General features: G+C 63.8%; 50 protein-coding genes, 1 tRNA gene, 1 other RNA gene, 1 pseudogene and 2 riboswitches (2 of these 55 running past the window's edge). Of the genes and pseudogenes, 20 read left to right on the plus strand and 33 right to left on the minus strand.

Features of this window, described 5'->3' with window-relative positions:
- From D0T11_RS12525 to D0T11_RS12545, 5 genes are all read right to left on the minus strand, one after another.
- Positions 1–735, minus strand: the start of a protein-coding gene (locus D0T11_RS12525; protein ID WP_182888378.1) for a DUF4394 domain-containing protein. 2,856 nt of this gene lie to the left of the window's left edge; 735 of the gene's 3,591 nt are visible here — the first part of the coding sequence; its start codon is at positions 733–735; the stop codon falls past the left edge of the window.
- Positions 736–1,207: 472 nt separating this feature from the next.
- Complete coding sequence (locus D0T11_RS22555; RefSeq protein WP_182888379.1) at positions 1,208–1,378, minus strand: hypothetical protein; 171 nt, start codon at positions 1,376–1,378, stop codon at positions 1,208–1,210.
- Positions 1,379–1,645: 267 nt separating this feature from the next.
- Positions 1,646–2,170: an MOSC domain-containing protein gene (locus D0T11_RS12535; protein ID WP_119656135.1), complete on the minus strand. Its 525-nt coding sequence runs from the start codon at positions 2,168–2,170 to the stop codon at positions 1,646–1,648.
- Positions 2,171–2,309: 139 nt separating this feature from the next.
- On the minus strand, positions 2,310–2,738 hold the full coding sequence (locus D0T11_RS12540) for a hypothetical protein (RefSeq protein ID WP_119656136.1): 429 nt from the start codon (positions 2,736–2,738) through the stop codon (positions 2,310–2,312).
- Positions 2,739–2,793: 55 nt separating this feature from the next.
- Positions 2,794–3,498, minus strand: a complete 705-nt coding sequence (locus D0T11_RS12545; protein ID WP_119656137.1) for a VIT1/CCC1 transporter family protein — start codon at positions 3,496–3,498, stop codon at positions 2,794–2,796.
- A gap of 131 nt (positions 3,499–3,629) precedes the next feature.
- Here D0T11_RS12545 and D0T11_RS12550 point away from each other — a divergent pair, with 131 nt between their 5' ends.
- Positions 3,630–4,283 carry a Dps family protein gene (locus D0T11_RS12550; protein WP_245990833.1) on the plus strand — a complete coding sequence of 218 codons (654 nt, stop codon included), beginning with the start codon at positions 3,630–3,632 and terminating at the stop codon, positions 4,281–4,283.
- A gap of 152 nt (positions 4,284–4,435) precedes the next feature.
- On the opposite strand, the pseudogene D0T11_RS12555 reads toward D0T11_RS12550, so the two are convergent.
- A pseudogene (locus D0T11_RS12555) lies at positions 4,436–4,951 on the minus strand (low affinity iron permease family protein).
- A gap of 216 nt (positions 4,952–5,167) precedes the next feature.
- Between D0T11_RS12555 and D0T11_RS12560 the strand changes: the two are divergent.
- Positions 5,168–5,249, plus strand: a tRNA-Leu gene (locus D0T11_RS12560).
- Positions 5,250–5,422: 173 nt separating this feature from the next.
- On the opposite strand, the gene guaA is transcribed toward D0T11_RS12560, so the two are convergent.
- The gene (guaA, locus tag D0T11_RS12565) at positions 5,423–6,955 is read right to left on the minus strand and encodes a glutamine-hydrolyzing GMP synthase (RefSeq protein WP_119656138.1); all 1,533 of its coding nucleotides are present in this window, start codon (positions 6,953–6,955) and stop codon (positions 5,423–5,425) included.
- A gap of 494 nt (positions 6,956–7,449) precedes the next feature.
- Here guaA and D0T11_RS12570 point away from each other — a divergent pair, with 494 nt between their 5' ends.
- The 7 genes from D0T11_RS12570 (at position 7,450) to D0T11_RS12600 (ending at position 11,698) form a co-directional block, all read left to right on the plus strand.
- A complete protein-coding gene (locus tag D0T11_RS12570; RefSeq protein ID WP_119656139.1) occupies positions 7,450–7,932 on the plus strand; it encodes a carboxypeptidase regulatory-like domain-containing protein in 483 nt (160 codons plus the stop codon).
- Between the two features lie 157 nt (positions 7,933–8,089).
- Positions 8,090–8,491, plus strand: coding sequence for a carboxypeptidase-like regulatory domain-containing protein (locus D0T11_RS12575; protein WP_182888380.1), 402 nt, complete (start codon positions 8,090–8,092; stop codon positions 8,489–8,491).
- 113 nt (positions 8,492–8,604) lie between these two features.
- Positions 8,605–8,701, plus strand: an RNA gene (gene ffs, locus D0T11_RS12580) — signal recognition particle sRNA small type.
- A 202-nt stretch (positions 8,702–8,903) separates the two neighbouring features.
- Complete coding sequence (fsa, locus tag D0T11_RS12585; RefSeq protein WP_119656141.1) at positions 8,904–9,560, plus strand: fructose-6-phosphate aldolase; 657 nt, start codon at positions 8,904–8,906, stop codon at positions 9,558–9,560.
- A 117-nt stretch (positions 9,561–9,677) separates the two neighbouring features.
- A complete protein-coding gene (locus D0T11_RS12590; RefSeq protein WP_119656142.1) occupies positions 9,678–9,881 on the plus strand; it encodes a fructose-6-phosphate aldolase in 204 nt (67 codons plus the stop codon).
- Positions 9,882–9,964: 83 nt separating this feature from the next.
- Positions 9,965–10,654 (plus strand): cell division ATP-binding protein FtsE, encoded by a 690-nt coding sequence (locus D0T11_RS12595; RefSeq protein WP_119656143.1) that lies wholly within the window; start codon positions 9,965–9,967, stop codon positions 10,652–10,654.
- Positions 10,655–10,807: 153 nt separating this feature from the next.
- Positions 10,808–11,698 carry a glycosyltransferase gene (locus D0T11_RS12600; RefSeq protein ID WP_119656144.1) on the plus strand — a complete coding sequence of 297 codons (891 nt, stop codon included), beginning with the start codon at positions 10,808–10,810 and terminating at the stop codon, positions 11,696–11,698.
- A gap of 123 nt (positions 11,699–11,821) precedes the next feature.
- Here the strand turns inward: D0T11_RS12600 and D0T11_RS12605 are convergent, their stop codons facing one another.
- A complete protein-coding gene (locus D0T11_RS12605) occupies positions 11,822–12,724 on the minus strand; it encodes a hypothetical protein (RefSeq protein ID WP_119656145.1) in 903 nt (300 codons plus the stop codon).
- 170 nt (positions 12,725–12,894) lie between these two features.
- Here D0T11_RS12605 and D0T11_RS12610 point away from each other — a divergent pair, with 170 nt between their 5' ends.
- Positions 12,895–14,058: a DegT/DnrJ/EryC1/StrS family aminotransferase gene (locus D0T11_RS12610; RefSeq protein WP_245990836.1), complete on the plus strand. Its 1,164-nt coding sequence runs from the start codon at positions 12,895–12,897 to the stop codon at positions 14,056–14,058.
- A 72-nt stretch (positions 14,059–14,130) separates the two neighbouring features.
- On the plus strand, positions 14,131–14,940 hold the full coding sequence (locus tag D0T11_RS12615) for a M48 family metalloprotease (protein WP_119656146.1): 810 nt from the start codon (positions 14,131–14,133) through the stop codon (positions 14,938–14,940).
- Positions 14,941–15,077: 137 nt separating this feature from the next.
- Here D0T11_RS12615 and D0T11_RS12620 read toward each other — a convergent pair whose 3' ends face one another.
- A complete protein-coding gene (locus D0T11_RS12620; RefSeq protein ID WP_182888381.1) occupies positions 15,078–15,959 on the minus strand; it encodes an alpha/beta fold hydrolase in 882 nt (293 codons plus the stop codon).
- Between the two features lie 224 nt (positions 15,960–16,183).
- On the opposite strand from D0T11_RS12620, the gene D0T11_RS12625 reads away from it, so the two are divergent.
- Positions 16,184–16,780 carry a carboxymuconolactone decarboxylase family protein gene (locus tag D0T11_RS12625; RefSeq protein ID WP_119656194.1) on the plus strand — a complete coding sequence of 199 codons (597 nt, stop codon included), beginning with the start codon at positions 16,184–16,186 and terminating at the stop codon, positions 16,778–16,780.
- Positions 16,781–16,800: 20 nt separating this feature from the next.
- On the opposite strand, the gene D0T11_RS12630 is transcribed toward D0T11_RS12625, so the two are convergent.
- Positions 16,801–17,514: a M48 family metallopeptidase gene (locus D0T11_RS12630; RefSeq protein ID WP_182888382.1), complete on the minus strand. Its 714-nt coding sequence runs from the start codon at positions 17,512–17,514 to the stop codon at positions 16,801–16,803.
- Between the two features lie 154 nt (positions 17,515–17,668).
- Here D0T11_RS12630 and D0T11_RS12635 point away from each other — a divergent pair, with 154 nt between their 5' ends.
- Genes D0T11_RS12635 through D0T11_RS12645 form a run of 3 tightly spaced genes read left to right on the plus strand, consistent with a single transcriptional unit; the run spans position 17,669 to position 19,955 of the window.
- Positions 17,669–18,685 carry a Gfo/Idh/MocA family protein gene (locus D0T11_RS12635; RefSeq protein ID WP_119656147.1) on the plus strand — a complete coding sequence of 339 codons (1,017 nt, stop codon included), beginning with the start codon at positions 17,669–17,671 and terminating at the stop codon, positions 18,683–18,685.
- A gap of 14 nt (positions 18,686–18,699) precedes the next feature.
- Positions 18,700–19,173: a hypothetical protein gene (locus tag D0T11_RS12640; RefSeq protein ID WP_147374640.1), complete on the plus strand. Its 474-nt coding sequence runs from the start codon at positions 18,700–18,702 to the stop codon at positions 19,171–19,173.
- A 41-nt stretch (positions 19,174–19,214) separates the two neighbouring features.
- Positions 19,215–19,955 carry an EcsC family protein gene (locus tag D0T11_RS12645; RefSeq protein WP_119656149.1) on the plus strand — a complete coding sequence of 247 codons (741 nt, stop codon included), beginning with the start codon at positions 19,215–19,217 and terminating at the stop codon, positions 19,953–19,955.
- Between the two features lie 96 nt (positions 19,956–20,051).
- Here the strand turns inward: D0T11_RS12645 and D0T11_RS12650 are convergent, their stop codons facing one another.
- A complete protein-coding gene (locus tag D0T11_RS12650) occupies positions 20,052–20,501 on the minus strand; it encodes a DUF4890 domain-containing protein (RefSeq protein ID WP_119656150.1) in 450 nt (149 codons plus the stop codon).
- Positions 20,502–20,884: 383 nt separating this feature from the next.
- Positions 20,885–20,975: riboswitch (SAM riboswitch) on the plus strand.
- A 261-nt stretch (positions 20,976–21,236) separates the two neighbouring features.
- On the opposite strand from D0T11_RS12650, the gene D0T11_RS12655 reads away from it, so the two are divergent.
- Positions 21,237–22,706 carry an amino acid permease gene (locus tag D0T11_RS12655; RefSeq protein ID WP_119656151.1) on the plus strand — a complete coding sequence of 490 codons (1,470 nt, stop codon included), beginning with the start codon at positions 21,237–21,239 and terminating at the stop codon, positions 22,704–22,706.
- Between the two features lie 241 nt (positions 22,707–22,947).
- Here D0T11_RS12655 and D0T11_RS23460 read toward each other — a convergent pair whose 3' ends face one another.
- From D0T11_RS23460 to pseC, 18 genes are all read right to left on the minus strand, one after another.
- Entirely contained in the window at positions 22,948–24,465 is a 1,518-nt protein-coding gene (locus tag D0T11_RS23460) for a TSUP family transporter (RefSeq protein ID WP_182888383.1), read from the minus strand.
- A gap of 188 nt (positions 24,466–24,653) precedes the next feature.
- On the minus strand, positions 24,654–26,369 hold the full coding sequence (locus D0T11_RS12665; RefSeq protein WP_119656153.1) for an NADPH-dependent assimilatory sulfite reductase hemoprotein subunit: 1,716 nt from the start codon (positions 26,367–26,369) through the stop codon (positions 24,654–24,656).
- 115 nt (positions 26,370–26,484) lie between these two features.
- Positions 26,485–27,186 (minus strand): DUF2490 domain-containing protein, encoded by a 702-nt coding sequence (locus D0T11_RS12670; RefSeq protein ID WP_119656154.1) that lies wholly within the window; start codon positions 27,184–27,186, stop codon positions 26,485–26,487.
- A 153-nt stretch (positions 27,187–27,339) separates the two neighbouring features.
- Positions 27,340–29,184, minus strand: a complete 1,845-nt coding sequence (locus tag D0T11_RS12675; protein WP_119656155.1) for an assimilatory sulfite reductase (NADPH) flavoprotein subunit — start codon at positions 29,182–29,184, stop codon at positions 27,340–27,342.
- Positions 29,185–29,227: 43 nt separating this feature from the next.
- Positions 29,228–29,989, minus strand: coding sequence for a uroporphyrinogen-III C-methyltransferase (cobA, locus tag D0T11_RS12680; protein WP_119656156.1), 762 nt, complete (start codon positions 29,987–29,989; stop codon positions 29,228–29,230).
- 205 nt (positions 29,990–30,194) lie between these two features.
- Positions 30,195–31,484 (minus strand): sulfate adenylyltransferase subunit 1, encoded by a 1,290-nt coding sequence (locus D0T11_RS12685; RefSeq protein WP_220473728.1) that lies wholly within the window; start codon positions 31,482–31,484, stop codon positions 30,195–30,197.
- 123 nt (positions 31,485–31,607) lie between these two features.
- Complete coding sequence (cysD, locus tag D0T11_RS12690) at positions 31,608–32,516, minus strand: sulfate adenylyltransferase subunit CysD (RefSeq protein ID WP_119656157.1); 909 nt, start codon at positions 32,514–32,516, stop codon at positions 31,608–31,610.
- A 200-nt stretch (positions 32,517–32,716) separates the two neighbouring features.
- Positions 32,717–33,502 carry a phosphoadenylyl-sulfate reductase gene (locus D0T11_RS12695; RefSeq protein ID WP_119656158.1) on the minus strand — a complete coding sequence of 262 codons (786 nt, stop codon included), beginning with the start codon at positions 33,500–33,502 and terminating at the stop codon, positions 32,717–32,719.
- Between the two features lie 317 nt (positions 33,503–33,819).
- Positions 33,820–33,911, minus strand: a riboswitch (SAM riboswitch).
- 424 nt (positions 33,912–34,335) lie between these two features.
- Entirely contained in the window at positions 34,336–35,547 is a 1,212-nt protein-coding gene (gene hmpA / locus D0T11_RS12700; RefSeq protein WP_119656159.1) for an NO-inducible flavohemoprotein, read from the minus strand.
- 60 nt (positions 35,548–35,607) lie between these two features.
- Entirely contained in the window at positions 35,608–36,057 is a 450-nt protein-coding gene (locus D0T11_RS12705; protein ID WP_317127268.1) for an RrF2 family transcriptional regulator, read from the minus strand.
- A 75-nt stretch (positions 36,058–36,132) separates the two neighbouring features.
- Positions 36,133–37,599, minus strand: coding sequence for a lipopolysaccharide biosynthesis protein (locus D0T11_RS12710; protein ID WP_119656161.1), 1,467 nt, complete (start codon positions 37,597–37,599; stop codon positions 36,133–36,135).
- A gap of 131 nt (positions 37,600–37,730) precedes the next feature.
- Positions 37,731–39,113 carry a DUF7033 domain-containing protein gene (locus tag D0T11_RS12715; RefSeq protein ID WP_119656162.1) on the minus strand — a complete coding sequence of 461 codons (1,383 nt, stop codon included), beginning with the start codon at positions 39,111–39,113 and terminating at the stop codon, positions 37,731–37,733.
- A 66-nt stretch (positions 39,114–39,179) separates the two neighbouring features.
- Positions 39,180–40,502 carry a glycosyltransferase family protein gene (locus tag D0T11_RS12720; protein WP_245990839.1) on the minus strand — a complete coding sequence of 441 codons (1,323 nt, stop codon included), beginning with the start codon at positions 40,500–40,502 and terminating at the stop codon, positions 39,180–39,182.
- Between the two features lie 181 nt (positions 40,503–40,683).
- A complete protein-coding gene (gene pseI / locus D0T11_RS12725) occupies positions 40,684–41,724 on the minus strand; it encodes a pseudaminic acid synthase (RefSeq protein WP_119656163.1) in 1,041 nt (346 codons plus the stop codon).
- 52 nt (positions 41,725–41,776) lie between these two features.
- On the minus strand, positions 41,777–42,337 hold the full coding sequence (pseH, locus tag D0T11_RS12730; protein WP_119656164.1) for a UDP-4-amino-4,6-dideoxy-N-acetyl-beta-L-altrosamine N-acetyltransferase: 561 nt from the start codon (positions 42,335–42,337) through the stop codon (positions 41,777–41,779).
- Positions 42,338–42,478: 141 nt separating this feature from the next.
- Positions 42,479–43,507, minus strand: coding sequence for a UDP-2,4-diacetamido-2,4,6-trideoxy-beta-L-altropyranose hydrolase (gene pseG, locus D0T11_RS12735; protein ID WP_182888384.1), 1,029 nt, complete (start codon positions 43,505–43,507; stop codon positions 42,479–42,481).
- 7 nt (positions 43,508–43,514) lie between these two features.
- Positions 43,515–44,249, minus strand: coding sequence for a cytidylyltransferase domain-containing protein (locus tag D0T11_RS12740; protein WP_119656166.1), 735 nt, complete (start codon positions 44,247–44,249; stop codon positions 43,515–43,517).
- Positions 44,246–45,415: a UDP-4-amino-4,6-dideoxy-N-acetyl-beta-L-altrosamine transaminase gene (pseC, locus tag D0T11_RS12745; RefSeq protein ID WP_119656167.1), complete on the minus strand. Its 1,170-nt coding sequence runs from the start codon at positions 45,413–45,415 to the stop codon at positions 44,246–44,248. The genes D0T11_RS12740 and pseC overlap by 4 nt, the downstream gene beginning before the upstream one ends.
- A 208-nt stretch (positions 45,416–45,623) precedes the next feature.
- On the opposite strand from pseC, the gene D0T11_RS12750 reads away from it, so the two are divergent.
- Complete coding sequence (locus D0T11_RS12750; protein WP_119656168.1) at positions 45,624–46,742, plus strand: SMP-30/gluconolactonase/LRE family protein; 1,119 nt, start codon at positions 45,624–45,626, stop codon at positions 46,740–46,742.
- Positions 46,743–46,818: 76 nt separating this feature from the next.
- On the opposite strand, the gene pseB is transcribed toward D0T11_RS12750, so the two are convergent.
- Positions 46,819–47,838: a UDP-N-acetylglucosamine 4,6-dehydratase (inverting) gene (pseB, locus tag D0T11_RS12755; RefSeq protein ID WP_119656169.1), complete on the minus strand. Its 1,020-nt coding sequence runs from the start codon at positions 47,836–47,838 to the stop codon at positions 46,819–46,821.
- Between the two features lie 302 nt (positions 47,839–48,140).
- Between pseB and D0T11_RS12765 the strand changes: the two genes are divergently transcribed.
- Positions 48,141–49,964, plus strand: a complete 1,824-nt coding sequence (locus D0T11_RS12765; protein ID WP_119656171.1) for a hypothetical protein — start codon at positions 48,141–48,143, stop codon at positions 49,962–49,964.
- 134 nt (positions 49,965–50,098) lie between these two features.
- On the opposite strand, the gene D0T11_RS12770 is transcribed toward D0T11_RS12765, so the two are convergent.
- The gene (locus tag D0T11_RS12770; protein WP_245990840.1) at positions 50,099–51,424 is read right to left on the minus strand and encodes a glycosyltransferase family 4 protein; all 1,326 of its coding nucleotides are present in this window, start codon (positions 51,422–51,424) and stop codon (positions 50,099–50,101) included.
- Between the two features lie 112 nt (positions 51,425–51,536).
- On the opposite strand from D0T11_RS12770, the gene D0T11_RS22125 reads away from it, so the two are divergent.
- On the plus strand, positions 51,537–51,731 hold the full coding sequence (locus tag D0T11_RS22125) for a hypothetical protein (protein WP_147374641.1): 195 nt from the start codon (positions 51,537–51,539) through the stop codon (positions 51,729–51,731).
- Between the two features lie 58 nt (positions 51,732–51,789).
- Positions 51,790–53,139, plus strand: coding sequence for a signal recognition particle protein (ffh, locus tag D0T11_RS12775; RefSeq protein ID WP_119656172.1), 1,350 nt, complete (start codon positions 51,790–51,792; stop codon positions 53,137–53,139).
- Positions 53,140–53,402: 263 nt separating this feature from the next.
- Here the strand turns inward: ffh and D0T11_RS12780 are convergent, their stop codons facing one another.
- Both D0T11_RS12780 and D0T11_RS12785 read right to left on the minus strand, forming a co-directional pair.
- Positions 53,403–54,029, minus strand: coding sequence for a helix-turn-helix domain-containing protein (locus tag D0T11_RS12780; RefSeq protein ID WP_119656173.1), 627 nt, complete (start codon positions 54,027–54,029; stop codon positions 53,403–53,405).
- Positions 54,030–54,436: 407 nt separating this feature from the next.
- Positions 54,437–56,241: the 3' end of a T9SS type A sorting domain-containing protein gene (locus tag D0T11_RS12785; protein ID WP_182888385.1), read on the minus strand. Its footprint extends 2,248 nt past the window's final position; only the last 1,805 of its 4,053 coding nucleotides appear in the window; its start codon lies beyond the right edge, outside the window; its stop codon occupies positions 54,437–54,439.

A 56,241-nucleotide genomic window follows, 5' to 3' on the forward strand; every position in this document is an offset into this window, starting at 1 on the left:
AATGTCCAGGTCGGTACTGACGCCGGGGCCATTGGTCGGCACCGATAGCGTTCCGACCGTATTGAGCGTCCCGTCGTTGGGTGGATCCTGGCGTAGCAGCAACGACCGCTGTTCGTCAATGGTGTACAGCGTGGTGCTGGTCGTCCCGATATAGGAGTTGGTATATGCCCCGGCCCCCACGAACGGATCCTGCCCGGCGTTGGTATCGGTAGTCGCAAATTTCAACCGGCCATCCGTGAAAGCCAGTGCCCCGTTGTTGGGGTTAAGGCGGTAGTTGTTGTCGTTGGTGCCTTCCACCCGCAGGCGGTCCACGGTGGGGTTGAAGTCAAATACAATCCGTTCGCCCGGCCCCCCCAGCTCCAGGCGCACGGCCGCACTGCCTACAGGAGTAGCGGTAGCGGTCGGGGAGCTGATGTTCTGACTCAGTACGTACAGCCGGGCATTGTCGCCGGTCGTGGTGGCATCGTAGCCGAGGGCAAACAGCTCACCAGTGGCGGGGCGGAAATCGAGGCCCACCAGTACCTGCCCCGCCGTGACGCCCACAATAAGCTGGCGGGTTGGGGCAGTCGATAGCGATGTGGCATTAAGCGAAGTCAGCTCAGTGCCCGAGAGGCCGAAAATGGTCTGAGCCTGGGCCGTGCCAACTACGCCCAGCAGAAGTGCGCCGGTGGCCAGCACCCCGCAGGTGCGCCGCCAAAAACCGGCTGTTAAATGGAAAGGTAAAGCTGTGTTCATGTGGATGATTGGGCTGGATAAATGAACCAACAGAGCCATTGGCCGCAATGACCAACAGATGACAGGATTGCTTACGGGGTAAATGCCAGATCAGATTGAGATATTCAATGAAAAAATCACCAAATCACTTGAATAATTGCTATATCGTCATCTGGGCAGGTATATGCCTGTGAATAAATGCAAAACAGGTGGCCTTGGGGGTGTTAGCTCAGGCTGAGAAGGACTAAAAACCAACAGGGAAGCCCGGGTTCCCTGTCTATGAAAACAAGGGAAGCCGGGCTTCGCACTCAGGAACCAGTCTGGGTTCAGCAGAACTTGTACAAAAAGAAGACGCACACTTGCAGCGCGAACCGAAGCAGCACTGACTTCTGGTTTCACTCTGCTCCGGCTGGCGCGTATGCCTTCCGGCGGAAGTTCTGCAAGCAGGGCATACGCGCCGGCAAACCAGAGAGGCAGAAAGCAAAAACCAGCGTCAGGGACGGTGCCGACGGTGTCGCCACGAAGCAGCCGCTTCCGGATTTTCCGATTCGGGATAAGCCGGGCAGTAGCCGGGTGCAGGGCCGGCGGCTGGCAGCAGCTCAGTTAAAATCAGCAGCGCCAGTGCAGTGGCAGCCAGGTTGGAGGAAGCAGTGGAAGTTTCCATGCCAGGTAGTGGTTAACATCGATAAAAACAAAGCAGTAACCGCTGGCCGGTGCGTGGGCAAGTGGTAATAAAGGGTAATGGGGGCGGTAGCTCGAGCAGGCCCGGGGAATAGAAGGCTGACACGAGCAAGTGCGGGTACATACGGCCGCAGCGGCCCAATCGGATTCATCGGCCGTGCTTTGTGTTCCGGATGGCTTGAGGAGTATTCTCCGGCAAACCTGGCAACGCTCATCCGCAGCCGGAAATTTTCGCCAAGTGCGGAAGCGTTCAGGCTGCCGGAGGCACTACCCGCACTACGTCGCCGAGCCGGATCAGGCCACCCCGCACGATACGGGCCGTGAGGCCCCCGTGGCCGCGCATGGCGTTGTAGCCTCCCGCACCCAGCTCTTCTTCCATCCGGGAGCAGGGGTGGCACTCACCGGTGATTTCCAGCACCACCTCTTCCCCCAGGCTGATCTGCCGGTTTTTCAGCGCCAGCAGGTTCAGGCCACTCACTACCAGATTGCGGCGCAGGCGGCCCGGGTCCAGGGGCGCGGCCAGGCCCAGGAAGCCCGCAACGGCCGTCAGGTGCTCGTGCTGAATCAGAGTCAGTTGGCGTTTGCCGCCGGGTTGGGGGCGGGCATGGTCGCCCAGCAGATGGCGGTCGGTTTCGGCCTGCGCCTGCGCCACCACCCGCATGGGCTCCCGGCGGGCCGGCCGCAGCCCCAGCCACTCTACCCGCCCCTGCTGAGGCAGGCTGGCAAGAAGCTGGGCCACAGTAGGCTTATCATTACCGAAAAAAGAAAAGGACATACGCAGTAAGTGAGTGAGTGAGTGAGTGAGTGAGTGAGTGAGTAAGTAAGTAAGTAAGTAAGTAAGTAAGTAAGTAAGTAAGTAAGTGAAAAGGGGCGCCGCCTGGTGCAGCCGGCCGCAGACGGCGGAAACCAGGCGCTTACTCCCTGATTTCCGGGTGACGGATCTGGCCGCCCAGGTTGCCGGCGCGGACCAGCAGCCCAAAGCTGAGAATTGCCGTCGCCAGCGTCAGCCGAATAAATAGTCGCTCCCGGCCAGTTCGCAGCAGCGCCAGCAGGGCCAATACCCCCGTTAGTTCCAAGGCCCAGAACCCCAGCTCGGCGGCGGCTTCGTGGGCCTGAATGAGGTGGTGGGAAATGCCGGGCAGCTTTTCTAGGGCTTCCCTGGCTCCTTCGCCGGTGAGTTGGGTAGGCAGGCCAACCAAAGCGGCACCGAGTAGCATAACCAGGCCGGTGCGGCTGACCGGACTGCTGGATTTGGCTACGCCGGCCCCCAGTACCAGCAGCCCGAACAGGCTGCCCAGAATGGGCACGTGGTTGAGTAGCAGGTGCAGGTGAAGTTCAGTCATAAATCAGCGAATAGTAACCAGCGAACAGGCCCGGCGAAAACGTTGCCCGGGCATTTTACTCGTGCGTAAACTGGCGGGCAACCAGGAACGCGGCTCCGGCGGCCAGGGCGCCGGTTCCGGCCATTTTGAGGCCTCCCAGCGCGGGCGGCTGCCCGGTCAGGCGGCTTTTCAGGTAGCCAAACACGAACAGGCACACCAGCGTAATCAGGGCCGACAGGGCCAGCCCTTCGGTGGGGGTATCGGTGATGAAATAGGCGCTGAGCGGAATCAGGCCCCCCACGGCATAAGCGGTGCTGATGGTAAGGGCACTTTTGGGTGCCTGGCGCGCGTCGGGCTTTTCCAGGCCCAGCTCGTACTTCATCATAAAGCGCACCCACTGATCAGTATCGGCGGTGAGTTCCCGTACGGCCTGGGCGCGGGTGTCGGCCGAGAGGCCCATTTCGGCCAGCAAATCGTCTACTTCGGCCCGTTCTACGTGGGGTACGTCCTGCACTTCCTGGTACTCGCGCCGGAGCTCGGCCTCGTAGTGCTCCACTTCGGTGCGGCCGGCCAGGTAGCCACCCAGGCCCATGGCAATGGAGCCGGCCACTATTTCGGCCAGTCCGGCCGTGATGATGAGGCCCGAAGAGGCCACGGCCCCGCTCAGGCCGGCGGCCAGCGCAAAGGGCACCGTCAGGCCATCGGCCAGGCCAATCACAATGTCCTGGAGCATGGCGGAGCTGGTCAGGTGGTTTTCGGGGTGCGGATGAACGTGCTGCATGATTGTGGAGGGAAGAGCGGGCCGCAATATGGCGCGCTCCGCTAACCTACGTACCTTTTTTGCGTATGGTAGCACCAGCAGGTGGCTTTGGGCCATCTTTCCTTTTCAGCAATTTATATTCCTCTCGTATCATGGCTAAAGCCACCACCAAAGCTGCTCCGGCAGCCAGCAAGCCCGCCTCTAAAAAAGATACTTCCTCCAACGGCCACGCCGCCCCCAGTGTGCAGCCCGTCATGAACCAGCAGTTCAACGCGCCCGCGCCGCTGCAAAAGTTCGGAACCGTGTCGCAGCGGCTACCCATCGGCCTCGACGAGAAAACCCGCCAGCAGAGCGTGGACCATCTCAACCAGCTGCTGGCCGATACCATGACCCTGCGTGACCTCTACAAGAAACACCATTGGCAGGTAGTAGGCCCCACGTTCTACCAGTTGCACCTGCTCTACGACAAGCACTACGAGGAGCAGAGCGCCCTGGTAGATACCCTGGCCGAGCGCATTCAGATTCTGGGCGGCGTGGCCGTAGCCATGGCGGCCGACGTGGCCGAAATGACCAGCATCCCCCGCCCCCCCCGCGACCGGGAGGAGGCGACGGTGCAGGTGTCGCGCCTGCTGGAAGCCCACCAGATCATTCTCAAAGAGTGCCACGAGTATGCCAAAGCTGCCGATGAGGCGGGCGACGACGGCACCAACGATGTGGTGGTGAGCGACGTGATGCGCACCAACGAGCTACAGGTCTGGTTTGTATCGGAGCACGTGGTAAATACCCCGTTGGTTCGGGCGCAGTAACTGCCGCTTGCAACCCGTTTGCTCAGTCATTGAGCTGAAGAGGCTTCTTCCCCGAACGGGAGGAAGCCTCTTTCGCGTCAGCGCTCAGCAGGAGGCGGGTGTACGGGTGCCGGACCCTGTGCCCCGCAACCGACGGGTTGTCGGGCCGGAGTCTACCGGCGGTAACTTCTGCGTTTTCCCTGGTGGTTTTCCTCGGCCTCCTCCACCGAGTGGGAGCGCCCCAGCTCATGCCCCTGGCGCGCCTTTTCGGCCAGCAGGCAGAAGGAGCCGTGGAGCAGGCTGATTTCCTCCTCCGGGAAATCCTGGGCATTGATGATCCGGTTGCTGGCCCCTTGACGAGCCGCAATCAGCTCGTTGAGCTTCAGGTGCAGCACCAATAAGTCCTTGTTCTGGACCCGCTGAATCAGGAATACCATCAGAAACGTAACGATGGTGGTGCCGGTATTAATGACCAGCTACCAGATTTCGGAATACCGGAACAGCGGCCCGGTAAGGGTCCAGACCAGCACAAGGCCCGCCGCCGAGCAAAAGGCGGCTGTGGAGCCCGACCAGCTGGTGACTACGCTGGCAAAGCGGGCAATGAAGTTGGCCGGCTTCACGGGCAGCGGGGTAGGAGCAAGAGCAGGTATGGGGCCGTAAGGAAGGAGGGGAAGGAGTTGAAAGCACACTTGCCGGCAAATTCCGGCCGGTTAGGTGAATGAAAGGTGAAATTTTTCCCGCTGACAATGAGTGCGAAACCGAATTATACAGTCGATAAACGCGGAAAAAGCAGCGCCATACTTGCACCCTTGCCAGCAACCCGCTACTTTTGTCATCGATTCGCCGCCTCAGTGAATCCGAAAGCTTCGGCCTTCGCCTAGTAAAAGGAGTGCTAGCCGTCATCAGCGCACGTGGTGAAACTGGTAGACACGCCATCTTGAGGGGGTGGTGCCTTCGGGTGTGGGAGTTCGAATCTCCCCGCGCGCACTCTTAAGCAAAAATCCCGCTTCGGCTTGCGCCGGAGCGGGATTTTTGCTGGTCAAAATGGTGAGGTGGTGAAATGGTGAGTTTGCTGTTCAAGCGCCCTGTTTGCGCAAGTGGCGCAGCCTGGGCGCTGGAACAGCAAACTCACTATTTCACCACCTCACCCTTGCACTGCTCTATTCCCATTCAATGGTAGCGGGTGGTTTGGAGCTGATGTCGTACACCACGCGGTTGATGCCACGCACCTGGTTGATGATGCGGTTGCTGACTTCAGCCAGGAAATCGTAGGGCAGGTGAGCCCAGTCGGCGGTCATGCCGTCTACGCTGGTCACGGCGCGCAGGGCTACTACCTGCTCGTAGGTGCGCTCATCGCCCATCACGCCCACGCTCTGGATGGGCAGCAGCATCACCCCGGCCTGCCACACCTGGTCGTAGAGGCCGTGCTCGTGGAGGCTATTGATGAAGATGGCGTCGGCCCGCTGGAGCAGGTCTACTTTGTGGGGCGTCACGTCGCCCAGGATGCGGATGCCCAGGCCGGGGCCGGGGAAGGGGTGGCGGTGCAGAATGTTGACCGGCAACTCCAGGGCACGCCCCACTTCCCGCACCTCGTCCTTGAACAGGGTGCGCAACGGCTCCACAATCTTCAGATTCATCTTCTCGGGCAGGCCGCCCACGTTGTGGTGGCTCTTGATGGTCACGGCCGGTCCGTTCACCGACACCGACTCGATTACGTCGGGGTAGATGGTGCCCTGGGCCAGCCAGCGGGCACCGTCCACCTTCTGGGCTTCGCGGTCGAATACCTCGATAAAGGTGCGCCCGATGGCCTTGCGCTTCAGTTCGGGGTCGGTGAGGCCCGCGAGGGCCTGGTAGAAGTCGGCGCTGGCGTCTACGCCGCGCACGTTCAGGCCCAGGTCGCGGTAGGAGTGGAGTACCTGGTCAAACTCATTCTGGCGCAGCAGTCCGTTATTCACGAAGATACCGTGCAGCCGCTTGCCAATGGCCCGGTGCAGCAACAACGCCGCCACGCTCGAATCGACGCCCCCCGAGAGGCCCAGAATCACCTGGTCCTGCTCGCCGATGGTGGCTTGCAGGCTCGCCACCATACCATCCACGAAGTGCTCGGGCGTCCAGTCCTGGAGGCAGCCGCACACGTCCACCACGAAGTTGCGCATGAGCTGCTTGCCGTCGGTGGAGTGGGTTACTTCGGGGTGAAACTGGATACCGTAGGTCGGCTGACCCTCGATTTCGTAGGCGGCTACGGCCACGTCGGGGGTGCCGGCAATGGCCAAAAAGCCGGCGGGCAGCTCCTGAATGGTGTCGCCGTGCGACATCCAGACCTGGGAGCCGGGCTCCAGGCCGCGCAGCAGCGGGTGGTGCTGGTTGAGGTGGGTGAGGCGGGCGCGGCCGTACTCGCGGATGCTGGCCGGCAGTACTTCGCCGCCCTGCTGGTGAGCCAGCAGTTGGGCTCCGTAGCACACGCCCAGCACCGGCACCCGGCCCAGGTAGCGGCTCAGGTCGGGGTCGGGCGAGTTGCTGTCGCGCACGGAACACGGGGAGCCCGAAAGCACCACGCCCCGGATATCCTCAGTGAGGTCCGGGGCGTGCGTATACGGGTGAATTTCGCAGTAAACATTCAGTTCCCGGATGCGCCGGGCAATGAGTTGGGTGTACTGCGAGCCAAAGTCGAGAATCAGAATCTGTTGGGGCATAGGCAAAATTAGCGCGCAGATTTCAGACCTGAAGCACGACGGCCGTTTTTTCTGCGGCGGCCGTTGGCATGGGCGGGCTGTCAGCGCGTTTTCGCGCATCGCCATAAGGTCACAAACCGGCGTTTGCCAGGAGCATGAGCGAGTACTATCCGTGCCCTGATGATGCGCCAGTGGCAATTCAGGCACTGGTATCCTAGCAGGATCCGACGTAAATGCTGGTCACATCCGCCCGGCACGCAGCCTTTCTCCAGGCGTCCCGAAGCCGGACCTTTGAGTGCGCCAATAGTCATTGGCCCTTATCCACTGCTGTTACGCAGTAGCCGTTGCAGCATTCGTTTTTCGGTGCTCGTTGCTCGTTTTTCGGGGCTGATTGGTTAATGAAGGTGAATCAGCCCCGAAAAACGAGCAACGAGCACCGAAAAACGACCTGCCACCGCAGCTACCGGAAGCGACCTGCGTAACAGCAGTTATCCACTGGCTCTCACGTTCGCGCTATGCATTCATCCCTCCCTCTTCTGGCCCTCACGCTGTTGGGAGCCCTGACGCTGCCAGGCGTTGCGGTTGCCCAGCAGGCCGTTTCCGAAACGGCTCCCCCCGATTCGGCCAGCCTGGCGCCCCCCCATTCCGAACTGGTGGCTGAGGTCCTGCCCCCAACTTCCCGGCCGGTTGCGGCCGGCCTGCTGGCCGTAAAAATGCTGGCCGGCAATGTGGTCGATGAGTGGGGTAATCCGCTGAGGGGTGCGACGGTGATGGTACTCGGCGACCAGCTGCATTCGGTGAGCACCAACTCGACCGGCGACTATCTGTTACCTGCCCCCGGGGCAGCCCCGGTTATCCGGGTGAGTTTTGCCGGCTACCAGGATGCCGAGCGCATTGCCCGTGGCCCCGCCGATCTGCTTTTCAAACTCGACCCCGTGCAGGACTACAAGCGGGATCTGAAAAAGCGCACCAAGGCCGCCGCCAAAGCCTGGAAGTAGTAACCGCAGCGGCGCCTGCACAAAGGGCGCGCGAGGCGAAAGCGGGACCGGAGAAAACAAGACGAATGATGGAGGGTTAAAAAGCTGCTGAGGTCCGGTTATTGCTGGACAGCGGTTTTCGCCTTCCCTCTTTTCCTTCTGAGTCCTCCCTATGGTTTTGTCCACGTTTGCCTTCTGGCTGTCGCACGTTGTTGCTTCGGCGTTCTACCCCGCTGCCGGCCCGTTGCCCCGCGTTTCGGGGGCGCCCGTTCAGCAAGGGGTAGCACGGGAATTGTTCGGCCACGTCACGGACTTCACTGGTGCGCCCCTGGCCGGAGCCACGGTGGCCGTGGAAGAGGACCGCAAGTCGTCCGTTATTACGAACTCGGTGGGCAAGTTTCTGCTCGTTAGCCCGCAGCGGCAGCCGCAGTTGCGCATCAGCTCGGCCGGCTATTACGATACGCTGGTGGCCGTCACCACGCTCAACACTTCCATCGAAGTCCAGTTGCGCCCCATCGACCGCTACAAGCGTAAGCTGAAAAAGCAGTACAAGGCCGCTAACAAGGCCTGGAAAAACTAGCGGCGGCGAAGGATTCAAAAAAAAACCAGCTGATTTACTTGATGATACCGCCCCGGTCGGAAAAAAAAGCCGACCCCGGTACCGAATCCGCCGGATTGGTGCTTACCTTTGTCCCGGCGAGTCAGAACGACCAGCTCCTGCTGAATTCCCCCAGGACCGGAAGGTAGCAAGGGTAGGTGGTTGAGCGGTGCGATTTTGGCTCGCTTTTTTATCACAGGTTTTTTCCGGCCGACCTCTTTCGCCGAAATCATCTGACCTTAGTGAAAAGCGCCCTTAACCGGGCGCTTTTCCTGTTTTCAGGCTCCGTAAGTCCGGTGATAATGGGTTTGTGACACACAAAATCCGGTCAATCCGCCGAATCCGCGCAATCAGTGAGTAGCTTTGGGGAATTGTTGTTTCCCAACCTACCCGCATGAAATTCTTCATTGATACTGCCAACCTGAAGGAAATTCAGGAAGCCGTGGAGCTCGGTGTGCTCGACGGTGTAACCACCAACCCTTCGCTGATGGCCAAGGAAGGCATCAGCGGCACGGATGCCGTGATGCGCCACTACAAGCAGATCTGCGAAATCGTGGACGGCGACGTGTCGGCCGAAGTGATTGCCACCGACTACGAAGGCATGGTTCGCGAGGGCGAAGCCCTGGCCGAGTTGCACCCCAACATTGTGGTGAAGATACCCATGATCCGCGACGGCGTGAAAGCCATTCGCTACTTCTCCGACAAGGGCATCAAAACGAACTGCACGCTCATTTTCTCGGCCGGCCAGGCCCTGCTGGCCGCCAAAGCCGGTGCTACTTACGTGTCGCCTTTCGTGGGCCGCCTGGATGATATCGGCCACGACGGCCTGCAACTGGTGCAGCAGATTGTGGACATCTTCAGCAACTACGGCTACCCTACGCAGGTGCTGGCCGCCTCCGTGCGCCACGTACCGCACCTGCTCCAGTGCGCCGAGTTGGGGGCCGATGTGGTTACCTGCCCGCTCAACGTCATCACCGGCCTGCTCAACCACCCCCTCACCGACAAGGGCCTGGCTACTTTCCTGGCCGACCATAAGAAGGTGAATGGCTAATTAGAAATCAAAAATTAAAAGTGAAAAATTAAAAATGCTGCGTCAGGGAAGTTGTCCAGACAGTCTTAGCTGAAAGGCAATTTTTAATTTTTCACTTTTAATTTTTACATTCAAAAAATGTACATCATCAAAGTAAAGGGGAAGGCCAAGATTCCGGACTACATTCAGTTGCGGGACGAGGAATTTGTGCTCATTGCCTACTTCCGCGCCGACCGCCCCCTCAAGGATTTGCACCGCTACGGGCTGGCCGGCAAGGAAACCGAGCTGGCCGCCGTTATTGCGGGTCTGGAATTCGGGAAGCTGCAAAAGGTGGAGGTATGAAGCCGGGCCTGGCAGGCTTGCCAAACCAATCTCCCGGACTCTTGCTAACCAACCATTTCAGCCTTTTCAACTAACTCCCAACCATGACCGTAATTGAGCTGCACGACGCTTACATTATGCAGGACGTGAATACGGTGCTGCAAAAGGTGTCGTTCACGTTGGGCAAAGGCGAATTCGCCTATCTGGTAGGCCGTACCGGTTCGGGCAAAAGCTCCCTGCTCAAAACCCTGTACGCTGATCTGCCCCTGCCCGCCGGCACGGGCTCGGTGGTAGGCTTCACGCTGCCCCGCAGTGGCAGCACCGATAAGGTGCCTTACCTGCGCCGTAAGCTGGGCATCATCTTCCAGGATTTTCAGCTGCTCTTCGACCGCTCGGTGGCCGATAACCTGCTGTTTGTGCTCAATGCCACGGGCTGGAAGGGGAAGGCCCGCAAGCAACAGCGTATTTCCGAGGTGCTGATGCGGGTGGGGCTGGCCAGCGTGGCCGGCAAAATGCCTCATCAGCTTTCCGGCGGCGAGCAGCAGCGCGTCGTCATTGCCCGCGCCCTGCTCAACGAACCGTTGCTGCTACTGGCCGACGAGCCCACCGGCAACCTCGACCCCGACGTGGCCGACAGCATTATGCAGCTGTTCGTGGAAATCAACAACGCCGGCACGGCCGTGCTCATGGCCACGCACAACTACCAGATTATTCAGCAGTACCCGCGCCGGGTGCTCAAGTGCGAGCAGGGGCAACTCCTGGACTCGGCCGTGACGCCTTTTGAGGTCGGCTAGCGGGGTTTTCTCTGCGCCGATGGAAGCCGGAGCGGGCAAAGTCTGCGGAATAAAAAATAAGATGGGCTGACAACCAATCGGCTTCCGGCGTACTCTTCGTAGGTAGTCCGACTGCCGGGACTTTTTGCATTCGTCCGCGCTATTTACCAGAGAATGATTGGGCTTTCCGTACTGATTCCGGTGTTCAACTACGATGTGCGGCCGTTGGTACGCACGCTGTTGGCGCAGGTAGCAGACTGGCAGGGTCCCGTCGAGATTCACTGCCTCGATGATGGGTCACAGGAACTCCACCGACTGCAAAACCGCGAGCTGGCCTTGTTGCCCGGAGTGCACTACCGGGAGCTGGACCACAACGTAGGGCGGGCCGCCATTCGCAATCAGCTGGCCGCGTCGGCCCGTTACGCCTGGCTGCTGCTGCTCGACAACGACAGCAGCCTGCCCGACGGGCAGTTTCTGGCCCGTTATGCCGCCGCCCGCCACCGCGCGCCGGTGCTATCGGGTGGCACAACCTACGAAGCCGCCCCGCCGCCCGAAGCCGCGTTGCGCCTACGCTGGCTCTATGGCCTGCACCGGGAGGCCCGCCCCGCCGCCGTGCGCCAACGCGCACCCCACGGCCAGCTGACGCTCAATAATCTGCTCGTGCAAACCAAGGTATTCCGGCAGTTGGGCCTCGATGAAAGCCTGACCCGCTACGGCCACGAGGATACAAAATTCGGGTGGCTGCTGCGCCGCACCGGCACCGGCGTCCATCACCTCGACAACCCCGTGCTCCACGATGGGCTGGAAGCTGCCCCGGTCTTTCTCCAGAAAACCCACGACGCGGTGCGCAACCTCGTGCAGCTCTACCGGGCCGAGGGACTGGGAGCCGATACCCGCTTGCTGCAGGCCGCCCTGCGCCTCCAGCGCTGGGGCCTGAGCGAGGCCGTCCGGACTGCTTTCGGGTTGCGGCGGGAACAGGTGCAGCGCAACCTGCTCTCCGGCCGCCCCAGCCTCCGCCAACTCGATGCCCTGAAACTGTACTGGCTGCTCGACGAGTTGCGCTGAAGCCGCGTGCCCTACTGCGCGCCCGGGAGAAGGCAGTAGCACCGGGCCGGGGGCGCAACGCCAAAGCGCCGGCCCTTCCGAAGAAGAACCGGCGCGGTTGGCCTGCTGGCAATCAAAGGCAGATTAGTCGTTATCGGTGTTTTTGACTTCCGATTTCACTTCTTTATAGGCTCCTTTTACGGCGCTGCCCACCTTGCTGCCCACTTTGGCGGCACCCTGGCCCACATCCTTGCCTACTTCCTTTACATCGGAAGCGGTGTTGCTGACAGCGCGGCCCACGGCGGAACGTTCGTCCTGAGTTTCGTTGGCGACCTTGTTGGCAGTACCGCTCACAGCATCAGCGCCCTGGGCTACGCGGGCCTCGGCTTTGTCGTAGGATTTGAAGGCGGCATACTTGAGCTTCTCCTTCTGAATTTCGGCTAGGTCCTTAGCCGGGATGTCGCCCTTTACTTTGTCGTAGGCTTCATCCAGCGCGCGCCACTCGGCATTGATGTTGCGCCAATCGTTGATGTCGTACTGGTCTTCGTTGCGCTTGATGTCGTTGACGAAGGCCTCATAGGTCTGCCGGGCGTTGGCGGCCGTTACGCGGCTGGCCGGCGAGGTGGGCTTGTAATACTTGCCCATCGCCATAGTCCCCGACGACATGGCGGCAGTCGAGCCGGGACGGTTATTCCAGGCCATTTCACGCTTGTCGTAGGCGGTTGTGTAGCGGGTGCGGAGCTGCTCGATTTCCTGGCGGCGGGCATCGTCGTACTGGTCGCCGTACTTATCGACGGAAGCCACTTTGGCATCGAAGTCGGACTTGAGCTGCGCGGTTTCGCGGTCGTAGTCAGCCTCTGCCTCGTTGGCTACGGCGTCGGCTTTCATTTCGGTATCCGAAACAAAAGTTTTGAAATCGTTATACGCCTGGTCGCTTTCGGCTCCCATTTCGTTCTGCTGCGCGTTGGTGCAGCTGGTAGTGAAAGCGGCCCCGCTAAGCAGAAGGGCAGCCGATAGGGCGTTTATGGTGAGGGTTTTACGGAACATGGTAAGTGAATTTTAAATTAGGAAAGGGAGAATGGCCGGGAGAGAGCCCAGGCTGAAGCCTTCTGGGGTTAACGCAGGCAGCGCGCCGCTGGTTACGCCGGGGGCTGGTATTGGCCGGCGCTCCGGCCCAGTTACCTTTGCCGCTTCCCTCCCTTTTCAGCTTTCCTGCCGTGCCCGTTTCGCCCCTTGCCACCGCGCCACCCGCGCCTATTCAGTTGCTCGACTTGCCCGCCCAGCACGCCCCGATTCAGGCGGAACTGGCGGCCGCCGCGGCCGCCTGCCTGCACGAGGCGGCCTTTATCCAGGGGCCGGCCGTGGGGCATTTTGCCCAGGAGCTGAGCGCGTATCTGGGCGGCCCGCACGTGGTGCCCTGCGCCAACGGCACCGACGCGCTGCAACTGGCCCTGATGAGCCTGAAGCTGCCCGCCGGGGCCGAGGTCATCGTGCCGGCCTTCACCTACGTGGCCACGCTGGAGGCCGCCGCCGTGCTGGGTTTGCGCCCCGTGCCGGCCGATGTGCTGGCGGGTACCCTCAACCTCGACCCGCAGGCCGTGGCCGCCGCCCTCACGTCCCGCACCGGCGCCATCGTGGCCGTGCACCTGTTCGGGCAGTGCGCCGATTTGCAGGCGTTGCGCCAGCTGGCCGACCAGCACGGCGTGGCCCTGATCGAGGACAATGCCCAGGCCCTGGGAGCCACTTTTCAGCCCAAAACCGGCCCCGCCTGGATGGCCGGCACGGTGGGGGAGGTGGGCACCACGTCGTTCTTTCCGAGCAAGAACCTGGGCGGTTTTGGCGACGGGGGCGCACTGTTCACCCGCGACGCTGCCCGGGCCGAGTACCTGCGCCAGCTCGCCAACCACGGCCAGAGCCGCAAGTACCACCACCAGCACGTGGGCCTCAACTCCCGCCTCGATACCCTGCAGGCGGCCCTGCTGCGCGTGAAGCTGCCCCACCTGCCCGCCTGGACCGCCGCCCGCCAGCGCGTGGCCGCCCGCTACGACGCGCTGCTGGCGGGCCTGCCGGGCGTATCGGTGCCGGCCCGCGACCCGCGCAGCACCCACGTTTTCCACCAGTACACCCTTACCGTAGCCGATGAGCCCGGCCGCCGCGACGCACTGCAGGCGTTTCTGGCGGCGCGGGGTGTGCCCACGGCCGTGTACTACCCGCTGCCCAACCACTTGCAGCCCGCCTACGCCTACCTGGGCTACCGGGCCGGGCAGTTTCCGGTGGCCGAGCGCCTGGGCCGCACCGTCCTCTCGTTGCCCATCCACCCCACGCTCACCGCCGAGCAGGTGGCCTACGTGGCGGCCCAGGTGCGGGCGGGGCTGGCCTGAGGGCGTGGGTTGGCCCGGTTTTTTCTTTCGGCCCCAGCAATTGCAGTTTATACTCTCCTGATTTTTTCGCTTATGCGCTTTTCTTTTCTGACCCTCGCGTTGCCCCTGGCCGGGGTGGCCGCCCTCACCACCGCCGCCATCAACAAGCCCGCCCAGGGTTTCAACATTTTCTCGGTGCAGCAGGATATTGAGCTGGGGGCCCAGGTGGCCCAGCAGACCGACTCGCTTTACCGGGCCAAGGGCCAGCTGCTGAGCCGCAGCGGCAACGCCCGCGCCTACCAGCTGCTCGACGGCGTGGTGAAGCGCGTGCTCGACAACGGCCAGCTCAAGTACCGCACCCAGTTCCCGTGGGACGTCCAGATCATCAAAGACGACAAGACGCAGAACGCCTTTGCCACGCCCGGCGGCCACATCTACGTGTTTTCGGGCCTGATAAAATACCTCGACAACGAGAACGAACTGGCCGGGGTGCTGGGCCACGAAATTGCCCATGCCGACCGCCGCCACAGCACCCAAACCATGCAGAAGCAGTATGGCACGAGCATGCTGCTGGGGCTGCTGCTGGGCAACCGCTCCAACAGCCAGCTCGTGCAGATTGCCGCCGGCCTGGGCCAGCTCAAGTTCAGCCGCACCTACGAAACCGAGGCCGACAAGTACTCGACCATCTACCTCAACGGCACCCGCTATTATTCCTGCGACGGGGCCGCCGGCTTCTTCATTAAGGCTGAAAAAGAGGGCGGCGCGGGCACCCCGGAATTCATGAGCACCCACCCCAACCCCGGCTCCCGCGTCCAGAACATTCAGCGCAGCGCCCAGCAGCTGGGTTGCACCGGCAAGGCCGTGAGCAACAAAAATTTCGAGGAGCTGAAGCGGATTCTCTAGCCGGTTGCCCGGTTTTGCCTGGCAGAACCCAGGCTGCCTGTAGCGCGAAGCTCCGGCCTCGCGTATCGTTGAACGAACCCGCTCAGGGGCAGCAACGATACGCGAGGCCGGAGCTTCGCGCTACAGGTACGTTGGCTCTAAGTGGGCTGCTGGCGAATGAAATGGGTGATTAGCCGGGCAATTTCCGGCCCTTTTTCTTCCGCGAAGAAGTGCTTGGAGGGCAGCTTATGCACCATCGGCAGGTGCGCGGCCTCTTTCACCAGGTTGCCGAAATGCTCGAAGTCGAGGGCCGGGTCCTCGGCTCCCCAGATGGCCTGCACCGGGTAAGGCGGCTGGTCAACGGCCCGCTTGAGCAGGTCCTGCAGCTCCTGGGAATGATCGAACTGGCGCATGATTTTGAGGAAGGCCTTGCCGCCGTCGTCGCGCTTGAGCAGGTCGACGTAGGCGTACACTTCCTCCTTGGGTAGCTCGCTGATGTTGCTGACGCCCATGGCCTTGAACAGCAGGTACCAGGTCGGGTGCTGAATGGTCAGCAGTTCGGCCTCGCCCAGTATTGGCATCTCGAAGGGGCGCATGGGCAGGGGCTTCTGGAAGTTGACCACATCATAGAACATATTGAGAATGGTGAGCGACTGAACGCGCTCGGGGTGTTCGGCGGCCAGGGCCAACCCGATGGCCCCGCCGATGTCGTGGACCACCAGATGGTAGCGCTCCAGGCCCAGCGCCTCGGTAGCCTGGTGCAGAAACCGGGCAAAGCCCCGGAACGTGTAGTCGAAGTCCTCGGGCCGGTCCGACAGCCCCAGCCCCGGCATATCCACCGAAATGCCGCGCAGGCCCTGGGCTTCCAGGCTGCGCAGCATTTTGCGAAACAGGTACGACGACGTGGGCACGCCATGAAGACAGAAAACGGCGTCGCCCTGGCCATAATCGAGGGCAAAAGTGCGGACGCCCGCCACATCGAAATAGCGGCCGGAAGCCTCGTGGGCCGTAATAACTTGCTCTACGGTGCGGTTGCTCATAATCAGAAGAGGTATATAGTGGAAAGGGCAGCAGCGGCCGGTGCCGCAACCAGCAGCAAGCCAACAGGTGTGCCCTTGATACGCGAGTACTGCCAAAGGGATGAGTTGGGCTGCCGGGGAATTGAGGTGAAAGGATGTAGCGCATGTTTCAGCAGAGGGGAGGGAAAGGGGCGGGCCAAACGCGTACCTTGCCGGGGTCTTATTCCTTCTTCATGCCCTCGTTTATGGCTACTCCGCTCGTAACCCCGCTCGCTCCCGATGCCAACCCCGAAGTGGCGGAACTGGCTGCTTTTTTCAACGAAACGCTGGGTTTCTGCCCCAACAGCGTGCTTACCATGCAGCACCGACCGGCCATTGCCACGGCTTTTATCCAGCTCAACAAGGCCGTAATGGCCAACCAGGGCCGCGTTACCAGCGCCCTGAAGCGGCTGATCGGCTACATCAGCAGCCATGCCGCCGGTTGCCAGTACTGCCAGGCGCACACCATTCTGGCTGCCGAGCGCTACGGCGCCGAGCAGCAGCAGCTCGACCACATTTGGGAGTACCCCACGCACCCGGCTTTTTCGGCCGCCGAGCGGGCGGCCCTGGCCTTCGCCGTGGCCGCTTCGGCCGTGCCCAATGCCGTGAACGAGACCATCAGCCAGGCGTTGCGCCAGCACTGGACGGAAGGCGAAATCGTGGAAATTCTGGGTGTCATCAGCCTGTTTGGCTACCTCAACCGCTGGAACGACTCGATGGGTACGCACCTGGAAGAAGGGGCGGTGGCCGCTGGCGAGCAGCACCTCGCCGGCCGCGGCTGGAGCCCGGGCAAGCACGCCTGAGCCGGGGGGTAGGGGGGCGGCTAATCGGCGTCGGGGGCGGCGCCGGGGGCCAGCAACACCCGGTTCAACTCGGCGCGGTGGGTGCGCCAGTCGGGCATAAACTGGTCCATGAGGCCCCAGAACCGGGCGTTGTGCAGGCGCTCGTGCAGGTGGGTCAGCTCGTGGACCAGTACGTATTCGAGGCAGGGCAGGGGGCGCTTAATGAGCTCCAGGTTCAGCCAGACGCGCCGGGCCCCGATGTTGCAGGTGCCCCAGCGGGTGCGCATCTGCTTTATGCCCCAGTCTGCCGCCGCCCGGCCCACCACCGGCTCCCACTGGGCAAAAAGCGCCGGCAGCACCTGCTTCATCTGCTGCCGGTACCAGACCGTGAGCACGGCTTCGCGCTGGGTGGCGGTGCTGCCCTCGGGCACACTCAGGCGTAGCTGGCCGCTTTCGGGCAGCAACACCACGCCGGGCCGCCCCGCTACCGGAGTTACCAACAACTCGTACGCCTGACCCAGATACGGCACCGTTTCGCCCGCCTCGTAGCGCGGCTGCGGGGCCGGCTCGCGGGTAGCGAAACGCTGCTGATGCTTCTCAATCCAGCTTCGGCGGGCTTGCACGAACTCCTCAATAACCGACGCAGGCGTTTGCAGCGGCACCGATACCCGGATGCGGCCCCCGGCATACACCGTCAGGCGCAGACTGCGCATCTGCTGGCGCACGAGGTCAATTTCAAGGCCGGCAATTTTCATGTTTTGAGCTTCAAGCGGCAAGCTACAAGCGGCCAGCGTATGTTCAGTCGTCAGCCTACCGTTTGGAGCTTGCCGTGTGGAGCTAAAATAAGCTTGTAGCTTGCGGCTTGAAGCTTGCAGCTCGAAACTTGCGGCTTGTTGCTTGAAGATCCCAATGGAATCAGCCGTTCGTTTTGTTATCTGCGGGGTGGGCCACATTGGCCGCCGCCATGCCGCGCTGGTGGCCCGCCACGCCGGGGCCGGATTGGTGGCGCTGGTTGATAGCCGGCCGGAACTGGCCGCCGGGCTGGCCACCGAATTTCCCGGCGTGCCGTTCTTTGCTTCCCTCGACGACTACCTCGCCCACGGCCCCGCCGCCGATGTGCTGACGGTGGCCACGCCCAACGGCCAGCACGCAACCCAGGCCATTCGGGGCCTGCGGGCGGGTTTGCACGTGGTAGTGGAAAAGCCGCTGGCCCTGCGCAAATCCGACGCCGAGGATATTGTGCACACCGCTTTGCAAACCGGCCGCTTCGTGTTCGGGGTGATGCAGAACCGCTACTCGCCGCCCGCCGCCTGGCTCAAGCAGGTGGTGGACGAGGGCCGCCTGGGCCAAGTGTTTCTGGTGCAGCTCAACTGCTTCTGGAACCGCGACGAGCGTTATTACACGCCCGGCAGCTGGCACGGCACCCGCGCCGACGACGGCGGCACGCTCTTCACCCAGTTCAGCCATTTCGTGGATTTGCTCTACTGGGTGTTCGGCGACATCAGCAACATCACGGCCCGCTTCCGCGACTTCACCCACGAGCAGCTCACCGAGTTCGAGGACAGCGGCCTGGTCACGTTTGATCTGTTGCGTGGCGGCAGCGGCACGCTCCAGTACAGCACTGCCGTCTGGGACCAGAACCTGGAAAGCTCCCTGACGGTGGTGGCCGAACACGGCAGCCTGCGCCTGGGCGGCCAGTACATGGATAAAGTAGACTACTGCCACCTGCGCGACTACCAAATGCCCGAACTCGCGCCCACCAACCCCGCCAACCAGTACGGCCCCTACCAGGGCTCGGCCGCCAACCACGTCCACGTCATCAATAACGTGGTAGCCACCATCCAAAAGCGCGGTTTCGCCAGCACCAACGCGCTGGAAGGCCTGAAAGTGGTGGAGATGATTGAGCGGATTTACAGCCTCAAATAAGGAACCCGAAAACCATGAAACATATCGTTGTTGTGCTGGGGAGTGCGCTGGCCCTGGCCGCCTGCTCTGCCGACACGGAGCAGAAATCTCCCGGGGTCGCGGAATTGCCCGCAGAATCGGAAGCGGCGAAACTGAGCAACGCGGTCAGCTCCCGGGGGCGCGACACCATTGCGGCCGGGGAGGAGTTTGTTACCCGCGTGTACCTGAACCAGGCGCGGCAAGCCGGCATTATGGCCGCCAAAACCAAGCGCCCGCAATTCCTCATCACCTATAACCCGGCCCTGCAACAGGCCCGGTTCGATACGGCGGTGCTGGTGGGCGATACGGGCATTGTGCGCTTTACCCCGCAGGTTGGAGCCTTCCGGCCCGGCGAGGTGAAGACGCACGAATGGGTGTACCAGGTGGCCGTGGATTTCAACGGCCGCTACCCCGGCCCCGATACCGTGTTTATGGTGCGGGAAGTGCTCTACATCAAAGCCAGGCCGTAAGCCGGGGCAGCGCCGCGCCGCGTTGGGCCGTATGTTGACCTATGACCGACCAGCAAGCCCTAACCGACCTCCGCGCCTGGCAGCAGCGGATGCAGCGCCCGCCCACGCTGCTCAACCGCTTCGCGCGGCTCGTGCAGGCCCGCCTGAACGCGCTGCTGCCTGAAAAGCTGCACCGCGCCATTACCACCGCCATCCAGAAAATGGTGCAGGGCGTGTTGTTTGGCTCCATGCATACCACCCGCCAGCCGCTTCCGGAAGGCACGCTGGCCGAGCGCGAAGCGCGGGTGCGCAAACGCATCCGGGCCTACCGCAACACGGCGGCCCTGGAGGGGGGCGTCACCGGAGCCGGGGGCTTTTTGTTGGGCCTGGCCGATTTCCCGCTGCTACTGGGCATCAAGCTCAAGCTGCTCTTCGATATTGCCGCCCTCTACGGCCACGAGGTGCGCACGTTCCCGGAGCGGCTCTACCTGCTGTATATCTTCCAGCTGGCCTTCAGCAGCCACCACACCCGCCGCGAAACCTACCGCCAGCTAGCCGACTGGCCGACCACCGAAGCCACCGTGACGGTCGACGCCTTCGACTGGCGCACGTTTCAGCAGGAGTACCGCGACTACATCGACCTAGCTAAAATGGCCCAGCTGCTGCCCGTGGTGGGCGCGGCGGTGGGGGCGGTAGCCAACTACCGTTTGCTCGAACAGCTCGGCGAAACGGCCATCATGTGCTACCGCCTCCGCTGGTTCGGCGCAGCAACAACAGCTGAATTGCCGGCCAGCCATCGGTAGTTCTGCAAGGTGATGTGGCAGGTATCTCCACGCGAAAGAGCCCCGGCAGCTGGTACCGGGGCTCTTTTTCGTTGAGTCAATCAGGTGAGCGGAAGCTTAGCTTTTGCCCTGCTTCACTTCCTGCCGACCCTGACCCTGGTGGTTCTTGCGCTTGGCCATCTTATCGGCCTGCAGCTGGGTGTACTTGGCGTACTGGTCGGCGCTCAGGATCTGCTTGAGTTGGGCGTCGTACTGGGCTTTGCCGGCCTTCATGGCCGCGTGGTGCTGCTTCTTATCGGCTTTGGCAACGGCAGTGCCGGCCTGGGCTTTGTGGGTTTGCATGGCCTGGGCGCGGCTCAGGTGCAGCTGACGAACCTGCTGGGTCTGGGTGGCCGAGAGGTTGAGCTTCTGGGTCAGGCGCTGAGCCGAACGGTCGGCGCGCTGTTCGGGGGTGAGGTTGGCGTGCTCGCCCCTGTGGTGCTGGCCGTGGGCGGCTTTGGCGGGAACCGACTGGGCCGAAGCGGCGGAGAACGAAAAGGCGGCGAGGATAACGAGGAACTTTTTCATGGTGCTTTATGGGAAAGTTTATATTCGAAGGAAAAAAGCTCGCTGGCCATCCGGACTGGCGTTTGAGCTTCTGACTGGGTATTTGCAACTCCGGTGCCAGTTTTGCCGCCCAAGCCACAAATCAGCGTACTTGAAAAATTTAAATTTTTGGATTAAACCTTAGCTCCTCCTGATAATCAGGTTTTGTAAGTGGTTGTAAACAAGGTTTCTGTGAATGTCCGGGGTGGAGGTAAGGGCTCTATTGCCCTTAAAAAAAAGGGTGGATCACAGGCTTTGAACGTGCCCGCAAAGGCCACGCAATGGCCCGGTTGGGCAATAGGGTTGCCGGGGCAACGATCCGGATTTACCTTTGCGGCACCAATTCTTTACCCCACAAAGGATTGTTTTTATAAAGAGGCGCTGAGAGACAGGCTCGAAGAAGCGTCGGCAACCATCCGCCAGCCGGAACGGTGCCAATTCCTGACCATATAAAAACAAGTTGCCGTGCGCTTTTCACCCCCTTTTACTGCCCCCGTTGCTGTTGTTGCCCTCGTTTTGCCAGGCTCGTTGGGCCGGGTTATGCGTTGTTGTTGCGCGGGTTGTTGGGACTGAGTAGCCGGCGGGGCGGGATGTCCCGGTCATTCTTGCCCATTTTCCTTTTTCCGTAGTCCCGCCGCCGGCTGAGCCGGGTTGCGAGGCGACTACTCCATTTTCTTCCCATTGCACCAAGCCACAGGCTTGGCGGCGTTTGCTGTTATGCTCAAAAAATCATTGGCGCTGCTCCGGCTCGAAGCGGCCGAAACGGGGGCGAATACCCTCAAGCGAAGCCTGAACGGCTTCAACCTCATTACTATTGGCATCGGCGTCATCATCGGGGCGGGCCTGTTCTCGCTCACCGGCATTGCGGCCGCCAACAACGCCGGGCCGGCCGTTACGCTCTCCTTCGTGGTGGCGGCCGTGGGCTGCGCCTTCTCGGCGCTCTGCTACGCCGAGTTTGCCTCTTTGGTGCCGGTGGCCGGCTCCGCCTACACCTACGCTTACGCTACCATGGGCGAGCTTTTCGCCTGGATCATCGGCTGGGATTTGATTCTGGAATACTCGGTGGGCGCGGCCACGGTGGCCATCAGCTGGTCGCAGTACCTGCTCAAGTTTCTGGGCAAGTACGGCATTCACCTGCCGCCCCAGCTGGTGATGTCGCCGTTTGAAACGGCCACGCTGGCCGGCGGGGGCGGCGAGGTGCACGGGCTGGTAAATGTGCCGGCCATGCTCATCGTGTTGGCTATCACACTCATCATTATTCGCGGCATGTCGGGCTCGGCGTGGTTTAATGCGCTGGTGGTCACGCTGAAAGTGGCGGTGGTGCTGGTGTTCATTGCTTTGGGCTGGCAGTACATCGACCCCGCCAACTACCACCCCTACATCCCGACCAATACCGGCACGTTCGGGGAGTTTGGCTGGAGCGGGGTGCTGCGCGGGGCGGGCGTGGTATTCTTCGTGTTCATCGGCTTCGATATTGTGGCCACCATGGCCCAGGAAACCAAGAATCCGCAGCGTAATATGCCCATTGGCATCATCGGCTCGCTGGTGGTGTGCACGGTGCTGTTCGTGCTCTTCAGCTACGTAATGACGGGGCTGGCCAACTACACCGAGTTCAAGGACAGTGCCGCGCCGGTGGCTATTGCCATCGAGAAAACGCCCTACGCCTGGCTGTCGGGCGCCGTTATCCTGGCCATTATTATCGGCTACACCTCCGTTATTCTGGTGGATCTGCTGGGCCAGAGCCGGGTGTTTTTCAGCATGGCCAAGGATGGGCTGCTGCCCCCGGTATTCGCCCGCATTCATGAGCGGTTCCGCACGCCGCTGCAATCCAACCTGCTGCTGGGCGGGTTCATTGCCCTGTTCGCGGGCTTCGTGCCCATCTCGGTAGTGGGCGAAATGACGAGCATCGGTACGCTGCTGGCTTTTGTGATGGTGTGCGTGGGTGTGCTCATCATGCGCAAGCGCGAGCCCGACGCCCCGCGTGGTTTCCGCACGCCCTGGGTGCCGGTAGTACCTATGCTGGGCATCCTGACCTGCATGGTCATGATGGTGTCCTTGCCCTGGGAAACGTGGCTGCGGCTGGCCGTGTGGCTGGCCATTGGACTGGCCATTTATTTCGGCTACGGCCGCAAGCACAGCAAACTGGGCCAGCAGGCCCGTGCTGAAGCAGCGCGGCGGGTGGCGTAGTGATTCGGGTCTTCACAAAACACAACCTGCCGGCTCGTTTACCGGCTCGTTTAGGGCCGGCAGGTTGTGTTTTGACGGGTGGGTTGTTGTGGTGAGTTGGGGGGCTGGATCAAGGCTGGAGCCGACATTGGGCATATCGGTCGCATGGTTGGGGAGCTGGCTGCCTGACCTGCCGGCCCATCCATAGAAATGCCCCGCCGGTCGTCTGGCGGGGCATTTCTATGGCATCAGAGAGTACACTTTACATAAACACCTTCCGCAATGCCCACAGGCTCCAGACGATGACCATCAGGCCCACGCCCAGGAACATCCAGCGGATGGGCAGGCGGCCGGCGAGGCGGGCGGCCAGGGGCGCGGCGGCCACGCCGCCCACAATCAGGCCCAGTACAATTTGCCAGTGCGTAACGCCCAGGGCCGCGAAAAACGTGGCGGCGCTGGCAAACGTGACGAAGAACTCCGTGATGCTGACCGTGCCAATCACGTACTGGGGCGTGCGGCCCCCGGCAATGAGGGTGCTGGTGACCAGCGGCCCCCAGCCGCCCCCGCCAAACGAATCGAGGAAGCCCCCGGCGGCGGCCAGCAGCCCCAGCTTCTTGTGTTTTTTGCGCGGGCCGGGTTTGGCAAAGGCTTTGGAAATGATGCGCAGGCCCAGCAGCAGCAGGTATAGGGCCAGAATGGGCTTCACGAAGCTGGCGTAGGCCTCACCGAAATACGTCAGCAGCAAAGCCCCCGTCACGGCCCCGAGCACGCCCGGAATCAGCATGACCTTGAACAGCTTGCGGTTCACATTGCCGAGGCGGTAATGGTGGTAGCCCGAGGCCCCGCTGGAAAACATTTCGGCCGAGTGGATGCTCGCACTCACGGCCGCCGGGGTGATGTTGAGGCTCATCAGGCTGATGGCCGTGACCACCCCGTAGCCCATGCCCAGCATCCCGTCGATGAGCTGGGCCCCGAAGCCGATGGCCACGAACACGTAGAATGTGCGCGAAGAAGTAGCCAGCGTAACGGCCTCCTGCCAGGTGAAATAGTGAGCCAGCACCGTGTAAAGTACCAGCGCGGCCAGCACCGTCAGCGTCAGCAGAGCCAGCCGCCGCCACCGCCGCGTCGGCGGCGACTCGTAGGCCCGGCCGCCGGTCAGCTCGGCCGTTACGGCGTTCAGGGACCGGACCTTGTGGGCGAAGTCGCCGCCGACTTTCTCCCGGATGATGCCCATGCGCTGGAGCACGTCGTGGAGTTCATCGGGCAGGGTGTGGGTGAGCATTTCGCGCAGGCGCTTGGCCACCGTGGGCGACTTGCCGTTGGTGCTGATGGCAATTTTGAGGTCGCCCTTCTGCACAATGGAGCCGAGGTAGAAGTCGCAGGCGGCGGGCGTGTCGGCCACGTTGCAGAGCAGGCGCTGGCGGGTGGCGTCGGCCTTGATTTGCAGGTTGAGGGCCTTGTCGTCGGTGGCGACGATAACCAGGTCGTGGCCCACGAGGTGGGTAGGGTCGTAGGGGTGCTCGCGGAGCTGCACGGCGGGATGCTGGCCGGCCAGCACCCGTAGTTCGGGGCCGAACCAGGTAGCCACCACCGTAATGGCGGCGTTGGGGCTGTTGGCCAGCATGGCCGAGAGCTTCTCGAAGCCCACGGCCCCGCCGCCCACCAGCAGCACGTGCAGCTGCTCCAGCTTCAGAAACACCGGAAACAGGCGGTTGCCGGCCGTGGCCGCTAGCGGGGGCGGCTCGGGCGGCGGCAGTAAGAAAGAGGAGGAAAGGGGCATGGGTGGCGGTGGTTGGGTTGATGGTTCTGTCATCCTGAGCAGCGCGAAAGGACCTTAGCACGGTAGGATCGTTATTACGTCGGTTCCCGCAGAGGGTCGCAGAGGGATGCGCAGAGGCACGCTGAGCCGTTCAAATTGCTCTGGTGATAAGGTCCTTCGCGCGGCTCAGGATGACAGGAAGGATGGGGTTACTCGTGAAACGTGAGCCCGCTGGTGGTAGGCTGCACGTAACCGCGACGGATGGAGAAATCACCAAACCGCTCGGCGGGCTGGCGGTTTTGGGCGTAGTCGGCCAGCAGGGGGGTGAGCTCCGCCACAATGCCGTCTTCGTCGAGCATTTCCTTGTAGAGCTTGTTCATCCGCTCCCCGTTGAAAGCGGCGCCGAGGTAGAGGTTGTAGCGGCCCACGGCCCGGCCCACCAACCCGATTTCGCCGAGGTAGGGGCGGGCGCAGCCGTTGGGGCAGCCCGTCATTCGGAGTAGAATATCCTCCTGGGCAAGACCTTGCTGGATAATAACTTGTTCCAATCTATCCAATAATTCCGGAAGATACCGCTCGGCCTCCGCGAAGGCCAGCGAACAGGTGGGCAGGGCCACGCAGGCCAGGGCCCCGCGCCGCAGCCCGGTGGCGGGGCCGCCGGTTTCCACGGGCACGCCGTGTTCCTGCAACAGGGCCTGCACCGCGAGGCGGTCCTCGGGGGTAACGTTGGCAATGATGAGGTTCTGGTTGCCGGTGAGGCGGAAGTCGCCGGAGTGGAAACGGGCAATTTCGCGCAGGGCGGTTTTGAGGCGGTAGCCCTCCCGGTCGAGGACCCGGCCGCCTTCCACGAACAGGGTCAGGTGGGCGCGCCCGTCGGCGGCCTCGCTCCACCCGAAGGCGTCGCCGGAGCTGCGGAACGCGTAGGGGCGGGCCGGCTCCAGGGCGTAACCCAGGCGCTGGTTGAGCTCCTGCCGGAACACCTCCAGCCCCACCCGGTCCAGGGTGTACTTGAGGCGGCTGAACTTGCGGTTTTCACGGTTGCCCCAGTCGCGCTGAATCGTCACGATTTTCTCGCACACGTCCACCACGTTTTCGGTGGGCACGAAGCCGATCAGGTCGGCCAGGCGGGGGTAGGTTTCGGCCATCCCGAAGGTCATGCCCATGCCACCGCCCACAGCCACGTTGAAGCCCAGCAGCTGCCCTTTTTCCACAATGGCAATCAGGCCCAGGTCGTTGGCGAAGATGTCGGTGTCGTTGTGGGGCGGCAGGGCCAGGGCAATTTTGAACTTGCGGGGCAGGTAGGTTTTGCCGTAGATGGGCTCGGCGTCCTCCTCGCCCTCGTTGGGCGCGCTGCTGAACTGCGACTCCCCATCGAGCCAGAGCTCCCAGTAGGCCGAGGTGCGGGGCGTGAGGTGGGCGCTGATCTGCTTCGACACCTCGTACACCTGGGCGTGAACCGGGCTCTCGTGGGGGTTGGGGTTGCACATCACGTTGCGGTTCACGTCGCCGCAGCCCGCAATGCTGTCGAGCAGAGCCGCGTTGAAGCCCTGAATGGTTTGTTTCAGGTCGCGCTTGCGCACGCCGTGGAGTTGGAAGGCCTGGCGGGTGGTGAGCTTGAGGGTCTGGTTGCCGTATTCGTCGGCCAGCTCATCCATGCGCAGCCACTGCGCGGGCGAGGCAATGCCGCCCGGCACCCGCACCCGGATCATGAGCGAATACAGCGGCTCCAGCTTCTGGCGCTTGCGCTCCGAGTCCAGGTCGCGGTCCGTTTGCTGGTAGGAGCCGTGGAATTTGATGAGGTGGGTATCGTCGGGGTAGAGGGCGCCGGTGAGGGGGTTGAGCAGGCTCTCGGCCAGGGTGCCGCGCAGGTAGTTGCTGGCATCCTTGACGTGTTCGACTTCGGAAAGTTTGGGGGTATCGGCCATGAGGGTAGTTCTGGAGTGGGCCTCACCCCCCGGCCCCTTCTCCTCGGGGAGCGGGGGAGCCAGACGATGGAGGCGATGCACATTGTGACTGTTGGGCGCTGCGTAGCTTGGGGCCTTAGCTTTGGGGCGGGCGGTGGAGGAGCAGGTCTTTGGAAAGGGTGAGGCGTAGCACGTGGCGGTCGAGGTAGTCGGGGCGGTGGTAGCGGCGCTGGTAGAGCCAGAGGTAGCCCAGTTCGGCGGCGAAACCCGCGCCCAGCTGGTGCTCGGTGCCGGCGTAGAGGCGGTTCTGGTCGAAGCTGTTGGGGTTAAGCAGCAGTTCATCGGAGGCCCGGAGCTTCCAGCGGTCGGCCAGCTGCCAGTCGGTCTGGAGGCGGTAGCGCAGGCGGGCTCGGGTGGTCCAGGGAGCCGGCAGCTCGGTGGCGGCGGGTTCCAGCCAGCGTTGCTCCAGGCGCAGGCGGCTGAGCAGGTGCACCCGTTGGCTGAGCGGAGTGGTGAGGGTGGCTTCGGCAAAGCCGCGTCCTTCCTGCAAGGCCGGCCCACCCGAAACGGGGGGCTGGCGGGAGTAGCTCAGGCCCAGGCCCACAGCAAGCGGCGTGGCCAGGCGGTAGTGCAGGTGCTGGTGGGTGATGAGCTGCCATTGCCGGCCGGGGCGCAGCAGGCGGCGCTCGTCCAGCTCACTGTGCCAGGTCCAGCGGTCCGTCAGCTTCACCCGCAGGTAGGCCCGCAGCCAGTAGCCCGGCTGGTGCAGGGTCTGACCGCCCGCCAGGTGGGCCAGCGGCAGGAGCAGGAGCAGGAGAAAAAGCCGGGTTCGGGGCATGGAATGGCGTTCTGGGGGCAACCTCACCCCCGGCCCCCTCTCCTCGGGGAGAGGGGGAGCCTGACGAGCTGGGTGGTTGTGGTTGTATGGTTGACGTGGTTTGGGCGGGGGTAGAGACGCGGTACTTCGCGTCTTCGTCGTTGCTCCTAAACCTTAGTACACGTCCTCAAGGAACCGGCGGGCCTTTTTGAGCTGGCGCAGGTACTCGGCGGCGTAGTCGGCATCGTGGCCGCTTTCCTGCTGAATGATCCGGAGCAGGGCCTGTTGCACATCGTGGGCCATGCGGGTTTTGTCGCCGCAGACGTAGAAGTAGGCCCCGTTTTCGAGTTGGTCGTACACGCGGCGGCTTTGCTCCAGCAAGCGCTGCTGCACGTATATTTTCGCGGCCTGGTCGCGGGAGAAAGCCAGGTCGAGCCGGTTGAGGGTGCCGCGCTTGAGGTGCTGCTGCCACTCGGTCTGGTAGAGGAAGTCGGTGGTGAAGTGGGGGTTGCCGAACAGCAGCCAGTTCCGGCCCGCCGCGCCGGTTTCGGCCCGCTCCTCCACAAACGCCCGGAAGGGCGCCACCCCGGTGCCGGGCCCCACCATAATGAGGTCGGTAGCCGCGTCCGGGGGCAGCTTGAAGTACTCGTTGCGGTCAACCCACACCCGGGCGTGCTCCCCCACGGCCAGGTGGTCGGCCTGGTAGCCGGAGCAGGTGCCGTGCTTGGCGCGGCCGTTGGTGGCGTAGCGCACCGCACCCACCGTCAGGTGCACTTCCTCGGGGTGGGCGGCCAGTGACGACGCAATGGAGTAGGCCCGGGCCGGCAACGGCCGCAGCACCGCCGCCAGCTGCTGGCCCGAGAGGTCCACCGGGAATTCGGTCAGCAAATCGGCCACGTCGCGGCCGTAGAGGAAGGTGCCCAGGTTCGGTTTGTCGGCCAGAATTTCCTGGAGTTCCGCGTGCTGCGGGGCCACGGCGGCGTAGCGCTCCAGCACGTCGCGGGTGAGCACCGAGAGCTCCAGACGCTCGGTGAGGGCGGTGGTCAGGTCCAGCTCTTCGGCATCGAGGCGCACTGGGGCGGCGGCCGTCAGGCGGGCGGCTTCCAGCACCTCCTGCACCAGGGTCGGGCGGTTGCGGGGCTGCACCAGCAGGGCGTCGCCGGGCTCGTAGGTCAGGCCCGAATCGGCGAGGGAAAACTCCAGGTGGTAGGTTTCCCTGGTCGAGCCCCGGCCGTTGAGCTGAATTTTCTCCAGCAGCTCGGCCGCGAAGGGGTGGCGGGCGTTGTACTCCACGGCGGCGGGCAGCGCGGCCGGTTCCGGGGCGTAGCTTCCGCCCACGCTGGCCATCACCGCCGCCCCGGTTGCTACCGGCGCGGGAGCGGGCTGCCACTCGGCAATTCGGCTGAGTACCTGCTCGGCCCACTGGCGGGTCTCGTCCGCGAAGGCCACGTCGCAGTCGAGGCGCTCGGCCAGGCGGCGGCCGCCCAGCTCGGCCAGGCGCTGGTCGAACTCGAAGCCGGTCTGGCAGTATTGCAGGTAGCTTTTATCGCCCAAAGCCAGCACCGCGTACTGTAGCTCCGGCAGCTTGGGGGCGCGGGTGCTGAGCAGAAACTGGTGCAGCTCCTCGGCCGCAATGGGCGGGTCGCCCTCACCCTGGGTGCTCACCACCACCAGCAGCAGCTGTTCGGTTTTGAGGTCCCGGGGGGGGTAGTCGTTCATGTCGCGCACGGTGGGCGCGAGGCCCCGGCGGCGGGCGGCCTCGGCAACGATGCCGGCCGCTTTCTGGCTGTTGCCAGTCTGGGAGCCGAACAGGATGGTGAGCCGGCCGGTCTCCGCCGCCGCTACGGCGGCGGCCGGAGCAGCCAGCGGGGCGGGGGCGCTGCCCGAGACGCCGGCCCGGCCGTAGAGGTAGCCGCTCAGCCAGATCAGCTGCTGGTCGGTGAGGCCCGTTGTGAGTTGCTGCAGGGCCTGGTCGTTGAGGCCGGCGGGCAGCGTGGGGGAAGTTGAAAGGAGTGACATAGGACGTAGTGGTTGGGGCTGGGGCAACTGGAAGGCGCGGCGGCTACGCCGCGTACAGGGCCGGCAGCAGCGCCAGCTTCTCGGGGGTGGCCAGGCGCGTTACTTCGCCGATGATGATGATGGCCGGGGCCCCGATTTCGGCGGCGGCGGCGCGTTCCGGCAGCTCGGCCACCGGGCCAGTGACCAGGCGGGCGTGGGGCAGGGTCCCGTTCTGAATAATGGCGGCCGGCGTATCGGCGTGGCCCTGCTGGCAGAACTCGCGCACGATACGCGGCAGCTCGCCCAGGCCCATCAGAATGATGGTGGTACCCCGGGCGTCGCGGGCGGCCTCGCGGATGCTGCCGGCCAGCTCGCCGGTGGCGGTGGTGGCCGTAATCACCCGGAACCCTTCGCTCAGGCCCCGGTGCGTGACCGGGATGCCCGCCGCGCCAGCCGCGGCCACCGCGCTGCTGATGCCCGGTACGTAGTCCGTGAGCAGCCCGTGGGCCTCGGCGTAGAGCATTTCCTCCCGGCCTCGCCCGAATACGAACGGGTCGCCGCCCTTGAGGCGCACCACGTGGCCGTAGCGGCGGGCATAGTCCACAATCAGGGCGTTGATGTCGTCCTGGCCGTGGCTGCGCATGCCGCGCCGTTTGCCCACCGGCACCAGCACGGCCTCGGGGCGGGCGTGCCGGAGCAGGGCGCGGTTGGCCAGCGCATCATAAAGAACTACATCGGCTTCCGATAATACCCGCGCCCCTTTGAGCGTGAGCAGCTCCGGGTCGCCGGGGCCGGCACCGAGTACCGTAAGGCGGGGCGTTTGCATGGGTGAATGAGTGAGTGGGTGAATGAGTGAACCGTTGTGTCATCCTGAGCCTGCGAAGGACCTTATCCCGCCGGAACGACTCAGCATCCTCTGCGAAAACCTTCGCGTCCTCTGCGGGCTAAAAACGCCTGAACGAGTATCATTCTGACGTGAGAAGGTCCTTCGTCCTCGCTTGATGCGCGACATGCTCAGGATGACAGGGGCGCTAAATGGAAAACGCCACCGGTGGGGCTACCGGAACGGTGAAGTAGTCAGAGTTGGCGGCTTCCACGAGGCCGGCGGCCAGCGTGTCGCCGGTCAGCTCGTCTACCAGAATGAAGGAGCCGGTGGCGCGGTTGTCCTGGTAGAGGTCGAGGGCCAGGGGCAGGGCCGTTTTAAGGCGGATGCGCACGATGTCGTTGAGCTGGGCCTGCTCGGCGGCGGCTTTGGCGAAGGTGTGCACGTTCACCTTGTAAAGGATGGCCGACACGGCCGCTTTCGTGAGGGTGGAATGGTGCTGGACCAGCAGCTTGCGGCCGGGCCAGAGGGGCTGCTCGCTCATCCAGCACAGGGTGGCTTCCAGCTCCCGGGTAAGGGTGGGGGCCTCAGGGCCGGCCGGCACCAGGGCGTCGCCCCGGCTCACGTCCACATCGTCGCGCAGCCGGATGACCACGGGCTGGGGTGCCCGGGCCACTTCCACCTGCTGCTGGTTGACTTCGATGGCCTCAATTTCCGATTCCAGGCCCGACGGCAGCACCCGTACCCGCTGGCCCCGGCGGTACTCGCCGCTCAGAATCTGGCCGGCGTAGCCCCGGTAATCGGGCAGCTCGGGCGTCTGGGGCCGAATCACGTACTGCACCTGGAAGCGCGGGGCAAACGCGGTTTCCACCGCGCCGGGCACGCTTTCCAGGTGTGCCAGCAGGCTGGGTCCGGTGTACCAGGGCAGGTGCTGGGACGGCTTCACCACGTTATCCCCCTGGAGGGCGCTGAGCGGAATGGCGGTGGCGGCGGGCAAATTGAAGTGGTTGGTCAGCTCGGCGTAGTCGGTGGCGATGCGGGCAAAAATGGCCTCGTCGTAGTCTACCAGGTCCATCTTGTTCACGGCCAGCACAAAGTGCCGGATGCCCAGCAGCGCCGCAATCAGGGTGTGGCGGCGGGTTTGCTCAATTACGCCCTGACGCGCATCCACCAGCACAATGGCCAGGTCGGCGTTGCTGGCGCCCGTTACCATGTTGCGGGTATACTGCACGTGGCCGGGCGCATCGGTGATGATGAACTTGCGGCGGGGCGTGGTGAAGTACTTGTAGGCCACGTCGATGGTAATGCCCTGCTCGCGCTCGGCCCGCAGCCCGTCGGTGAGCAAAGCCAGATCCACCACGCCGCCCGCCGCCTGCCGCTTCTCCAGGGCCGCCAGCACATCCAGCGACACGGATTCCGAATCATACAGCAGCCGCCCGATCAGGGTGCTCTTGCCGTCGTCCACGCTGCCGCAGGTAATAAATCGAAGTAAGTCCATTGATGTAGTTGTCAGTTGTTGGTTGTCAGTTGTCAGTTTTTTGAGGAGGGTAGTTGTCGGGTTGTATGGTCGATAAAGGCATGTCGCGTCTAACAACTGACAACCAGCAACTGACAACTGCCATCAGAAGTACCCGTTCCGCTTCCGGTCTTCCATGCCGGCTTCCGAGATGTTGTCGTCGAGGCGGGTGGCGCCCCGCTCGCTTACTTTGGCCAGCAGCAGGTCCTGGATGATGTCTTCCACGGTGCGGGCGTCGCTTTCCACGGCGGCGGTGCAGGTGGAGTCGCCCACGGTGCGGAAGCGCACCTGCCGGGTCACGATTTCGTCCTCGGCACCGAGCTGGAGGTGTTCGGAGAGGCCCAGCAGCTGGCCCGAGGGCAGCACCACGCAGGTGCGCTCGTGGCCGAAGTAGATGTCGGGCAGGGCAATATTTTCGCGCTGAATGTAGCGCCACACGTCCAGCTCCGTCCAGTTAGAAATGGGGAACACGCGCACGTTTTCGCCCTTCTGAATGCGGCCGTTGTAGATGTTCCACAGCTCGGGCCGCTGGCGCTTGGGGTCCCACTGGCCAAACTCGTCGCGCACCGAGAAGATGCGCTCCTTGGCCCGGGCCTTCTCCTCGTCGCGGCGCGCGCCCCCAATACAGGCATCGAACTCGAACTCCTCAATCACCTCCAGCAACGTGTAGGTTTGCAGCGGATTCCGGCTCGGGAACTTGCCGCCCGGCTCGCGCAAACTCTGCCGCTTAATGGTGTCCTCCACTTTGCGCACGATGAGCTTCTCGCCCAGTTGGGCGGCCAGCAGGTCGCGGTAGGCCAGTACTTCGGGGAAGTTGTGGCCGGTATCCACGTGCACCAGCGGGAAGGGGAAGCGGCCGGGGCGGAAAGCCTTTTCGGCCAGGCGCGTGAGCACAATGGAATCCTTGCCGCCCGAAAACAGCAGGGCCGGCCGCTCAAACTGCCCCGCTACCTCCCGCAGGATGTGGATGGCTTCGGCTTCCAGCCGGTCGAGGTAATCGAAAGGGATACTCATATGGGTTCTGGATTTCAGTTCAGGTTTGACTGTCATCCTGAGCATGTCGCGCATCAAGCGAGGACGAAGGATCCTATCAGGTTTGCACGACAACCGGGCGACGATATTTTCCGCAGAGGTTCGCAGAGGAATGCGCTGAGGTTCGCAAAGTCCGTTGGGGCGTGAGAAGGCCCTTCGTCCTCGCTTGATGCGCGACATGCTCAGGATGACAGGTTTGTTATTGACTCCACTACCGGGTCGGGCCCATCGTGGTGCGGGGCGGTGGCGTGCAGGCCGCACTCCTTGGCCGAGAGGTCTTCCCACCACCAGCGGCCGGCCCGGAAATCCTCGCCGGGCTTAATGGCGCGGGTGCAGGGGGCGCACCCAATGCTCACAAAACCCTGCTGGTGCAGTGGGTTAACCGGAATTCCCCCGGCCTGCACAAAAGCCAGGGCCTGCTCCCAGGTCCAGTCGAAGAGCGGGTGCACCTTCACCAGGTTGTGGGCCGCATCCCACTCCAGCGGGTCCATGGTCTGGCGGTTCTGGGATTGTTCGGCCCGGATGCCGGTCACCCAGGCCCCGCGCCCGGCCAGAGCCCGGTTCAGGGGCTCTACCTTGCGAATGCGGCAGCACTCCTGGCGGTTCTCCACACTCTCGTAGAAGGAGTTAGGGCCTTTGTGCAGGAGCAGGTTTTCGAGGGTTTCGCGCTGGGGAGCGTACACCGCAATGGGCTTGCCGTACCGGAGCAGGGTCTTGTTCCAGGTAGCATAGGTTTCCTGGAAGTTGCGGCCCGTATCGAGGGTGAATACTTCAATGGGCAGGTCGTGGGCAAAAATCAGGTGACTGATGATCTGGTCTTCCAGCCCGAAGGAGGTGGAAAAAACGGCCTGGCCAGGGAAGGTTTCGGCTACCAGGCGCAGGCGTTCCAGGGCCGGGGCGGCCACCAGGCGGGGGCGCAGCTCGTCCAGCAAAGCATGAACGGCCGGCGCAGCGTCAGCTACGGACATAACAGGAAGGGGGAGGAGGAAGCGGACCCCACGCGGGGGCCAGGCATTCCGGCCAGGGGATGGTCCCGGGGGAGGAGCCGGAGTGCCTAAGGCAACCCCCGGACCCGCGCGGCGGGACGAGAAAACTCGGGGGTACCTACCCGACTATCCGCCCGTCAGGCGTCAGTCAGCTGGTAGCAACACCCGAACCAGGAACAAAAAGGTTCGTGCCTACTTGCAACAACAGCCCATGCCCGGCATACCACAACAGCCATGCTGTACAGCACAGAGGGTAGCAGAAACGGCGGCGAAGTTGGGGGAGCGGTGCACGGTTGTTGTTTTTATATGGTCAGGACTTGGCACCGTTGCGGATTTTCCGCTGGTTGCCGGCGTTTCGTCGAGCCTGTCTCTCCGCGCCTCTTTATAAAAACAATCCTTTGTGGGGTAAAGAATTGGTGCCCCAAAGGTAAGGGGCGAAATTTTACACTTCCAAATAGTGGCTTCTTTTGATAAGGTAGGCCATGGTGGAAAAGTATAAAATCATGAGTTTCTATCTGCCGTGGTTGCTGTTGCCTCTCTATTATCGTATTTCTTGTTGGGATATATATAAGATATTGATAAAAAGAGCATTAAAGAATAAAGTATGCTGATTTATCGAGCTGAAAGACACTGTTTGTAAAAACAAGATAATCGATCCTGATAAAAAAAGTCATATAAAATTTAGACTAAAAATGTTCTGCAGGGAAGCGTTTTACCCCGCAAACTACCACGCCCCGGCKGGGAGGGCGAACCTCCCAGCCGGGGCGTGGGGCCTTGAAGACCGGAAGCTACTCCCGGTTTGCGTTGGCCGGCCGTTACACACTCAGCGTGGCCGGTCCGAACTCCTCGAAGTGAATGGCCTCGCGCGGAACGCCCAGCGCGGCCAGGTCCTGCACCTGCTTGCGGATGAAGGGCGCGGGGCCGCAGATGTAGTAATCGGCTTCGGCAGGCAGCCGGGTGCCACCGTTCAGGCTGTTCAAATCCACGATGCCCTCGTAGTGGCCCTCCTGCCCGGGGCCGGGGGCCGGCTGGTCGTAGAAAATGTGCTGCCGCACCTGCTCGTGGCGGGCCGCCAGCGCCGCTACCGGCTCGCGGAAGGCGTGCACCTGCGGATTGCGGCTGCCGTGCACCCACACCACTTCGCGGGGGCTGTTGGTGGAAATCAGGTGTTCGAGCATGCTCAGCAGGGGCGTCTGGCCCACGCCGCCGCTCACCAATACCACCGGCGTCGGCTTGGCGGTATCTAGCGTGAAGTCGCCGGCCGGGGCGGCCAGTTCCACGAGGCCACCCTCCGCCACGAAATCGTGCAGGCGGTTGCTGATCATCCCGTTGGGGTGTTGGGGGTTGCCGGCTTCCTTCTTCACCGAAATGCGGTAGTACTCGCCGTTGGGCGCGCTGGAGAGGCTATACTGGCGGGGCTGGAACAGGTTCAACTCGGGCAGAAACAGCTTCAGGCTCACGTACTGGCCAGGCTGGAAACCGGCCACCCGGCCGCCATCGGTCGGGTAGAGGTAGAAAGAGGTGATTTCGTCCGATTCGGCTATTTTCTGCTTCACTGTGAAGGGGCGCCAGCCGGTCCAGCCGCCTGCCTGGTTGGCCGCTTGCTGGTAGAGGCCGCTTTCGAGGCCGCTCATCAGGGCGGCCAGCTCGTGGTAGGCGGTGGCCCAGGCATCGAGCAACGCGGGCGTGGCGGCCGCGCCCAGCACCTCCCCGATGGAGGCAATCAGGTGGCGACCCACGATGGCGTAGTGCTCGGGCCGGATGTCGAGGCTGACGTGCTTGTGGCCGATTTTGGTGACGGCGTGGACCAGCACCGAGGGGTCTTCGATGTTTTCGGCATAGGCCAGTACGGCCAGCGCCAGGGCCGTTTGCTGCTTGCCGTTTTGCTGGTTGCCCATGTTGAAGACGTTCTTCAGCTCGGGGTTGTGGTCGAACATGCGGCGGTAGAAGTGCGTGGTCAGGGCTACGCCGTGCTCCCGCAACGTGCTCACGGTGGCGGTAACGAGGGTTTTCTGGTCAGGGGTCATAAGAAAAAAAGGAACGGTTTTTACCGGACAATTTTATCCGGTATTCAGGTAAAAAAAGGGTTAGGTGAATTGCTTCAAAAAGCCCAGACCGTCGTGCACTTTGCCGGCCAGCTCGCCGATGGTGTGGGTGCGCAGCACCTCGTTGAGCTGGTCGCGGATGGGCAGGAATTGGTAGTGGAGCGGGCAAGGCTGCTGCGCCGAGCACTGCGGCAGGCCCAGGGCGCAGCCTTGCAGCATGTCGCCGCCATCAATGGCAACCACAATCTGCCGGAGCGTAACGGTGGCCAGCTGTTGCGCCGTCAGCTCGAAACCGCCCGTGGGGCCTTTCACCGAGGTAAGCAGCCCAGCCCGAACCAGTTGCTGGAGTACCTTGGCTGTGAAAGCCTCAGGCGAGTCGATTTCGGCGGCCACATCGCGCAGCCCCACCCGGCGGCCCAGTTCCGCCGACTGCTGCCCGATGTAGATAGCGGCCCGGATTCCGTACTCGCACGCTTTGGAGAACATTGCCATGATGGGGCAAAGGTACGGGGGATTTCTATATAGGACAAATTTATCCGATATAGAAATCAGGTAATCTCCGCAGCCTTACCGCCGTAGCCTGCGCAACAGGGCTGTGGCTTCCGGGGCGGTGCCGGTAACCAGCACGAGGCCCCCGTACACGGCCGTGAGCACCGTAGAGCGCGCCAGCATGGTGAGGAAAGGGGAGCCGATGGCCGGCACCAGCCAGCCGGCCGTGCCCGCCACCGCTGCCAGCAAAACCACCAGCGGAATGCGCCAGGTAAAGGGTTGCATCCGGAAAGCGTGCCACACAAACCAGGTGCGGGCCAGGTTGATGCTGACCTGGGCCACCACCGCCGCCACGGCCGCCCCCACCATACCCAGGCGCGGAATCAGGAGCAGGTTGAGCACCACGATGAGCACCGACAGCGACACGTTGAACACTAGATCAAAACGGTAGCGGGGGGACGTGACCAGGATGAGGCCGTTGACGCCCGTAATGCCGTCGAAGAGGCGGCTGCCCAGCAGCAGTAGCACCACGAGGGTACCCTCGGCAAATTCGGTCCGCATGAGGGAGTAGATGAAGTCCAGGTTCAGGCCGATGCCCAGGGCCAGGAAACACCCGATAAGGGTGTTGAGGCGGGTGGTGCGCCGGTAGAAATCGGCCATGCCGGCCAGATTCTGCTGCTTCCAATAGTCGGCCAGCAGGGGGAAAGCAATTTTGTTGAGCGAGCGGGCCGGAATGGCCAGGGCCGTGCTGATGTTGAAGGCAATGCCGTAGATGCCGGCCGCCGCCAGGCTCACCTGGGAGCCCACCATCAGATTATCGATGTACATGATAATAGAGCCGGCCAGGGAGCTAAGCAGAGTGAAGCCCCCCACGCTCAGCAATTCGCGCACCGGCCGCACCGCCAGCACCGCCCGCCGGGGCCGCCAGTGCAGCTCCCCGATGCGCCGCAGGTAGCCCGTGAGCACCAGCACCAGCAGCCCGTTGGCGCCAATGTACCAGAGCACGTAGCCGTGAAACGACAGCCAGCCCTGGGCAAACAGCACGGCCCCGCCCAGAATGAGCAGCCGCAGCAGAATGTCCTGCAAAAACGACGAAAAGGCGGTGTGGTATAACGCCTTCAGGTAGGCATCAAGCAGCGAATACAGGAGCGTAAAAAACGCGAAAACCACGCCCCAGACGTAGTACGGCCCCAGCAGGGCGGCATCGTGCGCGTAGAGCCCCAGCACCACCGGCCGCCCCCAGAGGTAGAGGGCCGTCATCACCCCGAAGCCCAGCAACGGCACGCCCAGTAGCAGGGGCAGGAAGCCGTGGTGGCCGTTTTCGCGGTTGCGGAAGTAGGGGAAGAACCGGATGCCCACGCTGGCAAACCCGAAGGCGGCCAGCTGGGCAAACAGGGTGGCAATGGCCGACAGCGTGAGCGTAAGCCCCAGCTGCGACGGCGCGAAAAACCGGGGCAGCACCAGCGTGGTACTCACAAACCCCAGCGCCAGCCCCAGGTAAGAAATAACGGTGTTGCGCAGCCCCTGCCGCCGAACGATACCCAAACGGTGAAGTGGTGAAGTGGTGAATGAGTGATGACAAACCCACCTGTCATCCTGAGTGGAGCGAAGGATCTTATCACGTCAGAACGAAGCTGATCAATACAGCTCAGACGTGATAAGATCCTTCGCTCCGCTCAGGATAACAGATTATTCGTCTGCGTCCAGATATCCTGGCAGGTGCCGAAGGCCACGTTACGCTCGCGAAGATACTCCAGGAGGACGCGCAACTCCCGGGGGCCGTTGCGCTGGTTGGCGGGGGCGAAGTTCTCGTTGTGCCAGAGCACCGTGCACACGCCCCCGAACCGCTCGATTTCCCGAAACATGGGCAACAGGGCCGGCAGGATTTCTTCGGACGCCAGTTGCAGATACCGGGGGTGGTGGAGCGTGGCATCCATCACGTTGAGCGGAATTTCGAGGAAATCCGCCGCCGCCCCGTGCTGAAAGTGGAAGGGCTGAAACGGCAGGCAGTAGGAGTTGCGGAAGCCGTAGTGCTCCGCGAAGCCCAGGGTAGAATCGTAGGCAAATAGTAACTCATCCAGCAGCGCCGGGGTGGTGCGCGGTTCCCAGCTCAGGTAGTGAAAGCGCAGTCCTCCCGCGCGGGCCACCGCTTGCAGCTGTCGGAATTCTTCGCGCAACTGGCCGCCATCCCAAGCTGTGCCAATGCTACCATGTAAGCCGACCTCCGTTTGGGCATTCTGAATGATACGGATCTGCGGCCGCACGGACGCAAAAGTATAATCGGCGTTCGGGGTGCCATTCGCCGCCTTCCGGTGTTCGGGCAGGAAGAAGAACGTGCTTTTGGCGCCGTATTCGGCCACGGTTTGCTGCACCAGCTCCAGGTTGTCCCAGGCGTCTTTCTGGGTGAAGTGCTGCCAGAGTTGCCGGCCGAAACTAAGCAGCCGGCCCTTGCGCAGGGCGGTTTTGGCGGGCTCTTTCCAGGCGCTGTAGAGGTTGTCGATGTCGTGGGTGATGCAGGCGGCCCAGGTGGCCCCGCCGGCCCAGCGGCGCGGGGGCAGAAGCTGGCCGGCTGCGTGCTCCACGGCCGTTTTCAGCACGTCGAAGTAGTAGTTTACCACCGGCACCGCTACGAAGCCGTAGCGATGCTGCACACTGGCCGAATACGGAAAACGTCCGTGCTGGTCGCGCTCATCCGAAAAGAATTCCTGCCAGCCGCTGAGCAGGTAAAAAGCCGCCGAAACCACATCGGCGTTAATGCGTGCTCCGCCACCCGGCAGCAGTTCCAGCAAGGGCAAGGCTGGGTCCGCATCGAAGAAAAACGGCAGATGTTGCCCGCTCCATTCGCGCCAGTTTGGTTCGGTGGGGTAGGGGTTGGTCGTGGCAAAAAAGTCGTGGTCAACCGCCCGGATTACTACCTGGGGCTGGGCCGGGGCATAGCCGATGCTGACGGGCGGCACCGCCTCATACGCCTCCCGGAAATGCCGCAGCACGTAGGCCAGGCGAACTTCGGCGGTAACGGGCGCAGTAACGGGCGCAGTAACGGGCAGCGGAGGAAGCATGCCGCAAAGTAACGCAGAACGGCTCAGCGAGCCTCCGCGCCTCCCTCTGCGCGCCTCGGCGGGAAACTAGGCCCGCGCCGCGCTGTCCGGGTCCGCCAGCCACTCCCGCAGCACCCGCGCCGCCCGCTCCCGGCTGTGGCCCTCCTCGGGCGTGCCCAGGGTAGCGTTGTAATACGTGGCCCGCTGGTACAAATCGAGCGGTTTACAAGCCTCATAGCGCCGTAGCCACGCGCCCAGCTCCGGCAGCGAATCGGCGCGTTCCACCAAGCTGTGGGCTACGTAGCCGTAGTAGTCATCGGGGCCGGTGTGGGTGCCGAAGCGGTAGTAGAGGCTGGCCACGTTGAGCAGGGTGGCTTCGAGGTGGGTGCTGGTGTCGGCGGCCAGCAGCGCATCCTGGCCGGTCAGGAACTCGAACACGGTTTCGCAGCGGGCATCGGAAAATTGCAGCGTGGGGTGGCGGGCGGCCAGGAAGGAAAAGTCGCGGGCGTCGCCGGGGTGGGGGCGGAAGGTGAAGGTGAGGGCGGGGAATTCGGGTAGCAGGTAGTCGAGGGTGGCAGTGAGGGCGGCCGTGTCGTCGAGGGTGTTGCAGGCCAGGGCCACGCGGCGCACGGCGGGCGCGGTGTTGCGGCGGGCCAGGAAGGCATCGGCCTTGGGCATGCCCACCAGCGCCACCCGGCCCGCCACGGGGCCGCACTGCCGGTACTTATCCAGGGCGTCCTGACCTTCGAGCAGGCTCAGATCGAAGCCCAAAGGCGGGAAGTTGGTGCTCACGCTGGCGTGCTGCACGTAGGCCGTGGGCACGCCCTCGGTTTGGCAGGCCAGCAGCAGGGCCCGGGCGTCGTCGTTGTGGTCGTTGGCCAGTACCACGGCCCGGGGCCGGTAGTGGCGCAACGCCCGCCGGTACACCTCGTAGTAGCCGAGGGCGTTGAAAATCAAATCGAAAAACCGCCCGGCCCGCTTGCCTTCGGTGCGCCGCAGCGCCCGGTACACGGCCGGCAGCTGGCCGTAGTAGAGCAGCTTGCGGCGCAGGGAGAGGCGGTTTACCTGCCCGTTGTAGCGTCCGATCTGCTTGCTCTGCCCGGCCACCAGCACGGAATCGGGCAGGGCTTCGCGCAGAAAGTGCAGGGAGTCGTAGTTATTCTGGCTCACCACGTAGAGCCACACCTTGCCGCGCAGCTGCTCGGGGTTGCGCACCTTCCGCAGCACGTTGCCCACCAGCCGCAGCCCCGCGTAGCCCAGCACTTTCAGCAGCCTTTTCCAGGGGCTGGCCGGCGAAATGGGCTCCAGCGTGTGGGCGGGCAGGCCGGCAAACAGGTCGGTGAAGCGCAGTTGCAGGATGTCGCGCAGGCGGGCGGCCTGAAAAGTGTGTTTAGCGGCGGGTTGGGACATTTGCGAATAGGCGGAATGAGAAAGCGTGCGGGGAGCGTGCGCAGTGAGAACGTCATTCTGAGCTGGCCGAAGAATCTCGCGTGCTGAGGTTGCAATACTATCCAGGCATCAGCACGCCAGATTCTTCGGCCAGCTCAGAATGACGTTTCCTTGTCCACGTTCCACCTGCTTCCCGTATTCTTTACAGCGCTTCCCAGGTGAGTGGAGTGCCGGCTGATAAATCCTGGCGGCTGGGCTTGCCCAGCACCTGGTCGTAGTAGCGGGGGGGGAGGCCGTCGCCGGGACGTACTACGCGCAGATTTTCTTTCGTGAAGATTTCGCCGGCTTTCACGTTCCGGGCCACGTAGAGGCTGCGTTTGTAGAGGCGGCTTTTCTCCTCGGCGCGCTGCACGCCGTACTGCACCTGGCCCAGGGCCTGCCAGGCGCGCTCGGTTTCCGTCACCAGCAGGGCCACTTCCTCGGGCTCCAGGGAGAAGGCCGAGTCCACGCCCCCGTCGGCGCGACGCAGGGTCACGTGCTTCTCAATTACGCAGGCACCCAGGGCCACGGCGGCCACGGCCGCGCCCACGCCCATGGTATGGTCGGAGAGGCCCACCAGCGTGTCGGGGAAGAGCTGCTGGAAGTGGGGCAGGGTGCGCAGGTTGGTGTTCTGGGGCGTGGCGGGGTAGGTGCTGGTGCATTTGAGCAGCACCAGCTCCCGGCAGCCGGCTTCGCGCAGCACCTCTACGGCTTCGGCCACCTCGGCCAGGGTGCTGGCCCCGGTGCTCATAATCACGGGTTTGCCGGTGGCGGCCACCTTGCGCAACAGGGGCCAGTCGGTATTCTCGAAGGAAGCAATTTTGTAGGCCGGCACGTCGAGGGTTTCCAGGAAATCGACGGCGGTTTCATCAAACGGCGAGCTGAAAGCCAGCATGCCGTGCTCCCGGGCCCGCGCAAACAAAGGCTGGTGCCACTCCCAGGGCGTGTGGGCCTCCTGATAGAGCTCGTGCAGCTCCCGGCCATACCAGAGCGAGTTGGCATCCTCGATGCGGTGGGCCCCGGGCAGGGTCATGGTATCGGCGGTGTAGGTCTGGAGCTTGATGGCATGGGCCCCGGCGGCGGCCACGGCATCCACGATGGCCAGGCCTCGGCTCAGGTCCTGGTTGTGGTTGCCGCTGAGCTCGGCAATGATGAACGGGGGCTGCTCGGGGCCAACGAGGCGGGAGCCGAAGGAAATCGTCATGGAGCGGGAGTCAATAGCAAAAGTACGGGGGCCGGCAAGTGGTTGGCAGGGGCTACGCGGCCGGGGTGCGGTAGAGCTTGGCGCGCAGGCCCGGCTGCAACGGCAGCCACTCGCGCCGGAGCAGGGCCAGGCCCACTACGTCGCGGTAGCTGCCGTCCTTGTAGATGTGCTCCCGGAAGTAGGATTCGCGCCGGAACCCAAACTTCTCGTGCAGGGCAATAACCTTGGCGTTGTCGACGAATACCTCGCACAATAGCTTGTTGAGCTTGAGCTCCCCGAACACGTGTTCCAGCACGGCCAGCTCCACTTTGGCCCCCAGGCCGCTGCCCCGGGTCTGCTGCTCGGCCAGGTAAAAGGCCCAATAGCAGGTCCGGAAGGCCGTATGAATGGCGTACAGATTGGCCACGCCCACCGGCCGGCCCTGGTGCAGAATAATCCAGTACTGCTTGGTGGGGTCCTGCTGCAAGCGCGCAAACCAGGCCTGTTGCTGCTCGGCCGAAATCGGCTCCGCGCTGTACATGTACTGGGCCACGGCCTCGGAGCTGCGCCATGCCCGCACCATCTCAAGGTCGTCGGCTACCAGGGGGCGCAGCAGGTCGGGGGCAGGAAGCATAGGAGTAGCAGTAGGGTCAGCAATGGAAACGCAAAGTAACGCAGAAGTACCGCGAAAGTCCGTTGCGCAACGAGCGGACCCAGTACCCCCGTTGAACACACGCCCGGGATACGCGCTGTGCTCGTTGCGCAACGGGTACGGTTACGCGCCCGGCAGCAGCGCCCGGAACCGGGCCCGCAGCTCGTCGGGTGCCAGCTGCTGGGCGTAGGGCTGCCGGGGCTGGGTTGCCAGGCGGCTGAGCCCGGCACGCAGGGCGGCGGCCAGCGGCGGGTCGGAGTAGGCCGCGAAGTCGCCCACCGAATGGGCCTGCTGGTGGGCGTGCACGTAGGCGGCCAGGGCGCGCTGGTTATCGGCGTAGTAGCCCGTAATAACCGGGCGGCCCAGCACCAGGGACTCAATCAGGATGGTGCTGGCCGGGCAGATAACGGCGTCGTAGCCCAGCAGCACCGGCACCATTTCCTCGGCCAACAAGCTGCGGTACAGCGTTACCTGCTGCTGCGGGTGGGCCGCCAGCAGCGCCTGAATGGCCGTGGGAGCTGCCGCCGCCCCGCCCAGCAGCAGCCCGATGCGCGCCAGACTGCCCAGGGCCAGCAGGGCCGCCAGCATCCGGGCCGTGAGCTGCAAGGGGTCGGCCCCGCCGAAGCAGACCAGCACCGAGGCCACCGGGCCGGCGGGCCGGGGCAAGGCCGCGTGGCGCAGAAACGGCGGCCGCAGCAACGAAAAGGCCGGCCCGAGGCAGAACCGGGTAGTCGGCTCCGCCTGATAGTCGGCCGCCGTAACGCCCGGGGAGTGGTTGATAATCAGGTCGGCCGGAAAGAAGCCCGCGTGCAAATCATCCAGGCACACCAGCCGGCAGCCGCTGGCCCGCACCCGGCGGCGGTAGTCGGAATCGAAGCCGTAGCCGTCGAGTACCAGCACATCGGTGGGGCGCAGTACCCGGGCCAGGAGGTAATCGGCTTCCTCCGCTGGGGCAAGTTCGGGCAGCTCCAGCAGGGGCAGGCCGGCCTGCGCCACCAGTTCGCGCACCACGGCGGGGGGCGTGCGGGCCAGCACCAGGCCGGGCGCTACCGCCCGCACCATATCGGCCAAAGCCAGGGAGCGGACCATGTGGCCCAGTCCGATAGTGGTGTTGCCATCGGCCCGGAAGAGGATGCGCACGGCGGAGTTCACGGCGGATTTAGTGGGTGAAATCGTACTTCTGCTGCTCAATTTCGGCATTGATGGCCACCAGCTCGGGGTGGGCCTCCAGTAGGGCAATCAGCTGCTCGGCCGATAAGTCGGCTGCCCGGTGCTGCTCCAGTAGCACCCGCAGCAGCGCCAGGTCGGGGGGCGTATCCAGCGTCAGGCGGAAGCGGCTGGCGTCGCGGGGGCGGGTTACGTGGCCGAACTCCACCCGGCCCGAGCGGTTCTGGTGGAGGTAGGGCGTCACGTGCTCGCGGTCCGAGGCGCTGGTGGCGTGGGCGTGGGCCTCGGCCAGCAGCTCGGCCGAAAACACCTCGAAATCGAGGCCCCGCGGGTAGGTGCGCACCAGGCCGTTGGAGAGGTAGAGGCGGGGGTTGGCGGCCTGCTCGTAATCGGCCACGGCCCGGCCAATGAGCTCCCCGTCAAGCAGGGGGCAGTCGGAGGTGACGCGCACGATGGTGGTCAGGCCGAACTGCCGGGCCGTGGCGGCGTAGCGGCTCAGCACGTCGTCGGAGCTGCCCCGGAAGCAGGGCAGCCCGCGCTGGCGGGCGTAGTCGGCCAGTACATCGTCCTCGGGCAAAGTGGTGGTAGCCAGGTACACCGGCAGCCCGCTGGCGCGCAGGCGGCGCAGGTGGTAATCGAGCATAGTAGTGCCGCCGGCCGTCAGCAGCACTTTGCCCGGCAGGCGGGTGCTGCCCATGCGCGCCTGGGTGATGATGCCGCTGCTCACGCCAGGTTGCCCGTTACAAACTCCCGCACGCTGGCCAGCACGTAGTCCTGCTCGGCATCGGTCAGGCCCGGGAACAGGGGCAGGCTCAGGCACTCGGCGTAGTAAGCTTCGGCCTGCGGAAAATCCCCCGGTTTCCAACCCAGGTTCTGGTAGTAGGGCATGGTGTGCACCGGAATGTAGTGGACCTGGGCGAAAATCTGGCGGCTGCGCAGGAAATCGTAGAGGCCCTTGCGGTCGGGTACGCGCACCACGTAGAGGTGGTAGGCGTGGCCGGGCGCGCCGGCCAGGGGCCGCACGGCGGGCAGCCCGGCAAAGGCCGCATCGTAGCGGGCGGCCAGGGCGCGGCGGCGTAGCAGGCCGGCGGGGGCCTGCGTGAGCTGACTGATGCCGAGGGCGCAGAGAATGTCGGGCATCCGGTAATTGTAGCCCAGCTCCTGCATTTCCATGTACCAGCCGCCGTCGTGGCGCTCCAGCAGGTCCGGGTCGCGGCTGATGCCGTGGGTGCGCAGCAGCAGCAGCGCCTGGTAGAGGTCGGCGCGGTTGGTGGTAATCATGCCGCCCTCGCCGGTGGCAATGTGTTTCACGGGGTGGAAGCTGAAGATGGCCAGATCGGCAAACTGCCCGCTGCCGCAGCGCTGCTCCCGGCCCGCGCTATCCATAAACGAGCCCCCGGGCGCGTGGCAGCTGTCCTCAATCAGCCAGAGTCCGAACTCGTCGCAGAGCTGGCGGGCCGCCTCCATATCCACGGCCAGCCCGCCAAAATCCACCGGAATCAGGCCGTGGAAGTAGCCGGCGGGGTGGGTTTCCAGCAGGCGGCGCACGGCGTGCAGGTCGATGAGGGCCGTATCCGGGTCGATGTCGGCAAAATGCACTTCGCCCCCGCAGTAGCGCACGCAGTTGGCCGAGGCCACGAAGGTGATGGGCGTGGTGATAACCCGCTGGCCCGGCTGCACGTGCAGGGCCAGCGTGCACAGGTGCAGGGCCGCCGTGCCGTTGCTCACGGCCACGGCGTACTGCGCGCCCACATACTCGGCAAACTTCTGCTCAAACTCGGCCACCTTGGGACCCTGGGTGAGGTAGTCGGCCTGGAGGGCCTCCGTAACGGCGGCTATATCGGCGGCCGTAATCTGCTGGCGGCCGTAGGGAATGGGATGGGGAAAGGACATCGGGAGGAGCGGGTTTACGGGACGTAAAGATACGGGACGCATTTCTGGTTGCTTTGGCTGGTAAACCGGGGCCGGTAGCGTTTCGTTTGACTGGCGGATGTTTGGTAAGTCTGCCGGGTTTAGTGTTATTTTACCTCCTCATCGGGTATGGCTGCCCTGCCTCCGCGCGGGCCGCTGCCTCGTCCGTCTCCCAGTTCGCCCTGAATTCATGCCCTACCGAATCCTGTTGCTGCTTGTGCTGTTGCTGCACGCGGTAGGGGCAACGGCCCAGCCCGAGGCGCAGAACTGGTACTTTGGCAACAATGCGGGCCTTTCCTTTGCCGGGGGCCAGCCCACGGTGCTGACCAATAGCGCCATGAATACCTATGAGGCCTGCGCCGCCGTTTCCGATAGCCTGGGCAACCTGCTCTTCTATACCAACAGCGAAGCGGTGTGGAACCGCCAGCACCAGCTCATGCCCAACGGCACCTTGCTGGGGGGGCATTCAACGGGTACCCAGGGAGCCGTTATCCTGCGCCAGCCGGGCCGCCTGCGCCAGTACTACGTGTTCACGGTGGATGCCTGCGACGCGCAGCTGGCCGGCGGACTGCGGTATTCCAGCGTGGACATGCGGGCCGAAGGCGGCCTGGGCGCGGTGAGCCGCCGGGCGCAGCCGGTGGACACCGGCCGGGTAACGGAAAAGCTCACCGTGGTGCCCCACGCCAACGGCCGCGACAGTTGGGTGCTGGTACATGGCTGGAAATCGGACCGGTTTTACGCCTACCTCGTGACGGCCGCCGGCCTTGCGTCCGTGCCCGTTATGTCCGCCGTGGGCTCAGTGCATGCCGGGGGCGGCGGAGCCCTGCACAATGCCAACGCCGTGGGCTATATGAAGGCTTCGGCCGATGGCCGGAAAATAGCCCTGGGCATTCGGGATGAGGATTTTGAGCTCTTCGATTTTGATAACGCCACCGGCCGGCTGAGCAACTGCGTGCTGCTGCCCAGCATCTACCGCAGCTACGGGGTGGAGTTCTCGCCCGATGGCTCCCGCCTCTACGGCACCGACCTGGACGGCTTCCGGGTGTACCAGTTCAATCTGCAAGCGGGCTCGGCCGCCGCTATTGCGGCCAGCCGGGTCGAAGTCGGCATTACCTCCGGCTACGCCGGGGCTCTGCAACGAGGCCCCGACGGCAGGATCTACGTCGCCCAGTACAACCGGGCCTACCTCAGCGTTATTGCCGCGCCCAACGCGCTGGGGGCCGCCTGCGGGTTTCAGCTGGACGTGCTGCCCCTCAACGGCCGGCTCTGCCAGGTGGGCCTGCCGAACAACGCCAGCAGCCCGCAATAGCGCCGCCCGGCTCGTCAAAGCAAAGGCCGTTGCCCGGTTCGGGGCAACGGCCTTTGCTTTGGCAAATCAGCCTGATTCAGACCTCGAACTGAGCATCCACGTGCTGGCGGATTTCCTCCTGAATCTGCTCGGCGGAAAGCCAGTCGGTGTTGTTGCTGGAGTCGTAGTGAAAGCCGGCTTCCACGCGGCGGCCCCCAAAGTGGCGGATGAACTCGTCCACGTCCCAGCGGGGCGTGAAGGGCAGAATAACGTAGTACTTAGCCAGCTCCACGGTGCTCAGAGCGTCGGTTTCGGTTATCATTTCCTCGTGCAACTTCTCGCCCGGCCGGATGCCCACAATTTCCTGGCGGCAGTCGGGGCCGATGGCGCGGGCCACTTCCGTAATTTTGTAGCTCGGAATTTTGGGTACGAAGATTTCGCCGCCCCAGCTGTTTTCCAGCGCATACAGCACCAGATCCACGCCCTCATCGAGGGAAATGTGGAAGCGCGTCATATCGGGGTGGGTGATGGGCAGCACGCCCGACTGGCGGCGCTGCATGAAAAACGGCACCACGGAGCCCCGCGAGCCGATGACGTTGCCGTAGCGCACCACCGAAAAGCGCAAATCGCGGGAGCCCTTCATGTTGTTGGCGGCCACAAACAGCTTATCGGAGCAGAGCTTGGTGGCCCCGTACAGGTTGATGGGGGCGGCGGCCTTGTCGGTGCTCAGGGCCACCACGTCCTTCACCCCGCAGTCGAGGGCGGCGTTAATCACGTTTTCGGCCCCGAAAATGTTGGTTTTGATGCACTCCATCGGGTTGTACTCGGCGGCGGGCACCTGCTTGAGAGCGGCGGCGTGCACGATGATGTCGATGCCCTCGCAGGCCCGTTTCAGCCGGTCGCCGTCGCGCACATCGCCAATAAAGTAGCGGATGGCCGGGTACTCGCTGGCGGGAAATGTCTGCGACATTTCGAACTGCTTGAGCTCGTCGCGGGAGTACACCACCAGGCGTTTCACCTGCGGATAGAGCTTAAAAACCGTTTCGACGAACTTTTTGCCGAACGAGCCCGTGCCGCCGGTTACCAGGATGGATTTATGATTGAGGTCGAGGGCCATGTGTGGAAGTGAGGTAATGCGGTGACCAAAATAGTGGCACGCGGGCAGGGAGGGCAAAAGTAGGCATTCTGGAATCAGTTGCCAGTGTTCAGTTGTCAGTTGCCAGTGTTCAGTTGCCAGTGTTCAGTTGCCAGTGTTCAGTTGTCAGTTGCCAGTTGTCAGTGTTCAGTGTTCAGTTGTCAGTTGTCAGTGTTCAGTTGCCGGTTGTTTAGGAAAGAGTGCGGTGAATGCTTCGTCGTAACTTTGACGAATCAGATAGCTGACAACTGACAACTGACAACTAGCAACTGACAACTCACCAGATGACCTTAGCAACTGATTCCCCCGTCAAACTCGTCATCTGGGACCTCGACGACACGTTCTGGCGCGGCACACTCTCGGAGGGCGCGGTGGCGGCGGTACCCGAAAACCTGCAACTCGTGCGCGATACGGCCGCCCGGGGCCTCGTGCACACCATCGTCAGCAAGAACGACTTCGCCCCGGCCGAAGCCAAGCTGCGGGAGCTGGGTATCTGGGAGCTGTTCGTGTTCCCCCAAATCAGCTGGCAGCCCAAGGGGCCGATTATCCGGCAGCTGCTGGCCCAAATGCAACTGCGCGCGCCCAACGCCCTGTTCCTCGACGACAACCCCATCAACCGCGCCGAGGCCCTGTTCTACAACCCCGGGCTGCAAGCGGCCGACCCCCAGGAGTTGCCCCACCTGGCCCCGCTGCTGCGGGCCGGCGGCAAGCCCGACCCCACGTTTTCGCGCCTGGAGCAGTACAAGCTGCTGGAGCGCCAGCAGCAGGCCCGCACCGGCTACAACGACAACCTGGCCTTCCTGCGCGACGCCCGGGTGCAGATTGAGTTCCGGGAAGGAGCAGCCGTGCTGCCCGACCTCGACCGGCTGGAAGAACTCATCAACCGCTCCAACCAGCTCAACTTCACCAAGCGCCGCGTGAGTAAGCCCGAACTGGAAGCCAGCCTGCGCGCCGCCGCCCGCCGCTGGGGCACCGTGCGCGTCCGGGACCGGTTCGGCGACTACGGCCTGGTGGGCATCTACTGCCTGAACGAAGCCGAAAACCGCCTGGAGCAGCTCGTGTTTTCCTGCCGCATCCTGCACCTGGGCATTGAGCAGTTCACCTACGCCCACCTGGGTTTCCCGGCGCTGGAAGTGCAGGGCGAAGTCGCCACCGAGCTCAACGCCACCGAAAAACCCGCCTGGATTACCGTGCAAACGACTCCGGCCGCGCCGCCGCCCACCGCCGCTCCAGCGGCCGGCTCCCGGCGGCGGGTGCTGCTGAAAGGCGGCTGCGACCTGGGCCAGCTCACGCCCTTTCTGGAGGCCTTCGATTTGGCGGTAACCGAGGAGTTCAACTTCAACAACGAGCACCAGATTCCGGTACATTTGGAGCACACCGGGCTGCTGCGCGCCACCCGCGAGTGGCCGGCCGCCGAGCAGCAGCGCCTGGCCGCCGACCTGCCTTTCCTGGGCCGCGAAGCCTTCGACACCCGCCTCTGGCAGCCCGATTACGACGTGCTGGTGTACAGCCCCCTCATGGACTACACCCAGCCCCTGTACCGGGAGCGCGCCACCGGCCGCCGCGTGCCCTTCGGGGCCTACCAGGACCTGACCGCCCAGGAGCCCGCCGCCCTGGCCGCCAGCTACGCCAAGCGCCGTTTTCAAGGGCTAGATGAAGATTTTCTGCGCCGGTTCGCAGTCGATTTTGCGCACGAAGGCCCGATTTCGGCAGCCGAGTTCAAGGGAAATCTGATCTGGCTTCGCGCTCAAGTGCCGGCTGCCGTGCCCATTTTCCTGCTCAACGGGGCCGAAATCGAGGTGCCGGGCTCCGGCGAAACCGGAGCCCGGCAGCGCCACGAAACGATGAACCAGGCCCTGGCCGAATTTGTAGCTGCCACCGAAAACTGTTTCCTGGTCGACGTGCGCGACTTCGTGCGAACTCCCGCCGACGTGACCAATAACCTGCGCCACTACCACCGCCCGCACTACCGCACCCTGGCCCAGCGCCTGGCCCAGGCCATCAGCCAGTGGCAGGGCCAGCAGCTGGCCCACTCCCCCTGGACGGATCTAAAAGCCCGCGCCGTGAGCCTCGTGCCCGCCAAGCTGCGTGGGCTGTTGGGCCGGTAAAACAAGAACTGTCATTCCGACGCAGGAGGAATCTGGCGCGACCCGTTGCACATGCTTGCTCAACGGCGTGAGTCAGATTCCTCCTGCGTCGGAATGACAGGATACCTTACTCACTACTCACTACTCACTACTCACTACTCACTCACCTCCACCAACTCCGCCAGCCGTTCGGTTAGGGCGCGGCGGGAGTAGCGGGCGGGGCGGGGGCCGGGCAGGTCCAGGTTGGGGTTGATGCGCCAGCGGCCCACCAGGCCCTCGAAGGCGTCGAGCAGGTCGGCGTAGGCGTCGGGGGGCAGGGTGCGGCCGGCCCCGGTTTCGCGCAGCAGCAGGTCGGCATCCGAGCCGATGGGGCCTACGCAGAGGATGGGCTTGCTGGCGGCCAGGTACTCGAACACCTTGCCCGGCAGGATACCCCGGTTGTTGGCCACGTCGGGCAGGGCCAGCAGCAGGGCCGTGCTTTGCAGCAGGTAGCCCACCGACTCGTCGTGGGGCACGAAGGGCACGAACTCGGTGCGCTCCTCCAGGCCCGCCTCCCGCACCTGCCGCCGGATGCCCTCCGATACCTTGCCCACGAAGCGCAGGCGCAGCGGCACGTCGGGATGGCGGCGGGCGCACTCGGCGGCGGCCCTCAGCAGCTGGTCGATGCGGTAGGTTTCGGAAATGGTGCCGGCGTGGGTGATGAGCAGCTCATGCTGCGGGGGCTGGCTCAGCTCCCGGAAATCGTCCTCGTCGTAGCCGTTGGGCAGCACGTGGATGTTTTTGGGGTTGATGCGGGCCGATTTCTCCAGGAACAGGCGCTTGGTGTGGGCGCTGGTCACCAGCACGGCGTCGGCCTGCTCCAGCACCTGGCGCTCGTAGCGGGCATCAAGCCAGCGGGCCGGGGGCGTGTGGTTGAGCTCGGGGTAGTAGTAAATATCGGTCCAGGGGTCGCGCAGATCGGCCAGCCAGCGCAGGCCGAACCGTTTTTTGAGCTCCAGGCCGATGAGCTGGCTGGAGTGGGGGGGCGAGCTGGTAAGCACGGCATCGAACTGCTCGCCGGCCGCCAGCAGTTCGGCCACGGCTTCCAGCACGTAGCGGTTCCAGCCCCGGCGGGCATCGGGAATGAACAGGTTGCCGCGCACGAACTTGAACAGCTGCTGCACCCTGCTCGTTTTACTCTCACCCACAAACCCGCCGTAGGGCACCTGCCGGCGGCCCGTGAGCTTCTTATAGCTGTCAAAGGGCTCGAACGTATCGGTGCGGATAACGCGCACGCCCGCTGGCACGTCGGCGGCCAGGCTCTCATCCAGGACCGGGTAAGCGGCCCGGCCCGGGTCCACGGTAATCACGGTGGGCTCCACCCCGCACTGGGGCAGGTACTTCACGAACTTGAGGCTGCGCTGCACTCCCGCCCCGCCCGAAGGCGGCCAGTAGTAGGTAATAACGAGCAGGCGGAGCGGACGGGCAGTAGGTTCGGGCACGGAACGGGGAAATAACAGAGCGGCGAAGGTACGCGCTGGCAGCCTTTCGGGCTTTTGGTCTTTTCTGGTTACTTTTGGAGGCTGAATCGGATTCTGCTTTCGATAACTCCCCATGCTTCCTGACTCCTCTGCTCCGTTGCAATCATCAGCTGCCGCCAACCAGCGCCCGCCGCAGGTGTTGGCCGGAGCCGGTCAGCAAATTCGGGTAAGTGGGCAGGATGCGGCAGCCCCCATACCCAACTCCCGGGCCGACGTGCTTCGCCGGCTCGAAGTGCTGGAAGCCATCGTGCTGAAAAAAGCTTCGTAGCCCGTTCAAGCGGCCCGAAATCAGCGAAACCAAGTAAATCAGCGCCAATCAGCGATTCATGTTCGATAACCTCTCCACCAAGCTCGACAAAGCCTTTAAAACCCTTAAAGGCCAGGGCAGCATCACCGAAATCAACGTCGCCGCTACGGTGAAGGAAATCCGCCGCGCCCTGGTGGACGCCGACGTGAACTACAAGGTGGCCAAGGAAGTCACCGACAAAATCAAGGACGAGGCCATGGGCCGCGACGTGCTGGTGGCCGTGTCGCCGGGCCAGCTGATGACCAAAATCGTTTACGATGAGCTCACCCAGCTCATGGGCGGCGAAAAGCAGGACATTCAGGTGAAGGGCGAGCCGGCCGTGATTCTGCTCTCCGGCCTCCAGGGTTCGGGCAAAACCACCTTCGCCGGCAAGCTGGCCGCCCACCTCAAAAAGCAGGGCCGCCAGGTGCTGCTGGTGGCCTGCGACGTGTACCGCCCCGCCGCCATCGACCAGCTCAAGGTGCTGGCCGAGCAGGTGGGCGTAGACGTGTACTCGGAGCCGGAGAACAAGAACCCGGTGGACATTTCGCGCAACGCCGTGGAGTTTGCCCGCAAAAACAACAAGAAGGTCGTCATCATCGATACCGCCGGCCGCCTGGCCGTGGATGAGCAGATGATGGCCGAAATTGAGCAGGTGAAGCGGGCCGTCAACCCGAGCGAAACCCTGTTCGTGGTGGACTCCATGACGGGCCAGGACGCGGTGAACACGGCCAAAACCTTCAACGACCGCCTCAACTTCGACGGCGTGGTGCTTACCAAGCTCGACGGCGATTCGCGCGGTGGCGCGGCCCTGAGCATCCGGGCTGTGGTGGAAAAGCCCATCAAGTTCATCTCGACGGGCGAGAAGATGGAAGCCCTCGACCTGTTCTATCCCGACCGCATGGCCCAGCGCATCCTGGGCATGGGCGACGTTATTTCGCTGGTTGAGCGGGCGCAGATGCAGTTCGACGAGGAGGAGGCCAAGCGCATCAACCAGAAGATCCGCAAGAACCAGTTCAACTTCGACGACTTCCTCTCCCAGCTCGACCAGATCAAGAAGATGGGCAACCTGAAGGACCTGGTGGGCATGATTCCGGGCATGGGCAAGGCCATGAAAGACGTGGAAATCGACGACAATGCCTTCAAGCCCATCGAGGCCATCATCAAGAGCATGACGCCCCAGGAGCGGGCCCAGCCCGAGCTGCTCAACGGCTCCCGCCGCCGCCGCCTGGCCCTGGGCTCCGGCACCGACATCCAGCAGGTAAACGCGCTGATGAAGCAGTTCGAAGACATGCGTAAAGTGATGCGCACCATGAACAAGATGAGCAGCACCAAGGGCGGTATGCAGCAAATGGCCCGCATGATGGGCATGAAAGGCCCCCTGCGCTAGCGCACGGATTAGCACGGATTAGCCCGGATTGCACGGATTTTGTGCACGCTCCGAACACTTGGCGGCCCCGGTAGCACTTGCTGCCGGGGCCGTTGCGCGTGGGGCAGGAGCAGGTAAATAGATCAGGGCTTACGCACGCCTATGGTCGGGTAAAGCCCCGGCGGGGCGACATCCCAGCGGGCCGTTCTGCTACGGTGTCGCCCCGCCGGGGCTAAGAAAAACAGCCGGTGCGTAAGACCTGTACATAAAAGCCACTGTCCGGCTCAGGCAGATGCTGCGGCCGTCAGGGTGGCTACTTCGGCGCGGAGGCCCGCTATCCGGGCTACCAGCAGCAGGCGGGCGGCGGCCGTGGCGGCGGGGTTGGGCTCGTCGCAGGTCAGGTCGGCGGCCAGGCCGGCCAGCCAGTGGGCATAGTGGGCGGCTTCGGTAGGGTCGGGGGGCGGGGCAGCGGCTTGCAGCCGGGCCAGGGCCTGGTGCCGGTGGGCCAGGGCCGCCGCCCGGCGCTGGAACAGGGCCAGCTGCTGGCCCTGCACCAGCAGCCGCAGGCGCGTGTCGCGCAGGCGGCGGCGGAGCGGGTCGGGGTCGGGAGGCACGGGGCCGGGCTGCTCCGCCCCGGCCAGCCCCGGTTCGGGCGGGGGCAGGGGAGCCAGCGGATCGTAGAACCCGGGCGCGGCGGGTGCGGGCACCCCCTGGCCCAGCAGGGGCGGCAACTGCTGAAGCAGGTAAAGCAGCCGCGTGACCAGGGCCAGGGGCAGCTCCTTGCGCCCGGCCTCCAGGTGGGTCACAAACCCGTACGACACCCGCAGGTAGCGGGCCAGCTGGCGCTGCGACAGACCGAAATAGGCCCGTATGGCCGTCGTGAAGCCGGAAGGGGAAGGAGTAGTAGCCACTGAATTCAGTCTAAAATAAAGGGTAGCTCCGGGCTCGTAGCCCGAAGTAGGAAAGTAGGTAGGCAGACTCCCACCTTTTGCTTAGCCTGCCTACCAATTAGGTAGGCGGATTTCTGTCATTTGTTTCATTTGCCTACCAGATTGGTAGGCAGACTCCCGTCTTTGGCTTGGTGTGCCTACCTGGTGCAACTTACGTGTCTGCCACCGGATTTCTAAACAGCTTCAGTACCTGGGTACCGTCGGCAGTGGGTTGTTGGGGGAGGGGACTGCCCGGCGGCTGTATGTGGTGGTGGCGCAACCCGGGCGTAGGGCGGCGGGGCAGGGCGGGGACTACATGGGCTGGCCGCGCAAAAAAAACAGCCGCTGCACCCGGTGCAGCGGCTGTTCGAGTTGCCTGGGGGCGCGGCTTAGTTGCGCGTCATCGGGAGGGCGATGCTCACCGACTGGCCGCTGATGCGCACGAGGTAGGAGCCCATCGGCAGATCGGACACCAGTAGGGTGTGTTCCTGACCGCCGTTGAGTTGGGTGCGCAGTACGCGGCGGCCGGCCAGGTCCAGGATGTCTACCTGATACGAACCGGCGGGCAGGGCCAGCAGATCCAGCGTGAAGCGGCCCTGCTGGGGGTTGGGGTAGAGCCCCGCCGCCCGGGCGCGCTCGAACTGCACCGTCCGGACGCTGGTGTAGGTGCCGGTGCCGTCGTGGTCGATCTGGTGCAGGCGGTAGTAGAGCAGGCGCGAGCTCAGGCGGGCTGCGCCGGCATCCACGAAGCGGTAGGTAGCGGCGCTGCTGCTGGTGCCCTGGCCCCGCTGGGAGCCAATCACCTCAAAATCGACGCCGTTCAGGCTGCGTTCCACCTCGAACCGGTCGTTGTGGAGTTCGGCGGCGGTCGTCCAGCCAAGCACCGCGTCCTGGCCGGCGGCCTTCACCTGGAAGGCGGTGAGCGTCACGGGCAGGGGCCGGGTGATGGTCACGTCTTCGCTGGTTGAAGAAGAGGCGGAGTAGTTGCTGCCGCCGGCCGTGCCCATGGCCGCATCGTTGGCGTAGTTGGCCCCCGGCGAAACCGTACCGTTGCCGGTAGTCCGGAACGGGTCGCTGTAGCTTACCGTGGCGTTGGCCTGGTAAGCGAAGTTGTCCTGGGCCGAGGCTTCAATAGTGGCCCGGAACGTGATGGAGAGCGTGGCCCCGGCGGGAATGCTCAGGTTGGCATCACCGAACTGCGGCTGACTAACCCCCCGGCCGGGCCGGGTGGTTGTGAGGGAGCTGGTACTGCCGTCGGCTCTTTGCAGCACCATCACGGGCGTGAACGTGTCGTCGTACCCGATAATGTTGTTGGCCAGGGCCGTGAGGATGGAGACGTTATCGGCCCGGCCGCCGGTATTGGAAACGGTGAGCGTGAAGGTGGCCGGGTTCACGCTGCTGCCGGGGCCGCCGGTGCGCTGCACGTTGGGCGTGGAGGTAGCCAGCGCCACCGACAGGGAGGGCAGGCAGCCGCTGGCCCCACTGATCAGCACACTCGGATCGGTGGCGTTGACTACGCTGGTGCCGCTGGTGCCCGCCGTAGCGGAGTTGGTGTCGGCGGCGCGGCCCCGTTCCGTAACGCCGTTGGAGCCGCCGGCAACCCCCTCGGTGCCGCTGCCGCTGCTGGCGAAAACGAAGCCCCCGCCGCCCCCGCCGCCGGGGCCACAATCATCACCGTTGCTGCCCGTGCGCGCGTTGCCGCCGTCGCCGCCGGCCGCGCTCAGCGTTATGCCCGCGAAGCCCGACGTGTTGCTGGCCAGCAGCACCACCGTGCCGCCCGCGCCGCCGCCGCCGCCCCCATTGGTATAGGCAGTGGCTAAGCCGGCCGTAGGAGCCCCGCTACCATCGGCGCGCAGCTGGCCGGAGCCGCTGAGCAGGCCCGTGCGCAGCACCACAATGCCGCCACCCACGCCGCCGCTGCTCTGGCTGCCGGGTTGCTCGGTAGAGCCCGCGCCGCCGCCGCCGCCCATAAACCAGCGGCTGATGCCGCCGGCAATACTGGCCCCGCCCGCCGCCTGGGTGCCCGAGTTGGCGTTGCGGTTGTAGCCGCCCCGGCCGCCGGCCGCCGCGTTGCCGCCACCGCCGCCCCCGGCGTTGCCGGTGTTGCTGGTCGTCTGGTTATCCGTGGCCCCGCCGCCGGCGTTGCCGGGCGCGCCCAGGCCCACGCTGCCATTGCGGTAGCCTTCCACGCCGG

It is taken from the genome of Hymenobacter rubripertinctus (assembly GCF_003583925.1).
Taxonomy (GTDB): Bacteria; Bacteroidota; Bacteroidia; order Cytophagales; family Hymenobacteraceae; genus Hymenobacter; species Hymenobacter rubripertinctus.

Bases quoted from the DNA above. Each gene is read 5' to 3' on its own strand.
- D0T11_RS12545 (WP_119656137.1), bottom strand. From the start codon at position 3,498: ATGCAGCACGTTCATCCGCACCCCGAAAACCACCTGACCAGCTCCGCC.
- pseC (WP_119656167.1), bottom strand. From the start codon at position 45,415: ATGTCCTTTCCCCATCCCATTCCCTACGGCCGCCAGCAGATTACGGCC.
- D0T11_RS12635 (WP_119656147.1), top strand. From the start codon at position 17,669: ATGGAATCAGCCGTTCGTTTTGTTATCTGCGGGGTGGGCCACATTGGC.
- D0T11_RS12720 (WP_245990839.1), bottom strand. From the start codon at position 40,502: ATGTCCCAACCCGCCGCTAAACACACTTTTCAGGCCGCCCGCCTGCGC.
- D0T11_RS12685 (WP_220473728.1), bottom strand. From the start codon at position 31,484: ATGGACTTACTTCGATTTATTACCTGCGGCAGCGTGGACGACGGCAAG.
- D0T11_RS12705 (WP_317127268.1), bottom strand. From the start codon at position 36,057: ATGGCAATGTTCTCCAAAGCGTGCGAGTACGGAATCCGGGCCGCTATC.
- D0T11_RS12550 (WP_245990833.1), top strand. From the start codon at position 3,630: ATGGCTAAAGCCACCACCAAAGCTGCTCCGGCAGCCAGCAAGCCCGCC.
- cobA (WP_119656156.1), bottom strand. From the start codon at position 29,989: ATGCAAACGCCCCGCCTTACGGTACTCGGTGCCGGCCCCGGCGACCCG.
- D0T11_RS22555 (WP_182888379.1), bottom strand. From the start codon at position 1,378: ATGGAAACTTCCACTGCTTCCTCCAACCTGGCTGCCACTGCACTGGCG.
- D0T11_RS12650 (WP_119656150.1), bottom strand. From the start codon at position 20,501: ATGAAAAAGTTCCTCGTTATCCTCGCCGCCTTTTCGTTCTCCGCCGCT.
- D0T11_RS12655 (WP_119656151.1), top strand. From the start codon at position 21,237: ATGCTCAAAAAATCATTGGCGCTGCTCCGGCTCGAAGCGGCCGAAACG.
- D0T11_RS23460 (WP_182888383.1), bottom strand. From the start codon at position 24,465: ATGCCCCTTTCCTCCTCTTTCTTACTGCCGCCGCCCGAGCCGCCCCCG.
- D0T11_RS12600 (WP_119656144.1), top strand. From the start codon at position 10,808: ATGATTGGGCTTTCCGTACTGATTCCGGTGTTCAACTACGATGTGCGG.
- D0T11_RS12605 (WP_119656145.1), bottom strand. From the start codon at position 12,724: ATGTTCCGTAAAACCCTCACCATAAACGCCCTATCGGCTGCCCTTCTG.
- D0T11_RS12665 (WP_119656153.1), bottom strand. From the start codon at position 26,369: ATGGCCGATACCCCCAAACTTTCCGAAGTCGAACACGTCAAGGATGCC.
- ffh (WP_119656172.1), top strand. From the start codon at position 51,790: ATGTTCGATAACCTCTCCACCAAGCTCGACAAAGCCTTTAAAACCCTT.
- D0T11_RS12675 (WP_119656155.1), bottom strand. From the start codon at position 29,184: ATGTCACTCCTTTCAACTTCCCCCACGCTGCCCGCCGGCCTCAACGAC.
- D0T11_RS12645 (WP_119656149.1), top strand. From the start codon at position 19,215: ATGACCGACCAGCAAGCCCTAACCGACCTCCGCGCCTGGCAGCAGCGG.
- D0T11_RS12595 (WP_119656143.1), top strand. From the start codon at position 9,965: ATGACCGTAATTGAGCTGCACGACGCTTACATTATGCAGGACGTGAAT.
- D0T11_RS12640 (WP_147374640.1), top strand. From the start codon at position 18,700: ATGAAACATATCGTTGTTGTGCTGGGGAGTGCGCTGGCCCTGGCCGCC.
- guaA (WP_119656138.1), bottom strand. From the start codon at position 6,955: ATGCCCCAACAGATTCTGATTCTCGACTTTGGCTCGCAGTACACCCAA.
- D0T11_RS12540 (WP_119656136.1), bottom strand. From the start codon at position 2,738: ATGACTGAACTTCACCTGCACCTGCTACTCAACCACGTGCCCATTCTG.
- D0T11_RS12570 (WP_119656139.1), top strand. From the start codon at position 7,450: ATGCATTCATCCCTCCCTCTTCTGGCCCTCACGCTGTTGGGAGCCCTG.
- D0T11_RS22125 (WP_147374641.1), top strand. From the start codon at position 51,537: ATGCTTCCTGACTCCTCTGCTCCGTTGCAATCATCAGCTGCCGCCAAC.
- D0T11_RS12625 (WP_119656194.1), top strand. From the start codon at position 16,184: ATGGCTACTCCGCTCGTAACCCCGCTCGCTCCCGATGCCAACCCCGAA.
- D0T11_RS12765 (WP_119656171.1), top strand. From the start codon at position 48,141: ATGACCTTAGCAACTGATTCCCCCGTCAAACTCGTCATCTGGGACCTC.
- D0T11_RS12615 (WP_119656146.1), top strand. From the start codon at position 14,131: ATGCGCTTTTCTTTTCTGACCCTCGCGTTGCCCCTGGCCGGGGTGGCC.
- D0T11_RS12750 (WP_119656168.1), top strand. From the start codon at position 45,624: ATGCCCTACCGAATCCTGTTGCTGCTTGTGCTGTTGCTGCACGCGGTA.
- cysD (WP_119656157.1), bottom strand. From the start codon at position 32,516: ATGAGTATCCCTTTCGATTACCTCGACCGGCTGGAAGCCGAAGCCATC.
- D0T11_RS12620 (WP_182888381.1), bottom strand. From the start codon at position 15,959: ATGAGCAACCGCACCGTAGAGCAAGTTATTACGGCCCACGAGGCTTCC.
- D0T11_RS12535 (WP_119656135.1), bottom strand. From the start codon at position 2,170: ATGTCCTTTTCTTTTTTCGGTAATGATAAGCCTACTGTGGCCCAGCTT.
- D0T11_RS12670 (WP_119656154.1), bottom strand. From the start codon at position 27,186: ATGCCCCGAACCCGGCTTTTTCTCCTGCTCCTGCTCCTGCCGCTGGCC.
- pseH (WP_119656164.1), bottom strand. From the start codon at position 42,337: ATGCTTCCTGCCCCCGACCTGCTGCGCCCCCTGGTAGCCGACGACCTT.
- D0T11_RS12630 (WP_182888382.1), bottom strand. From the start codon at position 17,514: ATGAAAATTGCCGGCCTTGAAATTGACCTCGTGCGCCAGCAGATGCGC.
- hmpA (WP_119656159.1), bottom strand. From the start codon at position 35,547: ATGACCCCTGACCAGAAAACCCTCGTTACCGCCACCGTGAGCACGTTG.
- D0T11_RS12590 (WP_119656142.1), top strand. From the start codon at position 9,678: ATGTACATCATCAAAGTAAAGGGGAAGGCCAAGATTCCGGACTACATT.
- D0T11_RS12715 (WP_119656162.1), bottom strand. From the start codon at position 39,113: ATGCTTCCTCCGCTGCCCGTTACTGCGCCCGTTACTGCGCCCGTTACC.
- fsa (WP_119656141.1), top strand. From the start codon at position 8,904: ATGAAATTCTTCATTGATACTGCCAACCTGAAGGAAATTCAGGAAGCC.
- D0T11_RS12695 (WP_119656158.1), bottom strand. From the start codon at position 33,502: ATGTCCGTAGCTGACGCTGCGCCGGCCGTTCATGCTTTGCTGGACGAG.
- pseB (WP_119656169.1), bottom strand. From the start codon at position 47,838: ATGGCCCTCGACCTCAATCATAAATCCATCCTGGTAACCGGCGGCACG.
- pseI (WP_119656163.1), bottom strand. From the start codon at position 41,724: ATGACGATTTCCTTCGGCTCCCGCCTCGTTGGCCCCGAGCAGCCCCCG.